This is a genomic window from Streptomyces sp. NPDC054887, from assembly GCF_053610585.1.
Map to the genome: position 1 here is coordinate 56582 of NZ_JBSGYQ010000018.1, position 56610 is coordinate 113191.

The window sequence follows — 56610 nt, forward strand, 5'->3', positions numbered from 1 at the left end:
GTTCACCGGCGGCAACAGCCCCACCACCCGGGCCCGCTTCCCCCGGGGCGAGGCCGTCCACTTCCGCGCGCACGCTCTCGAACTCGGCGTCCCCGACGAGGCGATCCTCGTCGAGCCGAACGCCGCGAACACCGGCCAGAACGTCACCCTCACCCGCGACCTGCTGGCCTCGGCCGGCATCGTCCCGACGACGGTGATGCTGGTCTCCAAGCCCTATATGGAGAGGCGATCCTTCGCCACCGCCCGCAAGCTGTGGCCCAACGTCGAGATTGTGTGCGCGTCGGAGCCCTTGGAGCTGGACGACTACTTCAAATCCATCGGCGACGAGAAACTCGTGGTGGACATGCTCGTCGGCGATCTCCAGAGGGTCATCGAATACCCGAAGCAGGGCTTCGCCATCGCCCAGGATGTCCCGGAGGACGTGCATGTCGCATACGAGTCCCTCATTCGCGACGGTTTCACCAGCCGCCTCATCTCCTGACCGACCGGGGGGTGTGCGCAGTGCATCAGCCCAACCTGGTCCCGAGGCTGACCACCCTGGCCAAGCTGTTCGCCGCAGACACCTGGATCGTCCTCGACGACGTCCGGTTCACCCGCTGTGACTACCAGCACCACACCCGCCTGGCCGTGCTGTCGGACCCGGACCGGACCTGGTGGCTGTCCAATCCCCACCCACCTGCCTCAGGGCCGTGAGACCACCATCCGGGACGCTCTGATCACCGACCCCATCTCGGCCCGGCGACGGACCGAGGCGATGATCCGGCAGGAGTACCGGACCAGCCCCCAATGGCCTGTTCTCCAGACGGCACTGGAGCCGGTCTGGCCGCATTCGACACCGGTCGGACCGCCGCCGTCACCGAGACCTCCACCCGCGTCTTGCTGGACCTCCTCGGCTGGCCAGGCCGCGTCCTGGCCTCAGGGGGGGGCGGCCCGCCCGGCCCGAGCGATCCGAGCGGCTCGCCGACCTCACCGCCGCAGCTGACGCTGGCACGTATCTGTGCGGGACCGGTGGGATGACGTATCTCGACCCGGCCCCGATTACTGCCCCGGGAATCGCCGTCGCCCCGCTCCTGCCCCCGGCCGCCGGGATCTGGGCCTCCGCCCTCCGTGTCACTTCCATGTGGCCCTTGGCCCACCTCGGCCCCGGCGGCCTCGCCGTCCGACTCCGGGCCCTCACCGGAGCCCCGCACTCGCTCGAAGCCGTGGCCTCCGTCGTGCACCATCGTGTACGGACTTATGTGCCCAGTCCGCGCGGGGCTGGCGACTGGGGCTGCGTGGGCAGCAACCGGAGCCGGCCCCGCGGCGCGGCCAGTTCCGTCCGCAGCTGATGGTTCTCCAAGGACAGCTGGTTGACCGCCCGGACCAGGCCCTGGCCGTCGGCCCGCAGCTGGGTGAGTTCCTCGGCGTCCTTGGCCCGCAGTTCCTTGAGTTTGTCCTGGCGCTGGGTGCCGCCGAACTCGCCTGTGTACGCGCAGACCACCGCCGTCCGGTCACACCCCGGGACTTGCAGCGCATCGCGTTCGACCAACTCCCCTTCTCCAGGACACCAGGCAGGCGCAGGCCGTGCTGCGCAACGCCGGGACGCTTGGTACGGCAGGCGGACCCCGCCGGTGTGACTGTCGTGCCGGATGACGCGGCGTTAGGGCGCATATCGGGTCGGATCAATGAGTGCCGTTGCTTCCGGGACGGCTGCCCGTCTGAGTGCGGGATCCGGTCATCTGGAGTTGCACCCGTGCGGACATGAGTGACCCGAAGCGTTGCGGCATGCATGCAGGCAGGTAGCAGCGAGCTCGGAGGGCCGGGCCGCGTGACCGCCAGGATGGTGTGTCAGAGCACAGCGAGCCGGTCCACCAGTAGTTCCACCCGTTGCTCGGTGTACTCCGGCGGCAGCCGTCCCGACCGGGTGAGGGTCGCAAGGCCGTGCAGGGACGCCCAGAACATTTCGGTGAAGAGTCCCGGGTCAACGCCGTCCCCGGCGACTTCGTGCAGGTTCTCCAGCAGCGCGGCGAAGGCGTCCTTCAGCGGCTTGGGGGTGTCCTCCTGTGCGTAGGGGAGGCCGCCGTCGAGCTGGAAAATGGCGTCGTAGACCGCCGGGTTGCGTGCGGCGAAGTCGAGGTAGGCGCGGGCGAGGGCGTGCACCCGCTCGCGCGGGCCGTCTGCGGGGGCGGTCGCGGCGCGCACTGCCGCCGCTAGCTCGGCAGCGCCGTCCAGGGCGACGGCGCCGATGATCTCCCGTTTGCCGCGGAAGTGGCTGTAGAGGACGGGCTGGCTGTACTCGATGCGCTCGGCGAGCCGGCGCGTGGTGACCGCGTCCCAGCCCTGCTGCTCGGCGAGTTCGCGGGCCGTCGCCACGATGAGGCGCTCTCGGGCTGCCCGTTCGCGCTCCTTGCGTTCTTGTACCGACATGATTCGATCCTAGCACTGCTAGACAAGAGAGCAGTAGCAGTACTAGCGTTGCCACATCAGCTAGCGACGCTAGGAAATGAGAGAGGTCGACATGCTCAACGCGCTCGAGGTAGTCACCACCGTGGTCGTCGGCGTGATGGTGGGGGTGGAGTTCTCCGTTGCCTTCGTCATAAATCCGATCCTCAACGCACTCCCGGAGGACAGCGGCCAACTCGGCCGCGCCCATGGGGGCCGGATGCTTGGCGCAGTGATGCCGGTCTGGTACATCGGATCGCTCCTCCTCGTTGCGGTCTGGGCCATCGCCGGACGTCACCACCCCGGCACCGGCCTCGTCGTCACCGCCGGTGCACTGCTGCTCCTCAGTGTGGTCATGTCGCTCCTGCTGCTCGTCCCGATCAACAACCGGAACAAGACGTGGACCCCCGAGAACCGGCCCGAGGACTGGAAGGAGCAGTCACGCCGCTGGGATCGCTTCCACTACGTACGCGTCGCCGTCATCATCGCCGCCTTCGCCCTGCTCGTCGCCGCCCTCGTCTGAACTGCCGGCGTGTCAGCCCTCAACGGACCCATGGCCGAGCAGTGGCCGATCATCGGCGCAGTCGACTTCACCACCATGACCGCACCCGCGCTGGTCGTCGCCGGTGACAAGGACGACTCCCGGCACTTCACGGACATGGGACCGGCCTGGCACGCCGACCCCTACACCCTCGCCCCCGGACCCAAGACCCTACTCACCCTGTTCGACGCGGAACACGGACTCGGCGGCATCGCGGGATATGACGCCGCTGAGACCACCGACGAAAAGCCCGAGCGAGTCGCCGCCCTCGCCCGGATCACCGCGGCCGACCTCCACACCCAGCTGTACCCCGGTGCCGCCACGTGGAGGGCCGCGCGCGAGGCACTGACGACCGGCCCCAACCCGATAGGACGAGTCGAATCCAAGTAGGCCCCGCGGCCACGTCCCTCATCGGACGGGACGCGCCGTCGATGTGAGCAGGCAGGACAGAGGGTGCAGAACCTGAGCCAGAGCCCGAGAGCCGCGAGCGTTACTACGGGGATGGGGGAGGCGTCGGGGCCCTGTGAAGGGTCAATATGTTCACGCGTCCCGGGCAGCGGACGGGATTCGGACCGCCCGGCTGTAGGCCCGGTCTGTTCGACACTGCAAGGAATTTGGGCTCGGGGTTGCAGTTGCCGTTGCGGCAGCTTCTACGGTCGTGACCAGGCCGGAGGGACCGGCCTGGCGACACACACGTGCGGGAGTCGTGATGGACTGGCCGATCTCTGAAGTGGCCCGCATGTCGGGCGTGACCGCCCGGACACTGCGTCACTACGACGAGACCGGCCTGCTGCCCCCGGCCCGGATCGGCGCCAACGGACACCGCTACTACGAGGACCACCAGCTTCTGCTGTTGCAGCAGATCCTCGTCCTACGGGCGCTGGGCGTCGGACTGCCGGAGATCGGCCGGATCCTGTCCGAGCAGGTCGACGAGGTGGATGCCCTGCGGGGCCACTACCAGCGGCTGCTCGCGGAGCGGGACAGGATCAACGCCCTGGCCGGCACCGTCCGCCGCACGATCGCCGAACTGGAGCAGTCCAGGAAGGACGGCATCCCCATGACCATCAACCGACCGGACAACCTCTTCGAGGGCGTTCAGCCCTCCCACTACGAGGAGAACATGGCCGACTTCCCCGAACTCGCCGAAGAGGTCGGTCGGCGCGCCGCCGCGATGGGCCAGGCCGACGCCGACGCCGGGCACCGTGAACGCACTGCACAGATGATCCGGCTGGCCGAGCTCATGGCCGCGGGCCACCCGGCAGACGCCGATCCCGTGCAGGCCCAGATCGATGCCCAGTACCGGGCGCTTGCCCAGCTGCGTGCCGTCTCGGCCGAGGAGTACCGGGCCATCGGACGCTCCTGCATGGACAACGACGCCTGGCGCACCGCCTACGAGGCGATCGCTCCGGGGCTGGCTGCGTATCAGCGCGACGCCATTGAGGCCTACGCCACCAGCAGGATGGACTGAGGCACGGTGCAACCGCCACCGCGGGACCGGCCCGCGGTGGCGGTTGCACCGTGTCACGGCGGGCCGGTGAGGTTCGATCGCGAGGACAGAGCCATACCGACTGCAACAGACAAGAAGCCATACCTAGCTCAAGGACACGTCCGGTCCTCGTCGAACGCGGCCAGCTGCTGGGCGCGCTCGCCAGACCCGCGTCCTTCCCGAGACCGCCCTTCTGCCGGAGGTTCGACATGTGCTGCCCGACGGGCATTACTGCCTTGCCTCGCCCGCTCAGCGTCCTGCCGCGCAGCGGGGTGCTTTGTGCCTGGTGGCTCATCTCAAGGTGTGCGCAACGATCAGCTCATGGCACCGCCGCGCACGGTCAGCCACTCCATCACCCACGGCAGAGAGCTCAGCCAAATAACCGAGCACCTCTGCGATGTTGCCCGACCCCGGTCGTGCGGCGAGCAACTCCTCGGTCGCCTCTGTCACGCGGTTCTCCGGTTCGAAGAGCAAGGCTCGAAAAAGGCCGGAGAGCCTGGTGTGACCTTCGTTCGGCGGGGTCATGGGGGAAGCGAGCAGTTGACTCCACTGTTCCGCACACGCGTCGAGCCGTCCCTCCACGGTGTCGAACATGAGCTTCTCGAACCGGCAGGAGAGGTCTTCGGGGTCCACCTCCACTGCCCGCTCCACGTCCACTCGCGCCTTCTCGTAGTGGCCTGCTTGTCGGTGTGCTCTGCCACGGATGCTGAGTGCCCAGGCGAGTGTGGGGTTGATTTCGAGTGCGGCGGTGAGGTCAGTGACGGCTTGGTCGTAATGGCCGGCCTGCTGGTGTGTTTCGCCGCGGGATGCGAGTGCCCAGGCGTAGGTGGGGTCGATGTCGAGTGCGGCGGTGAAGTCGGCGACGGCCTCGTCGTACCGGCCGGCCTGCTGGTGTGCTTCGCCGCGGGATGCGAGTACCCAGGCGAGTGTGGAATTGACTTCGATTGTGGCGGTGAGGTCGGTGATGGCTTGTTGGTAGTTCCCGGTCTGCCGGTGTGCTTCGCCACGCTGGCTGAGTGCCCAGACGAGTGTGGGGTCGATGTCGAGTGCGGCGGTGAGGTCGGTGATGGCCTGGTCGTACCGGCCCGCGTGCCGGTGTGCTTGGCCGCGGGATGCGAGTGTCCAGGCGTCGGTGGGGTCGATGTCGAGTGCGGCGGTGAAGTCGGTGATGGCTTGGTCGTACCGGCCCGCCTGTTGGTGTGCTTCGCCGCGCTGGCTGAGTGTCCAGGCGTGGGTGGGGTCGATGTCGAGTGCGGCGGTGAGGTCGGTGATGGCCTGGTCGTACTGGCCCGCCTGCTGGTGTGCTTGGCCGCGGGATGCGAGTGTCCAGGCGTCGGTGGGGTCGATGTCGAGTGCGGCGGTGAAGTCGGCGATGGCTTGGTCGTAATGGCCGAGCCAGCGATGGGATTCCCCGCGACGAGCCCAGGCCTGACCGTTACAAGCGTCGTGCGCAATGGCGCGGTCCAACTCGGTGAGCGCCTCTTCCTCCTGGTCGCAGAGGTAGAGGCGGATTCCACGGTAGGTGTAGGCCCAGCTTTTGAACTCAGCGCTCAGATGGCTGTGGGAGAGCAGGGCACCAAGGCAAGTAAGAACAGGCTCGTCGCCGACGAGAGCATCCCGAAGGCACCCTGACCAGGTAAGCAGGGCTGCGTCGGCAGTGTCGTGCGCGGCTTGCTCCAGTGTTTCGATCCATTTCCGCAGTACAGCGGTGTCCTGGCCCGCAGCATGTACCACCTGTTCGAGGGCGGGCGTCAGCTGTGTTCCCGGGTGGGCGCACAGCCGGTGGTACGTCTCGTCCAAGCGATGCCGACGCCATGCAGGATCATTCCACCGCTTCGTCTCGGGAAGCCGTTCCTCGACCGCGGCACGCCAGGCGGCATGAATGTCAGCGAGCCGCAGATGCGCCGAAGCCCAGTCTTGAGGGGAGTTGGCGCGCTGCTGGCGGACCATGCTGGCGCGGACCACCGCGTGGTAATGCTTGAAGTCGCCACGGCCGCTGACGAACGGCTGCCCGCACAACCACTCCCACAACCCCACTGCATCAGGCCCGGCCGCGGCAGCGAAGACGTCTTCGTTCAGCTGCAGCGGCAATGCACACGCCCGAACAGCCTCGCGTTGCTCGGGGGCCGTGATCCATTGTACGAAGCGCTCGACGGCCACATCAGTGAGGTCTCCGCCCGCATTGACTTCCTCCGCCGTGTGAGGACGGGCCAGAGCGAGGAGTTCTACGAGCAAAGGCAGCCCCATTGACAACTGCAGCACCGCTTCCACGACCCCAGGATCAGACACACCCCGCGAAGTCAGCAGCGAACGTGTCTCCGCTTCCGTGAAGACTTCCAACGGCACGTCTGCGACCTGAGCCCGCAGCGGTGCCCATTCCCGCTCCGTCAGCTCGTCCCGGCCTGCCAGGACGACGATGACGTTTGCTGGTACAGGACCGAACTCTTCGTCCAGCAGACTCAGCAGCCACTGCTCCAGGTACTGTGCGTTCTGTTCCCACGTATCGAAGAACAGCACTACCCACTGTCGCCGACGAGACAACCTATCCAACTCGGCTACGAAGGCACGGCTCAGCCCCGTATCGTCCCCTCGGCCACCCCGCCGCTGGGCACGGGACCGCGAGGCAGAGCGGAGCCGGTCCAGCCCTTGCGCCGCGGTATCCGGATTCGCCATCGCCGTTACGACACCGGCCCCCGGGATCAACGACGCCGCCCCCAGCGCGGCCTGCGTCACCACCCGGCTCGACATCGACGCCTCGCCCTCCACGGGCATCGGCTCAACCTGCGCCGCCTGCTCCCTCCTGAACTGTTCGACCGCCTTGTCGAACTCCTTGCAGGGACCCGCCTGCTCCGCCAACTGCCGGGCCAGCTCGACCAATGCCTGCTGAACCCCGTGGACGTCGTTCTCGTCCACCACCGCCGTAACCGCATCCGCACGCCCGGCCGCTTCCTGCCACTGGCGTAGCAGCGTGGACTTGCCCACCCCGCCCACGCCGCGTACGTGGAACAGAAACTCCGCCGGATCTTCCTCGGAAAAGGGGTCCTTCGACAAGTTGTCCGTGAACAGCGCCAACTGCGCACGCCGCCCGACGAACCGCGCCTTCGCACGCTGCCGGATCAACGCCCCGCGCGACAAGCCGTGCGTACCCGACCTTGCCAACCCCGCCACCCCCGATACTTGCTGCCTCGCCCATGGAAACGACCACACATTTGCCCATGCTTGGCGCACCAGACATAGGCCACCAGTGTCCATTGCAGGGTTCCCAGTTGTCAGCCAAGTCAAGGAGGCTGCCAACACTCAGGGATGCTGCGGCGCCCCACACTGCCCAGGGCATGCCGAGTTCCCGTAGTGCTTCCAGCTGGCAGGTGGCGAGTTTGTCCCGTCTTGCATGAGTGGGGGATGCTCATATGCCCAGCTTGTTGATTACTGGTTATGCTTCGCCGTCGGCGGTGATCTACTCGCTGCGGCCCTTGGGCCAGTCAGCCCGGGTGTATCCCCTAGATGGTCCTCGTGAACGAAGGGCGGGGTGTGGTGCGGTGTCAGGGCAGGTCGACGAGGCCGTAGAGGGCGGCAGGTTGCTTGGTCTGCAGGGCCCAGTACCGGTCGCCGAAAGACCAGTGCCACCACTCGGTTCCGTAGTTGATCAGGCCTGCGGAGAACAGCGCGCGGCCCAGCGTGGCCCGGTTCGTGAGGGCCCGGTCACTGAGGCCTGGTGCGTCGGTGTAGCAGGCGCCGTCGGACTCCTCCGGGGAGGCGTTGACGCGTGTGCCCATGTTCAGCTCGTGGCCCTGGTGGTCGATCAGCGTCACGTCGACGGCTGCGCCGGCGGAGTGCGGGGCGATCTCGGGAGGTGAGACGAAGCGGCTGGCGGCCTCCTGGAGATGGGCGGCCGACCAGTCCGGATGGGCGCGAGCCAGTACGTCGGAGTACTCCTCGAAGTAGCGCCGCTGAAGAGCCGGCGGACGGAAGCCCTCGACGAAGAGCAACGACATTCCGGTGGGCAGCAGTGACTGCGCGTGCAGCAGCCGGGTGAGGACGTCTTGCCGGACGTGGGCCCAGGCCCCTGTCTCGTCGCGTCTGCGGTCATCGATCCTCACACCGTGCTCGCGGACGTCGACGAGGTCCTCGCCACAGTCCTGCACCGGGATCGCGGCCACCCTCGGGTCGGACATCAACACGACGCTGCTGTTCATTACTTCCCCCAGTCCCAGTTGCCGAAGTACGCTGCCTTGCCCGTGCGGCGGGCCTCCTCCACCGCGCTCAGGCGCGCGAAGTCACGGGGCGGCATCAATGCCTCCCACTCGGTCAGGGGCAGGACACGGACTGCGTCGTGCTCCTGCGGGTTGAGGGTGATGCCGCGGATCTGGGCCGCGGTGAGGCGGCCGCCGTCGAAGACCATGCCGATCGTGCTGTAGGGCCACTCGGCGCCGGGCAGCCCGTACACGGTGGCCAGCAGCCGGGGTGGACCGGAGACGGTCAGGCCGGTCTCCTCTCGGCCTTCGCGCACGGCCGTCTCCCAGGGCCGCTCGCCCGGATCCATCGTTCCGCCGACCAGCTGCCATGGGTGCGAGGGGGAGTACACGGAGTGCACCTGCAACGGCCGGTCGTCCTCATCGGTGAAGTACAGGCACGCGAACGCGGTTGCCTTGAGAACTGTCTCGGCGTACTGCTCGGGCGGCAACCAGCCGGTGCCGCTCGCCGTCGTGCCCGTCGAGGCCGGCTGTTCGAGACGCGTCATCCGCATCAGCGCCGGACTTCCGATGAAGCCCAGTTCACGGTAGAGCGGCTGCGCTTCCACGCCGGCGTGGAGCTCGAACAGGGTGACCTGTTCGACGTCAGCCAGGTGGTCGAGCAGTGTGGAGACGACGGCCCGGGCGTAGCCGCGGCGCCGGTGGTCCGGGCGCGTGGCGACCACGTGCACGCGGGCAGCCAGGCCGCGAGGATAGGCGGGGGCCGGGAGCACTGGGTGGATCAGAACGAGGGCGCAGGCGCCCATCGTGCCGTCGGGGGCGTCGATGACGAAGGCCCGTGCGTCCCCCGTGGGCAGGAGCCGTGGCGCCAGCTCGTCAGTGCACCGCCGGATCCATTCCTCGCTCAAGGGCTTGGACAGGACGTACTCGGAACGCATCCGGGTGATGGCTTCTGCATCAGCGGGTGTTGCTGCGCGGACCGGCGGTGCCGTGAGCAGGGCCCGAGGGACTTGCCCGGTGCCGGTGGGGGTGCCCACGTCCAGCACCGTGGGGTCAGAAGGGCCATGGACGGCCTCGGCCAGCTCGGCCGCTTCGGCCGGCACACCCGGCCTGTAGCGGTCATACTCGGTGGCGGCCGTCGCGATCAGCGCCTCCCCACCCGCGGACGGGCTCGGGGAGGGGTTGTTGGGAAAGGTCACGTGGATGCTCCTTTGTCGAGCGGCCCGTAAGTGGAAAGTCGCCAGGACAGACGTCCGCACGCCGATACGGCCCGCTGGCTACCGTCCGGCTCGAAGACAAGGTGGTAGCGACTTGGCCTGCCGACCGCCTGCCACCGGTCGGCCAAGCCCTGGAGTTCCTGCCGGATGTCGCGCGGACCGTGGGTCGTGACCTTCCAAGCAGAGCGCCCCACCGGCTCCACGCGCAGCCACGATCCGCAGCTGGGCGCACCGATGGACAGGTGCTCGGCGCCGAAGTCGCGCACCAGGCCTCCGAGGAGATGGTCCGCCGCCAGCCACAACCCCCGGTCGAGGTCCGCCGGTGGCGCCAGCATGCTCCGTCGGGTCCTGGCGCCCGGGTCGATGGCGATGCGCTGCCGGAACTCCTTGCTGAGCCAGATCCGGTCCATGCCGTACCCAGCCCGGTGGGCGAACTCCACTGGCCGCAGCTCCGCCTTGATCTGCCCGTCGGCCGTGCGCTCGACGACGGCCAGGCCGGGCCACGACGGCGACGCGCTGGTCACGTGCGCCAGCAGTTTGCCGCCGGGGGCGAGCTGCTCGACGAGCGCCACCGGCACACACTCCACCGTGTACGACACGAAGATGCGGTCGAACGCCCGCCCTGGAAGACCCCTGTCACCGGACCCGCACACCACCTCCGGGCGGAAGCCCAGGTCGGCCAGCCGGGCCATGGCAGCCTCGGTGAGGTGACGGTCACGGTCGAGGGTGACCACCCCCTCATCGCCGCAGACCTGGCAGGCCACCGCGGCGGTCACCCCCGCACCTGTCCCGACGTCCAGCGCTCGTTGGCCCGGGCGCAGTCCGAGTTCCTCCAGCAGTGAGGCGGTCAGGCCCATCACCGTCGACATCGACGTGATCGACGCCCCCGACCGCGTCCCTCGCGCCCGGCCCAGCAGCGGCTCCCCGTCGTGCTGGACGAGCACACTGGCCCTGCCGTACAGCACCCCGAGCAGCTCGGGGCGGTCCTGCGGCGACGCCCAGTCCAGCAGATCCCACCGCGGCGGCTCCTCGCCCGGGGCGCTGCGCCGTACGTACGCCTGCGGCATCAGGACTTCACGGGGCAGCGTGAGGAGGGCGTCGCGGACCGGGCCCGGCCCCAGAGCAACTTCCTCCTCGAGCCGGGTGACCATTGCCGCCCGGGCGGCCGCCGGATCCGCTTCAGCACCCGTCAGCGCGCCGCTCGCCCGGCCCGCAGAGCACTCCGGCCCCTGGTTGCCAGCCTCGGGGCAGGTCTTCAGAGTGCTCATCGCTCGCCCCGGCCGATCTCTGAGTACGGGCGCCCTTGGAGGCTTCCGTCGATCGCCCGCCGGGCGTACGGCACAACTTCGGCCGGGAGGTCCTGCGGCTTGCACCACCGCCACTCCTCGCGCCGATCCGGTTCCAGCACTTCTGGGTTGCCGTTCCAGGAGTAGGCATGGAAGACGAGCCCGATCCTGGGCCGCGCGGTGGGGGAGTCGACGTGGTGCACCGTGTGGATGAGCTCGACGTCCTTGGGCGCGATGGTAAGGCCTGATTCTTCCTCGGCATCCGACTGGTCCTGTGTGCTGCCCAAGGTCAACGTGGCCTCCCTTGAGGGTCCCTGCGGCTGGGTCATGAGGCTCAACGACTGGGCAGAGCTTTCGAACACGTGTGTTTCAGTCGGGCTGGGGACCCCGGAATAGAGCGCACGGCGGAGCATGCGGGATGCACCGACCCTTGAGGCCTATGGGTAGAGCCGCTGAGTGCAGATGGCCGAAACGCCGAGGCTGTTGTCCTGCCCCGCCTCTGGCGGCCCGCGGGCAGCGGTCGTTGGGCCAGACTGCTCGACCGGTTACATGCGGACGGTGCCGAGGGTAATGATGACCTGGAGATGATCGCTCAACGGCTGGGTGGCGGTGCTGTCGAGCGGCCCGGGGGCCAAGGCACGGGCATCCAGATCAGATGCAATGCGCGCGATCGTCCGGGCAATGTCCTCGAACCGATGCGCCTGCATGCCCGCCGCTTGAGCGGCCTCGCGACATCGTCGATGAACAGACAGTTGTCCGGCCGCACGTCCATATGGCCGCATGCGGTCTCGAACGCACGCAGGTCCGGCTGCTCAGTCCCGAATGCGTGCGAGTAGACGATCTGCTCAACTGGGCCCTGGTCGTCAGCTGCTGCCCGGACCTTCGAAGCGGTTTCGGGAGCGGTACTGATTCCGAAACTGCTCCGCGACCCGCTCCAGGTTCGCCCTGACCGGGCTCTCTTCCTCCGCTGTCCCACGCGGCTCCTGGGCACGCCTGTCCCGCTGGTAGCGCTGCCCTCCGGAGACGGCCCTCTCCCGCCACTTCTCCACCGACCACCACAGCCTCGTGTAAGGCGCGGCGCCGTGCACGGCGACACTCAGGGCCCGCCACTGATCGGGCGTGTAGCTCTTGACCCGCACGCTCTTCTCCAGCTCGCGCAGCAGGCCGAGGACCGCCTCCACAGAGGCTGACGGCGCGGTGCCGCCGTGTCCGGTCCTCTCGTCAACCCGCGCGGCGACCTCCTCCGCGGTCGAGGGGCGTCCCAGCGACCCCACGGCCATCAGAACCTCTTCCTCGTCCGGTATGTACGTCCGCCCGTCGTCCCCACTCGTCTCCACCACAGTTTCGACGCTACACCGGCCGACAAGACCGCCAACTGGCCAACTACCGCTCGAAAATCACCACAACTGTGACTGAGCACCACACCTGGCCCCATAGGGGAATTCGCATGCACAGCACCGGCTGGGCACCGGCGCGAACCGGGTCACCACCGGGCCCGCAGCACGCCGTCGCTGTCGGGCAGGGCGGCGCAGAACAATGGGTGGCGTTCGTCTGCGGACAGGGGCAGGGCGCAGGCCGCCCGCGCGCCGGCCACCAGGGCGGCGAGCTCCTGATACTCGGTGTCGTCGACGAGCGCGTGTGTGATCGTCCCGTCCTGCGCCTCCCAGACGAACTCCACGGAGTCATCCTCGGGTAGCGCGGCCAGGACCGCGCCGACGTCGGAGGTCAGGTCGGGCCAGACGGTCAACAGGGCGCGCGGCCCAAGGCCGGCGCGCACCGTGTCGAGGTTCTCCTGCGTGAGACGGTGCCAGCGTACGGCGTTGCGGACGTAGGCCTCCTCCAGGAGCACCGTCTGCCGTGAGGCCAGCTCCGTGCGCACGCGCGCCCAGAAGTCCTCGTCAGCCGGCTCCGCCACTTCGGGTTCCTCGAGCTCCGCGGCGTAGCGTGAGGACGTCAGCGCTTCTGGGAAAAGGCCGAGTTCCCGTGTACGGGCCACGGCTTCCGTACAGAGCCGATCGCTGCCCACATACAGGTACTGGTCCCACCCGACGTGCACGGTGAACGCGTCCCCCGCCCCCAGCCGACACCAGGCACCGTTGTCGCGGAGCATGACACGGACGAGCTCCAGAGCCACGGGAAGGGAGACCTCGGCACCGTCGTGGTAGCCGGTGAGGTCGGGCGGGAAGAGCCCACTGAGGCCGTGTCCCTCCACGGGCGGCTCCACACCGAAGTGGACGAAGCCGGTCACCGAGGGCTCACGGATCTCCAACCGGCCGATACCAGAGGCCTCCGCAAAGGCCACGATTGCCGCCAGGTACGCCGCTTCGACCGGCCCGTGATCGCTCACCGTGTCTTCGGCGCCGGTGTAGTAGCCGCGCTCGTCACGGTCGGCGGGGTCGTACTTGGTGATCCGGTACACGTACGACGGCGACACGCTGCTCCCTGGGCGGTCAGAAGGGGTGCCAGCGTAGTTCCTCGGTCCCGAAGAGCCCGATCAAGTATCCGCACGCTGCCCTGCCTATCGCGCTCAGTCACACCAACTGTGTACTGAGCGTGCTACTTGGCCCGGCTGGCCGAGTAGCACGCTCAATATTCCCCGCCGCCACTAGCTCTGCAGGTAGCGGTGTTCAGAGCGGTCTGGTCCGGGTGATGACGCCTGTGCAGGGGGAGGCGGTCGGCGCACCTCGTCTACCCCACGGCGACGTAGTCTCCGGTCGACGACTTGGCTCCGGTGGTGGAGTTCCCGTAGTACGTCCACCGCCACGTCCCCGGCACGGTGGCCTTCACCGTGGTCCTGAGCGCTCCCGTGCTGCTCGACGTCGCCTTCTTGACCGTCGTGTACGAGGAGGCGCCAGCTGCCTTGAACTGCAGGCTCACCGTGCGGCCCGCGTATCCCTGGTACGTGTGGGTGTCCCAGTTCGCCCGTGTGACCAGCCCGGAAATGGTGATCGTCTTCCCTGCCGTGACCGGCTCCGGCGAGGCGTTGACAGTGACGCGTGAGGCGCGCTTGACCTGCAGGGGGAGGTTCTCGTCGTCGGTGTCGTGGGCGTCACCGGCGAGAAAGACCCGAGCAGCGGTTCGCCAGGTGCCAGCATCCTCGTTGCCGTCAAGGTACCGCGGGTCGATGTACATCCGTTCTGTGAAGTCGCAGATTCCGTTCTCACTGTCCACGACCTTGCAGTCGCTGGACTCGATGGAGCTGATCCGCAGTGGCCCCGTCTCGGGGTTCCCCCGGTAGGGGAAGACCGTCGGCCCGAAGTCGTATTTCAGCCGGGTCGTCATCCGGAAGGTCGCATGCACCCTGACCTGCTCCTTTACCCCTATCACGATCGGCTTCCCGCCGTTCACGGCGACCCGGGTGAAGGAGACTCCGCCCTCCGCCGCCCCGGCCGGCACCGCGGCCATACCGGTGAACATGGTGGCCGCCGCACCGGCCACCATCGTTCTCCACATCGTCTTCCCCATCTTCGAGCCCGTCCGTTCCCTGCAGCCTGGGCCGAGCGCATAGGCGCACCGGCCGGAGGTCCTTCCTCACGGCTGACTGTGGGACAGGTGAGGGCGGTGCGCGGTTGTACGCAGAGCGGCAACGATTTGATCACCACGGCAGCACCGTGGTCTGGCTCCCGGGAGGAGCTTCCCTAAGCAGCCTTCCCGCGTGCTTACCACGACAACGGAACAGGTACGTCGGGTTGGTGCATTCGCCGCCGGGTCGCCGCTGTTCTGCCTTCGCCCAAGAACTGAGCGCGATGGTGGCCAACTAAGCGGAACGGCGAGGCAGGACTCGGCGGCCGACCACGGGTTAGCTCTATGCCGAAGCCGCTGTGTATCAAGGGCTTGGAAGTGGTCAGCGTGTTCGCGGCGCAGGGTGGCGGTCAGCAGGTCGCGCTGGGCCGCGGCTAGGCGCCGGTGGAGGATGACGGTGTGGGCGGTCCATCCGGCCAGCGGCATAGAGGCCGTGGATACATGGAGGTGCGTCCTGGGTTAAGCGAAGGCGGTCATACTGGGGGCTTCCTCTCATACCTGACACGGAAATGCAAAGCCCGGAGCAGCCGTCACGCGTGCAACGGCGAACGGCTGTTCCGGGCATTGAGCTGTGCGGGTTCAGGCGGCCAGAGGTGGCATGGCGGAGGAGCGAGTCGCTGGATGGGTCGGCCGGGGAGCCGATTGGGGCCATCCGCATGCGCGAGGAGCGGGCGTGCGGTCAGTCAACCGATTCAGGCTAAGGGCCCTTCACGCACGCGCGGGGAGCAGCGCTGACTTGCGGGTTTCCGGTTTTCCTGGAGGTCATCCCCGCGCGCTTGGGGAGCAGCGTCGTGTGCGGTGGCTGGTGTGCCCTACTCGCTGAGCCCCACGACCCCCCAACCCCGCCGGTCGGCTTCGGACAGGACGTGGTCCCAGTCGTCCAGGAGGCGGGTGAACTCGTCGAAGTCGCTGACCCACCCTCGGGATTCGGCGGCATGCTCGTTGTAGATGCCACGCAGCTCGTCAAGCCTGGGCTTTACCCGCTCCGACGTCGTGGCCAGTCCCTGTACGCTGTCCGGCGACCGCGCGAGCAGCACGCCGCGGGTGACTGCTGGGTCGTCGCAGAAGAAACCCGGGTCGATGTGCTCCGCTTCACCGTCCAGCCCTCCCCAGATTAGCCCGAGCAGCAAGCTGTCCACCCCGGCCCGCACAGACGGGTCTGCGTGGTCACGCATGGACTCCCACCGCTCCGCCGCCCAGAAGTGCGCCTTGAACGAACCAAGGGTGCCTCGAAATTCGTATACGGCGAAGGAGGTGCTGTGAGGCCCGCGTGGCCAGTCCCAGTCGCCTTCGACCACCGGTGCGTCGTGATCCCACAGCCCGGTCTCGTCGGCGTACCAGGCATCCCTCAACCGCGACAGCCTCTCCCTGGGCGGAACTTTCTCCAGCCATGACCAGTCGGCGATTAGCACGTTGATGTCCAGCCCCATACGCGTGAGGGTACCGATCACTCCTCCTGACGATCTTCAGTGCTCTAGCCCTGTCTCGGGTGCCTGCAGGTGACTGCGAACGGACAGTCGGAGGCCTTCTTCCACACGGAACCTCATCGTTGGTCAATAGCGCGGTCCCTACCGCTGTCTGATGCCCTTGTTGACGTGACTTTGCTAGCGTGGACAGCCCATAGGGGGATCGGCCAGACCGGTCCATAACGGGTGCCGTCTCTTCCTGTTAGCAGTCAGCATTGCCAATGCGTGCATGCGCGGGGAGAGCAACTCCGTGACTTGCGGCTCTATGGCTGGCTGTCACGACTTTCGACCACTTGCACCGAATCCGCCTTATAGCTCACGCCCCCATGCATTCCATTGCGCTCTCCGACCCGCAGGCAAGGCGCACGGCTGAACCTTCCCTGCAGGGCGCGGGATACAGGCTTACCGCGATCCGGCCGATGGCACTGCCCTGAGCCCCAGCGGGGCGGCCTTCGCTTGGTGGGCAGGGCACTGGAGTTAGGGCACCAGATCCGATATCACCGCAAGCGGCAGCGACGGGTTGGCGGCTGCGGCCTCCACCACCTGCCAGTCGGGGTCGTTGAGCAGCTCCACGATGACCGGCGGCGGGAGCGCCGGATGGCTCGCGGCTATGGGCCTCGCCTGGTGGTCTTCCAGGCAGGCGAGCAGCGCCGGGGCCGTTGCGTTGGGATGCCGGGCGACCTCGCGGAACGCCTTTTGTACCACTGGTTTGTGCCGGGTCAGGTCCTCCAACAGCGTCGCAGTCGCGTCCGGGTTGGTCGCCACCTTGGCGACGACCCGGGCCCCGTGCCGGTCGACCATGGCGTGCAGTTGTGCTTCGGAGAGGCCCGGGTGGGGAGCGATGGACTTGACCACTTTCGCGTCGGAGTCGGTGGCCAGTGCGTCGCGAATCTCGGCCGGCAGATCGCGTCGTTGGGCCAGGAGCATCCGCACGGCCGGGTTCGGCGACTGGGCCAGCTCCTCAACCTCTGTGGGGGATGCGGCGGCGATCCGCGGCAGGAGGGTGGTGCCGATCTTGGCAACGGTGGCCAGGTGGGTGAGCACGTCGAGTGGCACGCGTGGGTTGCGCGCGAGGCCGCGTTGCACATCGTGGCTGCGGTCTACGGCAAGGGCGCGGATCAGAGCATCGTCGATCGCGGGGTTCTCAGCAAGGTCGGCTCGGACACCGGGAATGGGATCTACGGCGAGCCGTCCGTACACCTTTGAGGGCAGATCTGGGCGGGCAGCGAGTGTCCAGCGCAGCAGCGTAGAAGGGTGGTCGGTGAAATCGACGACAGCTTCGGTAGGTGTGGCCGGGTTCCCCAGAGCCGCCTGTTGGATGTCGTGCATCGCCGACTCATGTGAGCCGTCGCAGGAGGCGCCCGCCGGCAGGTCGCAGTCGAGCCGCGGGCATTGCGGGTCGTGCACGAGCGGTGTCTGTTCACGGTCGCAGACCAGACACCGCTGCGCGGCAGGGTGCACCCCGCCGGCCAGCAGCGCTGCCAGTACGGCCGGGGGCGTCGCCTCGTTGGCCGCAACCGCGCGGCGGACCTCGGCATGCGGATGGCCCGCCAGCCTGCCGGCCACATCCGGCGTGGCCCACAACGCGAGCTCCGCCACCACTCGTACATCCGAGTCCGTGGCAAGCGTCTCCACCACATCGGACGGGAGGCCAGCACAGGCAGCCAGCTTCTCTCGACGCTCCAGGACCGGATCCGCCGCGACCAGACGCGCCCACTCCGGGCTGCCGACACCCTTGTCGAGCAAGGCGAGGGCCGCATGCGGCTGTGCCACGGGATCGATGTCGGCGGCGGTCAGCCTGCCCTCGTACACGAGTCGTTCAGCGCTCTCCTCAACGCGGGAGACCAACGCAACCGCCTGCGCATGGCTGAGGTCCGCGCGGCCAGCGAGCTCCACGGCAATGTCGGCGTCCGCGACCACGATCAGACGGTCCACCACTTCGGACGGCAGGGCCACATTGGCAGCGAGCCCGCACAGGACATGGTTCACAGAGAGCATCCTGCCCGGACCATTGCCGGATTAGCTCTTGAATTCTGACGTCAGCGCGTTGTTGGCGGCAGCACCCGAGCGCCTCCCTCGCGCGATACTTGGCGAAACCGCCAACTGCAGCGCCACCTCGGAACCATCCCCGCATCCTCGGGCTCCTCCGACGACCCCGCTGCCAGCAGATCAGGGACGTGCTGTTCGGTCCGAACTGCCGACTGTGGAGAGAAGCACGGCGATGCGCCGGGGGAGCGGGCCTCCCAGAGACTGTCCGGCCGATCATGTGACTGCTTGTGCCGGGTCGTAGGTCCCAGAAAACCAGGCGAATCGCCGTGGCAGAGTTTGGTTTCCGCTGGCGGAGGTGGTGCTGGAGGCGAGGGCCCCGGGCCGCGGGACCGGCCGAGGGCATGGTCGTCCGGCTCGCCGGCCGGGGCCCCCTCTGACGGGCCCCGGCGGCGTACTGGTGGGCGCGGACGACGGTGGAGTCGATTGCGACGACTCATCCAGGTCGCCTTCGGCCGGCCCAGGCGGTGAAGACCTTCTCCCAGGTGCCGTCGGCGGCGCACTTCCGCAGTCGGTTGTGGGCGGCTTTCCATGAAGCGGCCTGGGTGATGTGCACCGTGTCCGGGTCTGCTGTGTCCTGGCTGATGAGGTAGATCTCGCAGCGAGGACAGCCGTGCAGCCTTTCCGCGATCCTCAGCAGGACGGCGGCGGGTTCTTCGCGCGTGCCCGGCGACTGCGTGGTCGTGTCATCAGTCTGCCGAGCATGTTCAGACCAGAGTGGTGATGCAGAACGGGTGGCCGGCGGGGTCCAGCAGGACTCTCCACCGGTCGGGCTGGGGCTGAGTCGGGGGCTCGACAGCGCCCAGGGCCAGCAGGTGAGCCTGCGCGGACTCCAAGTCGTCGACGCCCAGGTCGATGTGGGCCTGCTTCTCCTGGGAAGGGTCCGGCCAGGTTGGACGCCTGTAGTCGGTCAGCCGATTGAACGCCAGTCCGGCCGAACCCTCCTGGCCGAGCATGACGAAGTCGTCGCTGGAGTAGGCGACGGGCAGGCCGAGGGCATCGCCGTAGAAGCGGGCCAGTTCTGCGGGGTCCGGGCAGTCGAAAGTGATGGCCGAGTAGCGGATCGCGGGTGTGGACGGGTTCTCAGTGCTCATGAACGAGACGCTATGACGGGACCAGGACAGATTCGGTCCTGGTTGTGCGAGACACTTCGGAACGTGATCAGCACCTCCGCCCGTCTTCTGCGACTGGTCTCACTGCTGTCCGCGCGGCCGTCGTGGACGTGCGGCGAGCTGGCCGACCGGATGACCGTCACCGAGCGCACGGTGCGGCGGGACATCGCCAGGCTCCGAGAACTCGGCTACGGGGTGGAGTCCGATCCCGGGCCATGGGGCGGTTATCGCCTGCGCGCTGGAGCACGGGTGCCGCCGTTGGTCCTCGATGACGAAGAGGCACTCGCTGTGGCCGTCGCGCTGCGCGAGGCCGCGCTCAGCGGCGTTCTCGGCGGCGACCAGGGCGCGCTGTCAGCCCTGCTGAAACTGCGCCAGGTATTGCCGCGGCGGATCGCGGACCGGCTGGGCGAGATGGACGCCGCCTTTGTGCACACCACAAGGCTCGACGAGCCGCAGATCGCGCCCGGCATGCTGCTGGAATTGGCCGGCGCGTGTCTCCGGGGCGAGCGCAGCCGCCTGTCCTACCGGGATCGGGAAGGGAAGGCCACGGTCCGGGACGTCGACCCGTACCGCTTGGTGCACACGGGACGCCGCTGGTACTTCGTCGCCCGGGACGTGACGCGGGAACAGTGGCGTACCTTCCGAGCCGACAGGGTCGGCCGGATACAGGCGACAGGGCGCCAGGTGGAACTCATCGACCCGCCTGACCCGGCTCTGCTTGTTTCCCGCTCCATAGCGACGGGCGCCTACCCGCTCTACGTGACGATCCGCCTCCCACTGACCTTGGAGCAGGCGCTGCGGCTGATCCCGCCGACGGTCGGTACTCACCGCCCGGAAGGCAGCGACGTCACGATCGTCGACATTGGCGGCTCCGACGCGGACGGGCTCGCCAAATACCTCCTCAGCCTGGCCACACCGCTGCGGGTCCTGTCACCGGACGACGTACGGACGGCGCTGCTACGCCGTACCCGGGAACTGTTGGAGGGGAACGTGAGCGGTCAGCCCCGGTAGAGGGACCTTGCACAAGACGTCCAGGAAGGCACCGGCTTCTTCTGGCCGAAGAGGATGGCGGATGCGTCCAGGCAGGTCGAGGGCTCCGCGGTGGGTCAGCGGTTCGGTAAGCCGAGCTTCGCACGTGGGCGCACACCTGGTGAACGGGCCACACCTGCCGAAGCTTCCGCAGGAGCGGACAGCCGGCCTCCCGCGAAGCCCACCGCGACTGATCGCCAGGGCGCTGACGGTCAGGCACCAAGGCCATTCCACGTGCAGCCCGACGTGGCCACGAACACCATTGCGGGCCAGCACCTCCTGGTCACCGTAACGGCGCCGACCGCCCCTCTGAAAGCGTCACGGCGCTTCCGGAACCACTCGCTGGAACAACTTCCGCAACGCAACCGGCACCAGCCGCTCAACGAACCCTCACGAGCCCGAGCTACCGAATCAGCCAAATGGACTGACGTCCTAGTCGATGACCGCGGTGGCTTCGATTTCGACCAGGTGCTCGGGCACGTCCAGCGCCGCGACGCCCAGGAGGGTGGCGGGGGGTGCAGAAGTGGCCCCCAGTTGTGTGACCGCCCGGGTAATCCCTTCCATGAGCAGGGGCATCTTGTCAGGGGTCCAGCCGACGACGTAGACCGTCAGTTTCGCCACGTTGTCGAGGGAGGCGCCGACTGCGGCCAGCGCGGTGCCGATGTTGAGGTAGCACTGTTCGACCTGAGCGGCGAGGTCACCCTCGCCGACCGTGACACCGTCGGCATCCCAAGCGACCTGGCCTGCGATGAAGACCAGCTTCGAGCCGGTCGCGATCGACACCTGCTGGTAGGCGTCGATCTTCGGTAGTCCGCCGGGGTTCACCAGGGTTATGGGCATGTTGCTTCCTCCTTCTCGAGGACGCGCCGCGACGCGTTCGCTCTCTTGTGGTTACTGGGGAACCGTAAGAGAGTGTCCGCTGACATGGAAGAACGCACTTTTCAGTGACTGGGGAACCTTATGGTGACCAAGCAGTTCAACGGCTTGCCCGATGAAGCAGACGTGAGGCGCGCTGACTCTCTGGCGCGGGAGATCTTCTCGGACCTGGCCAACAAATGGGCCCTCCTGATCATTGAGGCTCTGGGCGAGAGCACCCTGCGTTTCGGTGAGTTGCGAAACGAGGTCGAGGGCATCAGCCACAAGATGCTCACCCAGAACCTGCGCATGCTGGAGCGCAACGGTCTGATCGAGCGGACGGTGCACCCGGTGATACCGCCGCGGGTCGAGTACACCCTCACCGAGCCGGGTCAGGCCCTGCGAGTGACGATCGACGGGCTGTGCGACTGGACCCACCGGTACCTCGGTCAAATCGAGACATCCCGCCACCGCTTCAACGACTGACGGGTTGACCACTTGCCGACCGCCCCTGACTCCTCGCCGTGCTGACCGGCCGCCGCACGCGGACGCCGAGGCGGGGAACAGTCGGTCGGCCAGATCCTCCATACATTCGGAGTTGCGGAAGGCCAGGGGCGAGTCCTGGGGGAGAGGCAGGCCGGCGTGTGCGCTTTCGGGTGGAGCCTTCGCACAGCGGGGAAGGCGTGGGCGGTGGCGCCAAGGGTGACGTAGTGATGCCGGACGCGCCCTTCGCAGTGGCCGAGGTACGCGCGCGTCAGCAGCAGCCGCCTTCCGCCGCGCTCGGGACCGCGTCGAGACGGCAGAAGCAGGACGCGTTGATCGGTACGTCCGCCATGGCGGACGCCAGTTTCAGTTGCTGGGTCACGACCTGCGCTTCCGCGCTCTTGCCAAGGCGCAGGAGACACTCGTGCAATCCGTGCAGCGCCCATACGTTGCCCGGGTGCTGTGAAGGACGCGGCAGCGTGTCGTCGAGGCCGAGGTCGGCCCGGTAGACGGCTTCCGCTTCGTTCACGCGTCCCTGTTCGAGCAGCAAGGCGCCGTACGCGTGCCGTGTGGGCTGCATCCATCCCCACGGCTCGTCGTAAGGAAGGTTGTCGTCGAGTGTGATCGATCGCTCCAGTGCGGCGAAAGCGGCTTCGTAGTCCCCCTTGCGGTATGCCAGTTCGCCGTCCAGCATCTCCGACGCGATCGCGAGGATGTCGAGGCAGGTGTTGTTGAACAGCGTGCGTGACTCGGGGACGCGGGAGACGGCCTCGCGGAACTTTCCGCGTTCGCCTTCCGCCTCAGGAATCCGGCCGGTCGCCGAGAAGGCGACACCGCGGGCGTAGTGGAGCATCGCCGTCGTCGTGCAGTACAGCTCTCTGTCGGCGGGCAGCGCCAATCGCAGAATGTCGGACCAGCGACCGAAGCGGATGAGCACGTGCACCCGCATGGCGAGGAAACCTTCCAGCCAGTCGGCCATGGGCGGACTCTGCAACCTCAGCAGTTCCTCCGGAATGGAGGCTTCGAGCTGCGCGGCGGTCTCCAGGGCGGTCGCCGACTGGCCGAGGAACATCGCACCGTAGATCTTGAAGTGGTAGTTGTGCGAACGGTAGAGCGTGTAGAAGTTCATCGCTCCGGCCCGCGCGCAGTACTTCTCGTCGGCGGCGATGGCGGTGGCGTTGTCCGACACCACACGCCGGTAGTCCCCGCAGAGCACCTCGAGGTGGCTGGGCATGTGCTGCAGATGCCCGGCGTCCGGTACGAGGCCACGGAGCCGGTCCGCGACGGGCAGGGCGGCTTCGGGGGTCGGGGACATCTCCATGAGGTGGACGTACATGTGCAGAAGGCCGGGGTGCGCCTTCCCCCGCTCGGTGCCGATCGCCCGTTCGAGGACTGCCTTGGCCTCCAGTGTGCGGGAGCCTGCCGCCGGCAGTCCGGTCCTCACGTCCCAGAGCTGCCAGGGCGTGAGGTTCATCTGCGCGTCGGCGTGGAGGGTGACGACATCGAGGTCGTCGGGAGCGAGTTCGTACACGGCGCGCATGCGATCGGCGTAGGGCTCGTTCCACACCGAGCAGTCGTCGATCGCTTCCGACTGCGGATACCGGGACCGCAACGCCTGGATCAAGGCCTGCTCGACCGGGGTGGCGTCAGCCGCCTTCTCGTGCGCGCGTTCGACGGCCGCGTGGGTGCGCTCGACGGTTCGTGCCAGGTCATCGCCGTCGAAGAACTCCCAGGGCTTGTTGTAGTTCGGACCGAGGGCGTAGGCGATGCCCCAGTAGGCCATCGCGCAGTCCGGATCCGCCGCGGCGGCGGCCTCGAAACAGGAGACGGCCTCTTCGTGGTGGAAGCCGTACGACTAGAGCAACCCGCGGTCGAACCACATCTGGGCGGCCGGGGACGACGTCGTCACGGGGCGGGTGTGGGTGCCGAGGTCGTAGTAGTCCATTCTTCTCTCCCTGAGAACGGTCCGAGCGGCAACGGGCGCGTTCGAGCGGTGCGGACGGGCCGGCCGGACAGGTGCACGCGCCGCGACCGGCGCGCACTGTTCCAACGCGGTGAAGGCCTCCGGGACACCTGTGGCCGAGGGTGGAACCGAACTCGCCTGGCAGGGATGCGCACGCGCCCACCAGTTCTCGGCTCCAAGGCCTGGAGTTCGAACGGTCTGCGCGAACCGCACGCCAGTGCGGTCATCCGTGCAGCAGCTTTTGGCTCGTCGAGTCTCGTGTCGGCGGAGGAAGTCGACTGAAGTGGCGGGTGCGAGAAAGCTGCCGAAAATAGTGGCCCGCTGTGCTGGCCGATCCGCTCTACGCGATCCGTGTCGTCAGGTGGTGGGGGCGGTTCGGTAAGGGTGGGTCTGAATGGCCCGGTCAGGACGATCACCCGGCGCCAGCACTGTGGTGCCCCACGTGGCCGGTGCTTGCTCGAGTTCGATGCAGGTGACCCGTCCTCCCTTCGCGACGAGCCCTGGCGGCCCGCTACGGGTTCCGGTGGTCAGTCAGTAGGGAGGGTCGCGCATCGCCCGGCCGGAGGACCGCTTCCTGCCCGTGTCGGCAGGCCATGATCCGGTCGGTCAGGTCCCGCCGCCGCATCTCTCCCAGGAAGTCCGACAGTGGCGATTTCATCACCGTGTAGTCGCCGTAGTGGATGGGCAGCACCAGGCGCGGCTGCAGCCACTGGGCCAGTTCGGCCCCCTGAGCGCCGTCCATGGTCACCAGCATGCCGCCGGGCAGGACAGTGCCGCCGAGGTGCAGGACCGCCAGGTCCGTGTCGGGGTAGCGGCGGCCGATCTCCCGAAGGCCGTCGTACAAGAGGGTGTCGCCGGAGAGGTAGAGCCGTATCCGCACCGGTCCCGGCACCTCACCGAACTCGAGCATGCTGCCCATCACTGGTGGGAGCAGCCGTTGCAGCACGGGGTTTCCGCTGTGGCGGCCCGGGAGGGCAGTGATCCGCACCTGGGTGTCGCCGTGCACCAGGGTGTGCTGTCGCCAGTCCCGCAGACCTACGGAATGACCGAAACGGTGCAGGGTCCTGAGCCGCCGGGACGCATGGGGTGTGGTCACGATCGGCATGGCCCTACTCAGATGACGTCGAGCCGTCCGGTCCCAGTGGTCGCCGTGCAGATGCGACAGCACCACACCGTCCAGCGGGGGCAGTTCGCGCATGTCCAGGGCGGGCTCGGTCAGACGGCGGCTCAGCAGGCCGTATCCGAGGTAGGCGTGCTGGCCCTGGTGCAGGAAGTTGGGATCCGTGAGGAGAGTCAGCCCGCGGTAGCGCATCAGCACGGTCGCGTTGCCGATGAAGTGGAGGCGCAGTGCGTCGTCGTCGAGGTTGGTCATGTCCGCTCTCCCGTCGCTCGACCGGCCTTGTTGCCGCCGGTGAAGTCGAGGTCGGCGCCGTGCAGCCGCTCCTCGCGGGCGCACACGACAATTCGGCGAGCCGCTTCCGGCACCGGTAGGCAGGGCCACGCGCCGGGTACCCCTGCCCGGCAGTGCCATGCGCTGTCACCGCTCGACTCCGGCACTTGCCTGCCCTTACGGGCTGTCGCCGACGGAAGCCCGAGCCCGAACGGCCAGTCGGGCCGGGGGCCGGGGGCCGGTGGGGCCGGTGACGGAGGCGTGGTGGCCGCGGTTATGCGGGTGGCGCGGTCTCTCCGGTGGTGGTGAAGATTCGGTCCAGGTGGTGGTGGAGTACCGCGATGGCCGAGTCCGGTTCCCGCTGGCCGACGAGGATGCTGGTGCCCATGGTCGCCACCATGGCGAGCAGGCTGATCGCCTCGATGCGCGCGTCGATTGTGGGGTCGGCCAGGCCGGATTCCTGTGCCTGATGCAGCAGGCCGGTCAGGGCGTTCTCGGCCGCGTCGGGGGCGTCGATGAAGGGCTGTGCGGCGAGTGCTGTGTCGGTCACGGACAGGATCGCGTATGAGCTGTAGAGCAGGTGGAACGTGCGGCTTTCCTCGTCCACCGGCAGCGAGGACTGGAGCAGTGCCTCGACAGTCGCGCGCGGCCCTGGGTTGGTTCCGGCTGCGCCGAGTCGGGCACCTACGCGCGCGGTGAAGCGGTCGGTGAGGTGCTGGAGCCCGTAGAGCAGCAGTTTCTCCTTGCTCTCGAAGTAGTACTGCACCAGCCGCAGCGATACACCGGCTTCGGCTGCCACGTCGCGCATGCCGACCGCGTGCAGTCCGCGCCGTCCGGCCACCCGCACGAGCGCCTCGGCGATCTGCGCTCGCCGTTCCTCGTGGTCCACGCGCTTGGGCATGTCGCTTCTCCGTCTGGGGGTGGTGAGTCGCCCGTCCTGGGCACCGGACACCTTTATGGTACCGCCGTACCACCATGGTGGTACGGTCGTATAACAAAGATCCGAACTACCGGAGGTACCCGTGCCCCAGAAGACGACCCGAGTGCGACGTGACATAGGCCGCTACGTCAACGACACTCTGCGCGACCGGTACTTCGCGGCCTGCGAGGCCGTCTACGCGATGGGCGCACCCGCACGCTACGAAACGGACGTAGAGACCACCTTCGGCACCACCCACGTCTACCGCTACGGCCCCGACGACCCCGCTGCCGAATCCCGCACACCGGTCGTCCTCATCCATGGCGCCGGATTCTGCTCCGCCCAGTGGTACCCCAACACCCCCGACCTCAGCGCCGAACGCCCCGTGTACGCGCTCGACACCCCCGGCGACGCCGGCCGCAGCATCCACCGACAGCCCATGTGGCAGCCCGAGCGCGCCGCCCAATGGCTCGACGAAGCCCTCGACGCCCTCAACCTCGACCAGGTACACCTCGTCGGAGCCTCGTACGGCGGCTGGCTGGTACTCAACCAGGCCCACCGCCGCCCCAGCAGGTTGGCCTCCGTCACCCTCCTCGACCCCGGCGGCCTGGAGAAGGTCGGTCTGCGCTTCTTCACCTGGGTCTTCATCAGCCTCTTCGCCAGCTTCGCCCCCAAAGTGCTGCGTCCGCGGCTCGCCGCCTGGCTGGAGCAGCCGGTACTCGTCGTACCCGAACTGCGCACGTGGGTCCAGGCCGGCGTCCGAGCCTTCCGCGTCCGCCGCCCCGCACCGCTGCCGCTCGCCGAGGACGCGCTGCGGAGCATTCGCACCCCGCTCTACCTCGTCCTGGGCAAGCGCAGCCTGCTCCTGAACCCCAAGCGCCAAGTGGAACGCGTCCCGCGCCTGATCCCCGGCGCCCGCGCCGAGATCATCGCTCAGACCGGTCACGGACCGCAGATGGACCACCCCGAGCTGGTCAACTCCCGAATGCTGAGCTTCATGGAGGATGTCGACTCTCTTGCCGATCATCAGAAGGTGACCAACGCTTGATCTCAAGGAAGCTGAGGAGGGGCAACCACGAGGCCCCGCCCAGCTTGCCGTTTGCCCTCCTCCCCATGAACAGTCACTCTGCCCGCGACTCGTCTGCGCAGGCCGGCAGCTGACTTCGATCTGACCCCAATGGATCGTCACGTCATCGAACGGGGGCTGACCCAGGACTCTGCCCCTCTCAGGTTGCCGCTATTCATCCGTGAGGTCTCCAGCGCCAGGCAGAACGCCGTCACCCGGTGCACTGCCCACGACACTGCGCACTGGCAGGGGTCGCTGCGCGGCAGTGCGCCTACCTGTCGTTGACCGGGTTGACGTCGACGGCGACCGCGTGGTCCAGCACAGTGAAGTCCAGCGCCCGTGCTGTGGGCCCTTGAGGTATCGGTGGCCCGGCGCCCTCCCCAGTTTCGTGGAACAGTCGGTCGGTGTCGCTGACGGTGCACATGGAGGGGGAGGAGGTTGATGTGCGCCTTGCCGCGGTCGCCGCTGTGTTCGGAGCCGGCGCTCGTCCAGCGGTCGGGAGACCGCGTGCGCAGGAGATGCTGCGCCGCGCCGGACGCGCAGCGCCGCGAACGCGCCCGCATGCGCAGTGAGAGGGCATCCGCAGGGGCGGCCAACCCGCCTTCACCGCGCAGCAGGGAAGCCGTCAACGTGCACCGGGGCGCTCAGCTGCGGACCGGTCCGTCAGGATCTAACCCAACAGCCGGCGCCTGCGGTCAACGAGGGTTTCCTGGGCGTGCACGTATTTCCGCTCACGCACCAGCTCGGCCACGGTGATGCGGCACAAGGTCCTCTTGTGATCATTTCCCTGGACCTCAACAAGCCACGAGCTGTCAGCGGCTCGGAACACCTTGCGCGCGGGTGTGTCTCCCGGGCCCACGCTGACCCCTTTGGGGACGTACTCCATGGCGATCGTGCACGCGAGCCCGTCGGCTGCTGCACGGCCTCCTTCCGGGACAGCGCGCGTCGTGACGAGCTGCCAACGGTGGTCCTCGTAACCGGGGCAGGTCTCTGCCTCCACGAGGACAACCCACCTACAGTCCTTCTGCGGAACCGCGTCATTGACCACAACGGCAACGTAGTACCTCTTGCCGTCGCACGTGAAGGCCCGCGAGGGCCGACTGCCGGCTGCTCCCCGTTCGGGAGGCCGGTTGAGTCGGCAGCGGTGTGGAGCCGAGGGCAAGCCGAGCACCCACACACACAGGACTCGAACGAGCGAGAGGCCTCCCAGGCCGACGAACAGCCGGGCCAGATGAAACCCCGGTGACTGTCGCGACAGGAACATGGTTCGAAGGGCCGACAGCCATGCCCATGCCGAAGCGAGGGAATCGGGCATACGAGCCAAGGGTGGCAGCCACCCGTTTGGCCGCTCCGTATGCCTACGGGCCCTCAGACTGGTGGGAGGGAACGCTCCAGTGGGGCGTGGGTATGGGGGATACGGGGTGGGCGTGACCGAGCGCGGTAGGGCCGACCGTACCGCTCCGGGCGAGACGGGGCTGGGTGTGACGGACCACGCTGTCCAGCGTGCCCGCGCCGCGACAGATGACCAGCCGGGCGGGCGACAGGGCGGCGACGACCAACGACGGGACGACGGGCCGACGCGTGCCGTGCCGCGGCATGTGGCCTGCGTGATGGACGGCAACGGCCGATGGGCGCAGCGGCGTTCGCTGCCACGCACGGCGGGCCATCGGGCCGCGGAGACGACCGTCATCGACATCATTGAGGCGGCCCGCGGCGCCGGCGTCGAGTGGCTCAGCCTGTATGCCTTCTCCACCGAGAACTGGAACCGTCCCGGCACCGAGGTCGACTATCTGATGCGCCTCGTCCGCCGGGTCGTGCGCAAGCACGCGCCGCTGCTGCTCGCCCGCGGCATCCGCTGCCGCTTCCTTGGGGTCGCCGACCCGCGCATCCCCCGGGCACTGGCCCAAGACTTCGACGACCTGGCGACGCTGACCGCCGACAACCGGGGGATGACACTGACTGTCGCCTTCGATCACGGCGGGCGCCGGGACATCGTCGAGGCGACCAGGTCGCTGATTCGCAGCGGGACGCCCGCTCACGAGGTGACCGAGCGGCTCTTCGCGGATCACCTGCCGTTGCCCGACACCCCCGACGTGGACCTCGTCATCCGCACCTCTGGCGAGCAGCGCATCTCGAACTTCATGCTCTGGCAGGTCGCTTACGCCGAGTGGGTCTTCCCCGAGGTGCTCTGGCCGGACTTCCGAGCCCCCGACTTCCTCGCCTGCCTGCATACCTACCGGCGCCGCGACCGCCGCTTCGGCGGAGTGCCGCCCCGGACGAACGGAGACCCCCATGACCACCGGGACCGCCCGACCCGCTGACGAGACACCCCTGTTCGGGCCGGAATCGCGGTTCAGCGCCTTCTTCGACGACCCGCGCTGGGCGCTGGCCATGATCCGCGCCACCGTGCTGGAGGCCGCTCACCCGCAGATCGGCGCCGCCCTCGTCGACAACTCGACCTTCGTCGCCCACCCCTGGCGCCGACTCCGCAACACCTTCCTCAGCATGCGGCGCATGTTCAGCGCCGACTTGGCGGAACGTGAACGGGAGGCCGCCCGGCTCAACCGGCTGCACGCGCGCATGAAGGGCTCCGACCCCCGCGGCCGCGCCTACGACGCGATGGACCGCGCGACCCGGGCCTGGGTCGTCGCCACCCTCTTCGAAAGCGCGGTCACCATGTGCCGGCTGAGCGGTCAGCCGCTCGAGCAAGACACGATGGAGCGGATGTACGCCGAGTACCGTGCCTTCCTCGCCACCCTCGAAGGCGACGCCCGAGAACTCCCCGAAGACGTCGCCGACTTCTGGCCGTACTTCGACCGGGTCGTCGAAAACGAGCTGGAGAACACCGAGGCGGCCCGCGTCATCCTCTACCGGCTCTTCGACCACCTGCCCGCACCTGCGCTGCTCGACGGCGCGCCGACGCTGTGGGCGGCCGGCCGAGCCGTCGCCAGTCCCCTCCTCGGCGCGATCACCGTCGCCTCGCTCCCCGAGCCGTACCGGCGCCGGGCCGGCCTGCCGGAGATGCCTGGGGCCCCGACCCTCATGCAGGGCGCCTACCTCGCCGCCGGACTCGCCCGCTTCCTGCCCGCCGGCTGGATCAACGCCGAAAGCATCATCGAAGTCCTCTCGCTCTCGCCCGGCAGCGACGACCCCCGCGCCCGGACCGTGACCGCCCTGCGCGCCCGCATGAAGCGGGCATCGGCCCTGCTGCGCCTCCTCACACCACTGGCCGACGACGCCGACGCCACTCCGGACCCGGCACCTTCCGCGGACGCAGAGGAGAACCGACGCTCGTCGGAGGAGTTCTTCCGCCGTGTGCTGGACCAGACCGGTGACGGCTACATCGATTGGCCCGACCTCGCCGCCATGGCCCGCGAACTGTCCACCCGCCTCGACCTGGACGAACCCGAGGAGACCCGGCTCTACGACGCCTTCGCCGCCTGGTGGCGCGAACTCCAGGCCGCCCTCGACACCGACGGCGACGGCCGCGTCAGCGCCGATGAGTACGCCGCCGCCGTCCCCACGCTCGCCGGACCCGCGCTCATCCGCGTGGCGGAGGTTCTCTTCGACGCCACCGACAAGGACAGCAGCGGAACCATTGATGCGGACGAGTACCGAACCCTTTTCCGCACGGCTTTCCACCGCGACCTCACCGTCACCGATGGACTCTACGGTCAGAGCGCCTTCGTGGGGGACTTCCTCTCCTTCATGTCAGGCCGCCGCACGAGCACCCTGTACGACCCCCTCCTTGCCGATGCCTGACATTGCAGTCGGCCGGTAGGGGGCCATGAGGAGAACGCGGACCATCGTGAGCGTGGCGATGTCGGCCTGTGTGCCACTGATGGCGTGCGGATGAGGTCCGGGGACATCGAAGAAGGACGCGGAGGCGATGCCGTCGCATCCGTACGCCCCACGATGGAGAGAAAGCCGTCGGTCACGCAGAAGGTGCCCGCTGGGATCGGTAAGCCGCCGGCCTTCCCGACCGGCAGACAGCCCGCGCCCATTACCCAGGAGCGCGCAATATCGCAGCGGTAGCTTAGGTCCACTTGCGAAACGGGCGGTGCAGCTTGCAGAACCTGCATGTCCCCATCGACCGCTTCCCGGGAGGTCGGGCGCGTCGGCGGCTGGAGGACCCTCCGTACGGGGGATCCTGGGCACGCACTGGCCAGGCGTCGGTCGCGCGGGCGTTTCGTGGCCGTAGACATGAGGGGTAAGAGCCGCGATTCGCTCGGCAGGACTGGGGCGGCACGCGGCCTCGAGACGAACGCCGTCTGGTGCACTGCGACGCCGAATGAGGGATCCCCGATCATGGTCAGCCGGTCCGGTTGTTGGCTTGGAGCGGCCGAGAGCGCTCTGCGGGCGGCGCCGCCCACCAGTTTGCTGTCCGCAGCGGGCACGTTGCTTACCGACTACGTGGACGCGCGTGCTGTGACGCTGCTCCTGGCGGACTACGGCCTGAGTGTGCTGCAGCCGGTCACCCGCCTGCCGCGCACGGGCGAGGCGGTGCCCGCGCGCGGTGACCACCCGGCCGGTCGCGCTTTCTCGGCTCAGGCCGCTGTCGTGGAAGTGACCGGAGAGCCCGGCATGGTCACGACGCACCTGCCCGTCACCGTACGGGGAGACCGCCTGGGGGTCCTGTCCGTGCACCTTCCGGAATCGGCGGCAGGGGCTCCCGGAGTGCTGGAACTCGCCGCCTTTGCCACAGCGTTGGGGCATGAACTGCTGACCGCCGAACGCGATACCGACCTCTACCTCCAAGCCCGTCGACGCCGACGCCTGACCCTGGCCGCGGAGATGCAGTGGCAGCTGCTGCCGGGCCGTGGCTTCACCCGCCAGGAGTACACACTCGGAGCACACCTGGAGCCGGCCTACGCGGTCGGCGGAGACAACTTCGACTGGAGTACCACCGACGATCATCTGACTGTCACCGTCTGCGACGGCGAAGGGCAGGGCATCCAGGCTGCCCTGTTGACCAACCTCACCGTCAGCGCCCTGCGCAACGCCCGCCGCGCCGGTATCTCCCTGTCCGACCAGGCACATCTCGCAGACCAGGCTGTTTACGGCGAGTACCGGGGGGCCTTGCACTCCTCGACCCTGCTCCTGAGTTTTGACCTGGCCACCGGTCAGGTTAGTGCGGTCCACGCGGGCTCACCGCAGCTCTACCGTCTGCGCAGTGGCATCGTCGACCACGTCGAACTGGAAGCTCAGTTGCCGCTCGGAATGTTCGAGGACACGAACTACCACGAGCAGCTTCTGCACTGCCAGGCCGGAGACCGCCTGATCATCGTGAGCAGCGGCGTACACAGCGCCCTGTCGGCCGACGGCAAGCTGTTCGGCGAAATCGCCCTGCGCGAGACCATCGCCGCTACGCGCGCCTCACCACCTCACGAGGCCTCGCGAGCCGTCGTCGACGGATTGATTCAGTACCACGGCAGTCATGACTTGTCCCACGACGCCGCCGTCGTCTGCCTGGACTGGCGCGGCAAACACGGTGCCGGGTGATTCCCGTCAGTGGCTGTTGATCGGTTCTTCCCCTCCTGGGGAGGACTCAAGTCCGTACATCGTGGCGACTGAGGTTCCCGCGCAGCGATGGGTGTGCCCGCTTTCCGCAGCGCTTTCGTTGGCTACCAAGGGAGGAAGGCGTGGACGGTTTTCCCTCCGATGTCGCCGGTGCCAGGAACGGTGATCGTCTCGTGTGCGAGGGCGTTGATGAGGTGCCAGCCCAGACCGCCGTTGCCACTGGGGTCACGGGGCCGTGCAGTGGGTGGGGCGGGGTTGGTGTCCGTCATGGCAATGTGCAGCGTGTCGGCCATCATGGCTTGCAGGTTGAGGGCGAAAGGGCCGGGCGCGTATGTGAACGCGTTCGATGCCAGCTCGGTGATCACTAATAACGCGTCGGCGTGCGCGTGCGGCGCAGCGGGCGGGTGCATGCGAGCAAGGCCGCACAGGAAGTCCCCCGCCCAGTGGCGGGCCTCGGACACATCGGCCAGCGTGCCGTCGAAGTGCCAGGTCTGTTCGACGCTGACGACGGCCGACAGGCCGGCGTTTGCATCATGCCAGTCAGCAGCCATGTGGTCCCCATGCCATAGGAAGTGGAACCTCTGTTAGTTCCCGGACAATGCGCGCCCATGCTTGTCCCCAGCCGCGACTCTTGCCGCATGACCAAGACGAGTCGCTCCATGGGTTACCGCGGAGGAGGTGCGAAGACCGGTGACCGCCGGCACGCCGGCCGTCGTGGTGGGTGGGTGGCAGGGAATGAGCGGCGCCGACGTTGATCACCAGGTCGAATGGCCTATGCGAGCTGAAGCCGGCGGCTTTTCGGCGGTGGAGCACCAGAGGCTCGTCGCCCCCGCGTGCGCTCGCCGCCCGGCTTGCCTGCCGCAGGGCGACTTCGGAGATGTCGACGACATCCGCACGTAGGCGCGGGCGCGTCGACAGTGTCACGCATTTAGGTACGCGCGGATATAGCGGGAGCACAGGCCGGCCGCGATCAGGGCGCTGAGCGCTGCTCCGTCGCCCCCAGGAGAGCGGCCTCCTCGCTGCCGGGGGCGCGGGGCGTGGCGCGACGGCGACGGGCACCGAGCGCGCTGAGTTCGAAGGCCAGCCGCCCCAGCGCAACGAGAGTGCCTTGCCCGAAAACAAGAATTAGCCATGCTCCACTGCGCCAGTACCAGTCCTCGGTCCAGGGGCGTGTGATCGCCAGCGTCACGAGGAGGTGCGATACGGCGATGATGACGCCCGCCCGCCGCCGTCGGGGACAAGCGAGCGGCGGCATCGCCCAAAGTATGGAGGCCAGCACGATGAAGGGGGCGACAAAAGGCAGGCTGGACATGGCAGACCTCAAGATCAGTAGAGAGTGGCAGAAACCATCACACCGGCGTGGCCGGGGCACCAGCCCCGCGGGATGTCACGCGGATCACGATGCGGCGTCGGCCACCAACCAGGCGAGTCTGTGTCCAGGGCCAGCACGCCCCTTTCCGCGATGGGCCTGCAGGGCCTCCAAACTCGTCGTCCTGTCGCAGTCGAATTGTCGCCGGAGCAAGTAACTGCCAATCGTGCTTGCTCAGCCGTGGTCAGGGGGGTGTGTGATGGAGGACCCGCCCTCGCGCGCCCCTGGTTCGGTGCGGAGGTGCGCTCGGTGCGGTTGACCTGTCCAGCGGTGGTACGCACCCGATGCGTGCGCGGTGGTCATCACCGCCTCCCCGGTGCGCTTCACGCGATAAACAGGGGCACCGGGTGCGCACCGGCCGGTGCGGGGTGCGCAGCGAGCACCTGACTCACGCCGGTGGCCTCCAGCTCCCGCAGGACGTCGGAGACGTCCTCGCGGTCCTCCTCGGTCGAGGATCTGCCCGACGAAGGCGATGATCGGGCGGGCGATGCCTTAACGGGCACGAGTAGGTAGCAAGGTCCCCCGGGGAACCTTGATCAAAGCGTCATACGCCCTTTGATCTCCTGACCTCAATGACCCCATGCGCCTCACGCTGCCCTTTGCCGTTCGCTGGATGGTCAGCGCGATCGTTGAGCGAACAAGCCCGTTGCTCGCGCCGCGTTGCCCGTTGTCCAGCTCCGCTATCTGCCCGGTTTCGCGTCTCGGCTCAGGCCGCAGCTGCCCCGTAGGCGGTGCCGACGTCGCCGCACGCGACGACGAACGGCTCATCCAGCAATCGGAAGCGCTCACCACTTGGGCCGCGATCACCTGCAGGACCAGGCGAGTCACCCGCCGAAATCCCGCAGGAGCGGACAGTCGGCCTCCCGCGAAGCCCACCGCGACTGATCCTCACGGCACTGACGGTCAGCAGTGCCACCAGGAGGTCACCGGGCTCGGACCGCGGCCCTGAGCATCACTCTCCCAGCGGCTGCAGCTAAGGGTTGTCCCGATCTTTGGGAGGATCGGGGCAGGGCCGGCTGGCCGTTGGCGGGTGCTGCTACGCGGCCTGGACGAGGTTGTGGAGGTGGGCGATGCTGAGCATGGCGTGGTGGACGCCATAGCCTTTGAGGCGGCGGTCGCGCGGGATCTTCCAGTTCTTCATGCGGGCGAAGACGTGCTCGACGCGGGCGCGGACCAGCTTGTGGTCATGGTTGTGTTCGGCCTGCCAGACGCTGAGTTTGCCGTCTTGGAGGCGGCGGTGCGGGATGACGAGGGTGGTGCCCGGATAGCCGCCGTCGGCGATGGTGGTAGTCCTGCCGACGGCGGCCTTGGTGCCGGACTCGGCCCAGGCCTTGCAGTCGTTGCGGTTCCCGGGGAAGGGCTTGCCGACCGTCACGACCAGGCAGGTGTGGGCGTCGATGACGACCTGATGATTGGTGGAGTACCGGTAGTTCTTGGACTTCTCCGCGCTGGCGTGGTCGCGGGTGGGGACGAGGGTGCCGTCGACGATCGGAACGGTGCCCTTGGCGAAGCGTCGCCGGGGCTTGAGCGCGAGCAGCGGGCCGATGTGGTGGATGATGTGGTCGGCCGCCGATTTAGACACCCCGAACAAGGGGCCATCTGGCGCAGGGTCAGGTACGTGCGTCAGTAGGCGGCGACGAGCAGAACTCGGTCCTCCAGCGGGAGGCTTCAGGGCCGGCCCCGGGCGGCGCACCGCGTCAGCACCCTCCCGGCGCAGTACCGTCATCAGCTTGCGGAAGTCACGCGGGCTCAGCCCGGTGAACGGGGCTATCCAGGACGGCTCTGACGCCGTGAGCACACCAGCCACAGCAAGATCATCTCACCCGCGACCAGCGGCCCCGTTCACCGCGTGTGTCCGAGGCAGTTCAGCGAGTTGTCCACCACGCTGCGGTGGGAAGGTGCAGGTTCGGTCCGCAAGGGTCGGCCTTGAGGTCTGCCGCTGGAGGACCGGGTCCTGCTGGTCGCCGCTACTGGAGGGCCAACCTCTGCTGCGGCAGTTGGCGCCGCTGTCCGGAGTGTCGAAGTCGGCTGCCGACCGCTTCGTCGACCGCAACGCCCCGGCGATGGCGCCGCAGCAGCGAGTTGGTGGTGGCGACCAGCGCGGCGGCGGCCAGGTTCGCGGGCAGCTCGGTGATCAGTGCCACAGGGGCGTGTTGGTGTCGCAGTTAGGAGAGCAATCGCCTGATGCCGCGCTCAAGATCATCCCGAAGATGATGAGAGCCAGTATGATCCAAGCTACATGGGCGAAGTCATTGCCAGGTGGGGTTTTCGGAGCGCTGCTCTGCGGGACCTCATTGTGGCTCTCGGGCTCGCCACTGGGTCCGTCGTGTCCCTCTGCCGCCATCGTGTCATCCCCCGTCGCGGTGTGTCCTCTCATGGCACGACGCCAGATCTCGTCCGTCAAGGCCTGCGGCGGGTTGCTATAGAGAAGAGCCGCACCGGCTTGGCGGATCGTCGCGGACGGGGAGGGAGTGGACGCTGCGCTCTGGCCGGTTCAAGGGCGACGGCGTCCAGCACGCCATGCTAGGCATCGCCCGCCTCCACAACCTTCTCCAGGCCGCATAGCCCCGACCCACCGGCGATCAGCCCACCTTGTCCCGGCCATCCTCAACAGCCAGTTATGGGACAGCCCTTAGGGATTGCAGATCATTAACACGTTGTTTTGATCTTGTTGTCCTCGTTGGTCTGTGCCTGGACCCGGTCCTGAAGGGCGGCGAGGGCCGTGGGCGGGGTTGCCGCCGGTGGGATGGTGATGCCGTGTGCCTCGAGCAGTCGCCGGTTCTTCAGGAGGGTGCGGTGCATCGCGGTGCGGCTGGTGCCGAACAGCACGGCGAGGGGTTCCGCGGCCAGGGCGTCCCCCAGGTGGAGCACGGTGGCCAGGATCTGGTCGGCGAAGGCCAGCCGAGGCGGCCGACCGCGCCGGGTATCCCCATCCGGGGCCAGGGTCTCGGTGAGGTCGTTCAGTTGCTGGCGGGTCATCCCGGTCAGTGCAGGATCGGAGAGCAAGGCCTGGTCCCACTCCGGATCCGGCGTCTGCGGGGCCCGGGCCGCCGGAATTACGGGTGATGGGTGGGGGTGCAGTGCATAGTTCCAGGCGCCCTGGAACGCGTGCCGGGTCAGCGGCAGGGCGGCCATCTCCGTGTCTTTGATGCGGACTCCGGTCGGGTAGGTGTTGGTGTCGAGTTCGGCTCTCACACGCAGTCCGGTGCGGGTGGTGGTCGCGGCGATCGACTGCACGATGACTTCGTGGCTGGTCAGCGGGCGGCCGTTCCAGTTCATGGTGATGTGCGAGAAGAGCCGGTGCTCGATCTTGTTCCACTTCGATGTGCCTGGTGGTAGGTGGCACACGGTGATCGTCAGTCCTGTTTCAGATGCGAGTTGGGCCAGCTCGAGCTTCCAGGACCGGGTGCGGTAGCCGTTGGATCCGCCGGCGTCGGCGGTGATCAGCAGCCGTGTCGCCCGCGGGTAGGCAGCCTGGCCCTGGCCGTGCCACCAGCGGCGGATCGATTCCACTGCGAACGCGGCGGTGTCGTGATCGGTGCCGACGTTGACCCAGCCGGTGTTCGCGGTCAGATCGTAAATCCCGTAGGGGACGGCTTTGCCCAGCTGCGGGTCGGCGAAGTCGTGGACGTTGACCGGGACAGGCTCGCCGGCGGGACGCCACTGGCGGCCGCTGTTCTTGAAGTCGCCGACGAGCTCCTTCTTCTTGGTGTCCACGCTGATGACCGGCTGGCCAGCGTCCCGGTAGTTGCGGGCCTGCTCGTTGAGGTAGCGGAACTGGGCGTCGCGGTCCGGATGCTGACTGCCCTCGAGCGTCTTCGCGTTGGCCTGAAGACTGAAGCCTTCCTCCCGCAGCAGGTCGCCCACGGTATCGGCGCTGATCCGGTGCCCGGCCCGGGCCAGCTCCGCAGCGAGCGTACGAGTCGATTTCACCGTCCACCGCAGCGGCGACATCGGGTCGCCTCTCTCCTCGGGCTCGACCAGCGCCAGTAGTGCCGGCCGCAGCCCCGGATCCAGATCGGCGACCCGTTTGCGTCCTCCGCCGGGACGCCGGACCCGCCCCAACGGCTCCTCTCCGGATTCCAGCTCGAACACGCCATTGCGGACCGTCGTCTCGCTGACCTGGGCCGCCCGAGCGACAGCGCGGATGCCACCATGCCCCAGCAGCCGGGCCTCGGTTCCCATCAGCAGCCGTCGCTGCCGCTCGTCCAGATGTGGGAACAACACCGCGAACTTCGCGGAGAGTTGATCACGGGTCTCGTCCGGGATGCGCATACCAGACCAACGAGCCCCAGGTCGGGAAGCAACACCTTGATGATCTGCAATCCCTTAGTCTCCGAACCAGCACCGTTCGAACCCTGATCTAGGCAGAGGTGCAGCTCAGGATCACAACAGGGCACTCATCAGTACCGCGAGACGTCAGCGGCAAGCCACATGCGAACCCCGACCGCGCAGAGATCAGGAGATCTCGGTCACGGCCGCGCGACGCAACAGAATTGGCTCCTCGTTAACTCCAGTACTGCTGCTGAGCCTGAGCATCTATTGCCGCCTGGGCCGCAGCAGCTGCTTCTTGACTCCAGCCGCCCAACCCGCTGGTCAGAAGCCGAAGTCCTGCTGGAGTACTAGTGGACGTCGAGGGCAAGGGCCAGGAGCGCCGCTGAGACCTCGCGGATGATGTGTTCGGCCTCCGGATACGAGGGCTGGAACGAGGTGCCGCATTCGATCGTGTAGCCAAGGGCCTTGGTGGCGGTCGGGGTGGTGAAGTGGCGGCTGTAGGCGTAGTCGTCGCTGGTGCCGGAGGTGGGGTAGAGGCCGTACGCCGCCTCGACCCCGTAGTCGACACCGCGCACTCCGCGTACCGCGTCGTTCATGCGCTCAGCCAGTTCGACGGCGGTCTTCAGGTCCCGGTGGGGGATGAACTCGCCGATGTCGTCGTCCTTGCGGCCGCGTACGGTGTCGAGGGCGGGGTTGCGGAAGTTGTCGCTCGGGCTGGTGGACTGGTTCCGATCCGAGCCCCAGTTATGCAGGATGACGGGTACGGCGCTGTGGACGTCGACGAGCCAGCGGATGCGCGGGTGGGAGTCGAGCGCCCAGACGATGTTGCGGGTCTCGGGCTCCGAGGCGGCGGACGGGCCCCGGTACGTCTGCGGGTCGCAGGGGTTGTCGGAGGTGTGGACGTCCGCATCGGAGGCGAACTTCGCGGTGTGGTCCCAGAGGAAGTCGAAGTTGCGGTTGAGATCCACGCCCGCGCAGGACGGGCCACCGTGTCCGGCCGGTGCCGGGCGCCGGTTCTTGCGCCACATCGGGTTGGCCGTCTGGCTGTAGGTGCGGCCGTCGGGGTTCACGCACGGGTAGAGGAACAGGTCGAGGCCGTCGATGACGTGCGTGACCTGGGCGGCCGTATAGGACGTCGAGCCGTAGCCGAGGCCTGTACCCAGGCTGTGCGCCTCCAGGAGGTCCGCGGCGAGTGAGATGAGCGCATCGGGCGGCACCCATTCGCGGGCGTGGACTCCGCCCAAGATCAGAATACCGTCGACGTCGTGGGCCGACCGGGACGCGATCCGCAGCAGGCGGGCCGTGCGGCCTTCGTGGGTGGGGTGGGGCGGGGTGAGGACCTTCGTTGTCCCCGGGTAGACGGCGTGCAAGTTGCTGATCGCCGATTCGATCTCGGCCACGTTGAGGTACACGGTCACTCCGTCCGGACGCGGGTTGTCGGGTCGCGGTGTCACTCCTTGCGGCCGAGCCCTCTGGGCAAGGCAGCCCGGGCCGCGAAGCGGTCACCCTCGCCGACCTCCTGCTTCCTGGCGTGCCAGTTCTCCGTGATGTTCTCGACCGCAGTGATGTTCACCTGTGGTGCCGACCTGGCGGATCTGGCCGAGTCGAGTTGGTCCTGGCGGAAGTAGAGGTCGAGGCCGAGGCCGGCCGCAGTCTCCCGAACCACGGGGCGGCAGCCGGTGTCGGGCCGGGTCTCTTCGATGAACTTCCGCAGTGCTTCGGCGTCCTCGGCCACGACGTGGCAGCGGTAGACCGCGGGGACCTCGTCCGTGCCGCCCGTGTCGCTCATCGCGTCGGCTGTCCCGCTGGAGCCGGTGGTGGCGTCCGCCCCGCTACCAGTTGGGCGAGCGCGATGGCCTGGGCAGCGTTCACCCTGCCGAAGCCGTAGTCGTCGTTGTGGCCGTTGCCGTCGTAAACGACACCGGGGCCGCCGACCTTGTCGGCCGACTGGTGCATGATCTCGCGCAGCTGGTCGCGGGTCAGGTCGGGGTTGGCCGCCAGCGCCAGTGCTGCGCAGCCGGCCGCGCAGGGAGCGGCGAAGCTGGTGCCGGTGTTCTGGCCGAAGCCGCCTCCGGACGTCGCGCTGAAGACGTCGACTCCGGGGGCGATCAGTTCGACCTCGGGGCCGCGGGCCGCGTTGTCCTCTCGGTCCTTGTTGTTCGATCGGACCACGGCGATGACATCCGGATGGGAGACCACCTCGTCCAGCGTGATGTCGACGTTCCTGCCGTTGCTGGCCGCCCAGAAGATCGGCATCCCCTTGCCCTGGCGTCCGTTGGCGGCGGCGAATTCGAGGGCCAGCTTCAGTGTGTTGGTCAGGTCCCACTCCGCAATGTTCGGGCCCAGGCTGCTGACCAGGATGTCCGCGCCTTGCTGTGCGCCGATTCCGGGCTCGGCCGAGGGGTCGGCGGCGTACGCCACGGCACGGGCCAGGGTCGTCTGCGTGCCGACCTGGTCTCCCAGGCACGCCACCAGCATGAGCTCACACTCGGGGGCCGCACCGACCCCGCCGCTGCCGTTGTGCCGACCGCCGACCATTCCGGCGCAGAAGGTGCCGTGGTCCTCGTCGGGCATGCCCGCGGTGTTCTGGGTGAATGTCGTGCCTACCACGCCGCTGCTGTAGAAGCCCGAGCTCGGGTCCAGTCCACTGGAGAGATCCTGGTGCTGTACGTCGAAGCCGTTGTCGATGACGGCGACGCAAATGCCGTCCCCGAGAGTGTGGTCCCACGCCTTCTCGATGTGGACGTCGGCGCGCGGCTTACCGCCATTGGTGCCGGTGTTGTTCCACTGCCACTGCTTGGGGTACTCGGGGTCCGAGGGCTGGAGCCGGGTCGGGACGTGCTCGATGAACGACGGTTCGGCGAAGATGAAACGGTCGTTGTCGTGCAGCTCCACGGAGGCCGCGAGGGCGTCCTCGGCCGCCCTGGCCCGCACCTCGTACAGGTTCGTCGCGAAGCCGAGTTTGTTGACGACAGCCAGGCCGGCCGCCTCGATCTCGCGCTCGGCCTCCTCCTCGGAGAGCGACGGCTGCAGTTGGACGTTCAGCGCGTCGGTCGCGATACCGATCCTGCCGCTGGGCCGCCGGATGACCTTGCCCGCCGCCTCCGCCCCGGAGATTTCCTCGCCTACGTCGACCGCCGCTCGGGTCTGCCGGTTCGGTCTGACGAACACCCAGTGCGCGCGGGCGAAGGCGGCGGCGGTCTCGTCGTCGATTCCCGCGTCGCGCATGGCTCCCCGTGCGCTCGTGCCCAGCTCGGCCTCCGCGTCGACGGCGGCCCTGACACCGCCCGTCTCCACTTTCACCGCGACAACATCGTCGAGTTCCTCCGCCTCGACGAGATTGCCACGTTGGTAGTACTGGCGCGACATCGCACTCGCCTCTTCTCGTGGGCGTGGCTGAACTGAGGGGCGTAGTTGTCCCGGCCGGATACGTCACGGCGACAGGACGCGGCCCGAGAGGGAAAGCCACCCCGTTGATACAAACCCCCTTTCTCACCAGTCTCCTCGCGTCGCAGAATGGGGGCAACCGCACGGGCGTGGGGGTATACGGGCGGGAATCCACCGTCTCGTTGAGCGATCACTCACTTTGGACAGGTTGGACAGCACACCAACCTGGCTAAGCACCTGGGGGGATCAGATGACGGCGGCCGGCGGCCGGGTATCCCAGGCAATTGTGTTGCGGGGTAAGACTCTCAAAGAGTTGTCCCGTAAGTGGGCGGTCGGGCTTCAGAGGAAGCTCAGCGGGACGTCCTTCTCGATGCAGAGCCGGAGGACGCCCGCCAGCTGGCGGGCGTCCTCGGTGTGCTGGTTGAGGAGTTGGTCGCCGCCCTGTCCAGCCCACTGGTCGGTGATGGCCTCAAGCCGGACCAGGATCGATGCGCACTCGGCAGGCGAGAGGTCGTCACCGCCGTCATCCGGATGATCGAGGAGTGTCTCCAGAGCTGTGGACACGTCGCTCCACGGGCGCTCGCCGCCGAAGCCTCGCATCTCTGAGAGGACGAACCCCTCGGTCTCGGCCAGACGCCGCCGGAACGCGGCAAAGCCGCTGTAGGACCAGGAGACATGCGGACTGCTGTTGTCTCCGTCGCCCGGGAAAAGAACCAGCCCCATGCGCCCTCCCTGCTTGCCGAGCACACAGGATCGAGGACATGGGGCAGCGTCGGCAACTGGATGATCTTTATGTGGCTGGTGTGAACACGGCGTCGGAGCCGTCCTGGATAGCCCCGTTCACCGGGCTGAGCCCGCGCGCTTTCGCCAAGCTGGTGACGGTGCTGCGGCGCGAGGGTGCGGACGCGGTCCGCAGGGGCCGGCCGTGGAGCCTTCCGCTGGAGGAGCGAGCACTGCTGGTGGCCGCGTACTGGCGCACGAACCTCACAATGCGGCAACTCGCCCCGCTGTTCGTGGTGTCCAAGTCGGCGGCGCACCGCATCATCGATTACCTCGGGCCGATGCTCGCGATCCAGCCCCGCAAGCGGTTCGCCAAGGACACCGTGCTCATCGTGGACGGGACGCTGGTCCCCACCCGCGACCACACCATCGCCGAGCGGTCGAAGAACTGCAGGTACTCCACCAACCACCAGGTCGCCGTCGACGCCGACACCCGCCTGGTCGGCCGGCCGCTCGCCGGAATCGCAACGACTGCAAAGCTTGGGACGAGTCCGTCTCCACGGCGATGTCCTGGATGTCGGGCCAGGCCCCCTCCCGCACCCCGGGTGGCCTACTTGGCGGCCCAGCAGCCCAAGGTGTTCCGGTTCCCCTCCGCCGCCAGGCGCGGCGCGTCCGGCGATCTCAGCAGACCGTACGGCAGATACCCGGACCGGACACCGAGTTCCCACCCATGGACCTGGACGGCGAGGCAGGCCAGGGCGAGGGTGCCGAGGGGGAGGAGGGACCGGGGCGCGGGATCACCGGCATCGGCCTCGACGCTCTCTCGGTACGCGACCAGCCGGGCGACGAGGGCGTCCTCGAAGGTGTCCTGGTCGTCGTCGAGGAGTACGCGGAGCAGCCGCTGGTCAGCGCTCAGCGAGTCGCCGACCTCGTCGAGCCGCCGGGCGGCCTCCGCGCGCTCCCCGGCGTCCGGCTTGCGCAGCGGAACCGTAGGCCAGTCGCGGGGCAGATGCCCGGCCGCCTCGGTGAGATAGGGGCACAGGGCGTCCATGGCGGCGAGGTCGGCGGGGTCGGAGACGGAGGTGTACCGGTTGTAGGGCACGCCGTCACGGATGGCGGGCGCGTAGTCGCCGCGCAGCAGCAGCCCGGTGACCCCCTCCCAGTCCCACACATGCCCGCTGACAACACACATCTCGAACATGTCGAGCCAGGTCCGCGCGGTGGGCGCCTCCTGGACGACGTCCCGGAAGGTGATGGGCCCGTCCCCGAACTCGTCGTCGTCCGGGTCCGTGCTGATCCGCTCCCCGACGAGGGAGAACTGGAGTTCCTGGTCCCCGTCCGGGAAGCACATGATGCTCAGCACTCCTTTCACACACTCCGCGGCGGTGACGGCGACCGTGCCGGCCGCAGCGTCGAGCCCCGGCTCCGTCACCGTTCGCGCGGCGACATGGTCGAGCAGTTCGTCCGCCATGGCCCGGATCAGCGTCGGCGAGATGCTGCCGTACCGCAGCGAGTGCCACCGCGAGTAGGCCCGCCCCTCGATGTCGTCGAGCGCCTCGGCCAACCGCTGCTCGCTGACCTGATGGCATGTCACATTGCGCACGTACCGCTTCCCTTCATCGACTTCACGACTGGACGAAGCACGTTATCAACGGGCACTGACACTCAGCACCGGCCGCTTTCTCGGCGAGAGTGCTGTTCGCGAGGGCGCGTACACCGTCGGCGCAGCCGAAGCTGGCATCAGCCCAGAGACTTGAAGACGCTGGACCAGAAGGCCGAGTCGTCCGCATACGGCTCCCAGTCGACAATGAGCTCGCGCAGATCTGTGAGGGTGGCCCTGCGTACAGCGTCGTCGGTTGATTCCAGGGCGTTGCACGAGTCTGCGATCAGTCCGAGGAGGAGAGCCAGCGTTGGAAGGTTCTCGGCTGCGGGCCCCTTCCACCCGGCCCCGTGGTCCCAGCCGTTGTGGTCGTAGTGGGTGATGCTGCCGTCCGCCGCGTCGAGCATCAGGTGCTGGTCGCCGCGCCAAGCCACGGGGAAGCAGAAGTTGGTGGGCGGGGACTCGTCGTCGGGATAGCGTCTGCCGTAGATCTCGTCGGCATCGAACGGTTCCATTCCGCCTCGCCCCGCAGGTGCCTTGTGTCGATCCCCACGATGCCGAGGTGTACGGCGGGAAAGCCGACCGTGAGCAAGAACTCCCTCGACCCGGCATCTGTCGACTCGGCTGTCAGAGCGGCCTCATTGGGCCGCCAGAGCGAGCCCTCGCCCAGACGGTGCTCCAGCCACGCCGCGTCCGGTACCAGCGGTATGTCGTCGTTCTGCAACTGCTTGGCCCCCTGGCGTTCGCATCATTCGATCTACTGCGGGCTCCGGTAAACTGCATGCCACGACGGACACGCAGACGTCCTTCGCCTGTGGCCCCGCGCCGGGTGTCGAAAGGGAGCTCGCCTCGCTCTTGTAGCCTCGTCCGGATGGTGATCGAGGCAGGCCTGATCGAATGATCTGGCGGTATCCGATCAAGTCGACCGGAGGCGAATTGCTGCACAGGGTCGGAGGTAGCCGCGAGACGGTCTGTCGGCGGCCGTCTCTTCGCGGTGCGTGACCCTCAGGGCAAGTTCGGCTCGGGGAATTCCTCGCGACGACGTTGAGGACGTGGTGGTCGCCAAGGACGGGCGTGTCCGGTCCCGGCTTGGCCACAAGCTTCAGGGCGATAGCCCCTGATCGGGCCGACGTGCGGTCGCCCGGTAGCGCGAGGGCGAGATGCCGTAACGCCTGGAGAGCGCCTGGCGCAGTGCCTCCGGGCTGCCGAACCCGCAGCCCGTTGCGACGGCCGTCATGGGCAGCGGGGGCGAGGCGATCAGCTGCGCGGCGGCTCGGCGGCATACGGCTCGCAGCAAGCAGAGCCAAGCTTGCACGTGAGCCCGCCTACAGTCGGGGCCCGAGGTGAGAATTAGGCCCCCACCTGTACGTAAGGTGCTTCCGTTGGAAGGCTGCGGGTCTTGTACCCCGGCTCTTTGACCTTCACGGGGGGAAGCGATGTCGGCAGGCGTGGTCACGTGGGGTGTGTTCCACGTGGGTGGGGTGATGTGTCATGGGTAGGCGCGGCAAGCCGGCCGAGCGGGGGCGGCGGGCGCCGTCGCCGGGATCTCGGGCCGGATCTCGGCGTGCTCCTCGGTCCGTGTCCGGGCCGCGCTCGGCCTTGCTTGCCCGGTGGGCGCTCGTACAGCAGGCCCTGAAGTCCCGGGCGCTGCCCTCATGGATTCCGGTCGACCGGTTGCGTGCGCTGCTCAAGCACGTGCGGCCCCAGTACCCGCGACCGCACCGGCAGGGTTACCGCCGCTGGGTTCCGTCCCTGCGCCAGCTGGTCTGCGCCGTGCTGATCGGCGCTGGTCTCCTGACCACAGGTGTGGCGGTCGCCTACTGGCGTACGGACATACCCGAGGATCTGAACTCTTTCGCCACGCAGCAGGACAACATTTACTACTGGGCCGACGGTTCCAAGATGTCGCGCACCGGGTGGGTCAGCAGGCAGGACATGCCGCTCGAGAAGGTCCCCGAGGACGTCCGCTGGGCGGTCCTTGCAGCAGAGAACGCCAGTTTCTACAACGATCCGGGTATTTCGCCGTCCGGCCTCATGCGCGCCGTCAGCCGCATGGTTGGTGGCGGTGAGACGCAGGGCGGATCCACCATCACCCAGCAGTACGTGAAGAACGCCTACCTCAGTCAGGAACAGACGCTCTCGCGCAAGTTCACCGAGATGATGCTCGCTCTCAAGGTGGACGACGAGTTCAGCAAGGACGAGATACTCGAGGGCTACCTCAGTACCAGCTGGTTCGGCCGCGGCACGTACGGCATCCAGCGTGCGTCACAGGCCTATTACGGCAAGGAGGCATCCGAACTGAACGCCAGTGAGGGTGCGTTCCTGGCTTCCCTGCTGAAGGGTGCGGGGCTGTACGACCCGGCGCTCGGTGAGGGCAACCGCGCACGAGCCGTGGAACGTTGGAAGTGGACTCTGGACCGGATGGTCGAGATCGGGAAGCTCTCGCCCGCCGAGCGGGCGAAGTACACGAAGTTTCCTGAACCGACCCAGGTGACGGGCGGGCGGACCGACCTGAACGGGCAGCAGGGCTACCTGGTCGAACTCGCCAAGTCGTACGTCACCCGGAACGGGAAGGTGTCGCAGGCCGAGTTCGACCGCGGTGGTTACCAGATCTACACCACGTTCGACAAGAAGAAGACGCAGGCCCTGGAGGCAGCCGTCCGCAAGGCCCGCAAGAAGCTCGACCCCAAGGGCCGGAAGGCCGACACCTTCGTCAAGACGGGAGCGACCACCGTCGGCGCGGACGGCAAGATCCTGGCCCTGTACGGAGGCCCTGGTTTCCTCAAGCAGGGTTTCAACGAATCAAACGCGGTGACCGTTCCAGCCGGATCCGCGTTCGCGCCCTTTGTCTATGCCGCAGCTCTCAGCGACGGAGTCGTACGGGACCGCGACGGAAAGCGCCAACCCGTGTCGCCTTCGAGCACGTACAACGGCCAGCACAACGCCCCCGTCATGACGCCCGAAGGGCCGTACTGGGACCGTAACGGCAAGATCGTCAAGGGTAAGAACGACGGTGGCAAGTCGTGGGGCGACGCCATCAGCCTGGACGCGGCGATGGTGAACTCCGTCAACTCGCCCTTCCTCCAGCTCGGCATGGATGTCGGTCTGGACCGGGTACGCCACCACGCGCAGAACGCTGGCCTGTTGCCGTCCAGTCTCGGCCGGCAGGTGCCCGACTTCTCGCTCGGGAACTCCACGCCCAGCGCGATTCGGATGGCCACGGCCTATCAGACCTTCGCCGCCCGGGGGAAGCGCACAGAACCGTTCTCCGTGCTGCGGGTCACCCGCAACGGGGATGAGATTTCGCTGCCCGCCGTCCGCTCGCGCCGCGCCTTCACCGCTGAGGTGGCGCAGCAGGTGACGGAGACCCTGCAAGGGGCGGTGCAGGAGGGCACGGGGAAAGGCGCACAGGTAGCGGGCTTGCGGCCGGCGGGCAAAACCGGGACGACGGCTGACAACAAGGCCGCCTGGTTCGTCGGATACACGGGTACGGAGGCCACGGCCGTGGTGTTGTACCGGATGGACCTGCGCAAGCTGGACCTGCTGCCGCTGGACGGTGTGGCGGGCTCGCCGCGCGGAGAGCCCGGCAGCCCCCTGCCGGTCGACATCTGGAGGGACTACATGGAGGGAGTGAGGCCCTCCCCGTAGAGGTCCGCCTGTTGTCTGCCGGTGCGAGGGGGCAGTCGGTTGCTCACCCCTGGTGCCGGACCGGCAGGAGCACTACTTGATGAGAGTCTTCCAGGCGGGCGCCTGGCCCGGGTCCAGCGAGCGCAGCTCTTGCAGGACCTGCGGGTCCTGGACGTCCATCCAATCGGCCAGTTCCTTGAAGGACACGCACTCGACGTCCTTGCGCGGGCACACTTCGCGCATCAGGTCCTCGACGGCGTCCATGTATATGCCGCCGTTCCACTGTTCGAAGTGGTTGCCGATGAACAGAGGGGCCCGGCTGCCGTAGTAGACGCGGTTGAACCCGTTCATGTAGGCACCGGTGGTGGTTTGCTTCCAGGCGCCGAACTGGTCCGGGTCGCCGTCCGTCTCGCCCTTGGACTGGTTGTAGAGGAAGTTGAAGTCCATGGAGAGTACCTGGATGTCCTTGCCGGGGTACGGCAGCAGTTGCAGGGGGAAGTCCCAGATGCCGTTCTTCTTGCTCGGCCAGGCCTGGAACCCGCCCGGCGAACTGGCGTCGTAGCGCCAGTCGAAATCCTTGCTCGCCGGTATGAGCGTCTCCTGACCCTCCAGACAGGGGGCACGCCCCCCGACGAATTCACGGTCCGGGTCGAAGGGCAGAGGGGGAAGGGTGGTGAGGCCCGTGTTGGTCTTCCACTTCTTCACGAAGTCGTAGCTCTGGTCGATCTCGCTCTTCCATTCCTCGACGCTCCAGTCACCGCCGCCCTTGGGGCCGCAGAAGTGACCGTTGAAGTGCGAGCCGATCTCGTGCCCGTCCTTCCAGGCAGCGCCGAGCTCTGTCAGGGTCGTCCTGATGTGCTCATCGGTGGGGTAAGAGATCGCGGCCGAACCACGGTCGTGCTGGGGCGGGTCGTAGAGGTCGCTCTTCGACTTGGGCAGCAGATAGATGCTCGTCAGGAAGAAGGTCATGTGGGCGTCGCTCTCCTTCGCCACCTGGCGGAAGTGGGAGAAGAGGTGATCGTCGCCCTCGAGTGCACCGTCCCAGGAGAACACCACGAACTGGGGCGGCTTCTGGCCTGGCCTGAGCTTCTTCGGCTTCAGCTGGCCCGGCTGTGGCCCGGTGTGCGACGTGGAGCCGTCCCCCAGCACCTCGACCTTGCCGTCCCAGGGCTCAGCACGCTTGCGGGCGTTCGGCCCGCCTCCCGTCTGGCTGTTCTTGGCGCGGGCCGTCGGATTGTCCTCGACGGAGTTTTTCGCCGCAGCGGTGTCGTCCGAGCCGCTGATCAGCAGTCTCCCCAGGAAGAACGTGAGCAGTGCCAGCACCAGCGCGGACGCGGCGATCAGCGCGCTGCGGCTGCGCTTGGGTTGGCGGGCTCGTCGACGGCCACGTCCACGGGCGCTTCGGCTCATCAGTGCTTCCTCCGGCGTGGGGGCAAGGCATGTCCGGCATGGCCAGACAAATATAGAACGAGCGATCGATGCTCTCCGTGCCCAGGCACGGCGCCGGAGTCCTTTTTGGCTTGCCCGCGGGCCTCCCCGCCGCTCGTGCGCCCACTCAGGGCTCCTTCATCCGGGAAGCGACGGGGGCCCGCGCGGAGGTCCGATCAGCGACGGAGGCGACTGCGACCCGTTGCGCCGCCGTGGCCTCGATGCGGGACCCGGACGAGGCCGGGGTGTGCGGAGGGTGTTCCCGTCCGTCACGCCCCGGCAGCCGCGGAAGCCCGGCGTACCTCAGCTTGCGCGCTCGCTCCATGCCGACAGGGGCGCGTCACGCGAGGAAACCGCGCCGGCTCGCAGACCGGCGCGGAAGGGTGAGCGGCCGCAAGCGTGATGGCTTCGAGCCGTACGGCGCCCACCCGCTTCCCCAGGGGACGGGCGCACGTCAGGTGCGATAGGCGTAGTACGTCGCTCGCGGGTAGGACGCGATGATGCTCGCCAGCGACTTCCGGTAGGTGTTGGTCGAGTGGTAGGTCAGGTACGGCGTACCCCAGCGGTCTCGGTAGGAGACCATCATGGTGTGGTCCTTGGACCCGTCGCGGTTGAAGTCCATCTGGAGAACGTCGCCCACACCCATCTCCCACGCGTTGGAGAGGTTGGTGGTGCGCTTACTGGAGAGCGCGAACCAAGACCACTCGTTGACGCCGATGAACGACAAGGTGTTGCCCAGCTTCGGGTCGGTCCACCACTTCCGGTAGTCGTCCCACGACCCGGGGGCATGCTTCCAACCGCCCGCCTTCAGTGCCTGGCTGACGAAGTTGGTGCAGTCGCCGCCCGCGCCCGCACTGTCGTACGAGGGATAGGCCGGGTTGTACCTGGTCCAGTACCTCTCCGCGTAGGCGCCCATAGCCGCGTAGTCGAGGCCGCTGGCGCTGCGGGCCGGCTTCGGGGCAGGAGCCCGCGAAGGCCGCCTGGTGGACGCCGAGGTGGCCTTGGGCAGCCCGCTGTCGGCGGCCGCCTGGACCTGAGGAGCCTTGAGGGGTGCGTTGACCGCGGCGAGGCCGGTGTCCGTGGGACGTATTCCGGTCAGCGCCCACTTGCCTCCGGACACCTTGGCGAAGGTCAGTTCGTGGTGCGCCTGGAAGCCGGTGGTCTTCGGCTCGTTGCCAAGAATCTTCTTGTACGTGAGCGTCGTGGACTCGGTGACGCGGACGGACGCCTTGCCGTGGCGCACCTTGACGACGTTGACGCTGACCTTGGTGTCGGCGGCGGTGTACGCCTCACCCAGTTCACGCAGGCGCTTCTTGCGATCGCGCAACGAAGTCGTGGCGCTCTCCTCCGCCTGCACAAAGCCTACGGACAGCCGCACTTCGCGACTCGCGGACAGCGGGGATCGTCGCGGCTGCGAGCCGTCCAGCAGGGCTGCGGTGCGCTCGGTCAACACGGCATCCGCGACCCGCCCGAAGGAATCGGCGCTGGGGCGCCCGGCAGCGCCTGAACCGGCCGGTGCCGCAGACTCGTACCAGGGCACACCCGCGGTCGCGGGCAGCGCGACCGCTGCGGCGGCAATGGCGAGGGTGGCTCCCACCGTTGCCCGGAACGTCGATTTCTTCACGCAGTCTCCCTTGTAACCCCGGACCGCCTCACGGAGCGCGGGGACGAAATCTTCGCATGAAGTCATACGATGTGAAGAGTCTGTGTGTGTTGCGGAACGGCTACAAGGCGCCTCAAGGCATGCCGGCCTGTTGGCGGAAGCTATTGACGCCCTCCCCGCCCTAAGACGTCGTTTCTGATGGCGTGATCGCTCGTTGAGTCGTGTATGACGGATCCGGTTGAGCGGTTGGTGCCGGACGAGTTGTGGACGCTGTTCCGGCGGGTGGTCCCGCCGACGGAGGTCATGCGCCCGCAGGGCGGCGGCCGCCGACGGGCCGGTGATCGCGAGTGTTTGGCGGCGATCATCTTCGTGGCTACCTCGGGCTGCACCTGGCGGCAGCTGCCGCCCGTGTTCGGGCCGGCCTGGCCCACGGTCTACAGGCGTTTCGCCCAGTGGAGCCAGGACCGGGTGTGGGCCAGGTTGCACCGGGTGATCCTGGACGAGCTCGGTGCCAAAGGTGAGCTCGAGTGGTCGCGGTGCGCGATCGACTCCGTCAGCGTCCGGGCGGCAAAAGGGGGCCACTGACCGGACCGAATCCGACCGACCGTAGCAAGCCGGGATCGAAAATCCACCTCATCACCGACCGCAATGGCGTTCCGCTGTCGCTGGGCATCTCCGGTGCCAACATGCACGACAGCCTCGGCCTGCAGCCGCTTGTGCGCGGGATCCCGCCCGTCCGCTCCCGCCGCGGACCCCGCCGCCGGCGTCCGGCCAAGCTCCATGCCGACAAGGGCTACGACTACCTGCGGAAATGGCTCCGCGAGCGTCGCATCCGCCACCGCATTGCCCGCAAGGGCATCGAGTCGTCCACGCGGCTCGGCCGACACCGCTGGGTCGTCGAGAGAACGGTCTCCTGGCTGGCCGGATACCGAAGGCTGCACCGTCGTTACGAGCGAAAAGCCGAGCACTTCCTCGCCTTCGTCGGCATCTCCGCAGCTACCGCCGACTCACCAACTGAAACGACGTCTAAAGCACGGGGTCTCCTGGGAGAAATGAGGTGACAGGCGACGACTTCGCGCCTGGCGACCCGCTCTGCAGATGAAAGCGCGTCGCGTGGGTGATCCTGATGGTCACTTGCGACACCGTCGCGAGCGACTCCGGCGTTCGGGGCGTGGCGAGCGAACGCCTAGACCAGAGCGGGCCAAGGTTCTGGTGCTCGTCTGTCCCTTTCCCGTGGTTGTCGGAGCTTTCGTGGCGGCGGCGCGGGGCGGGCTGCGTCGGGTGTACTTGCGTCGGGTTCTGCGCCCGCTCGGCTTTGTGCTGGCCATCATGGTGTCCATGGGAACTTTGCCATGGCACCGGAGTTGGCGGGTTTGCGGGATGCCGTGGGGCTGTCGGGGAAGAGTGGGGGGCGGCGCGTGGACTACGCGACGCTGGAGGGGGTGGGCGTCGAAGACGAGTGCGTGGTTCGCGCGGGTGGCCGGATCGGTCAACTTCCTTCGGGGGACGGAGAATCGGCTTGTCCGCTGGTCGGCTCAACGTGAGATGCCCCTGTGCCCAATGCGGTGAGAAGTGTCAGGATGCGTGCATGACACAGATCATCAAAGGGGGGAACCTTCCGCTCAGCGGTGAGCCCATGCGGGTCGCCGTGGTACGCCGGTCTGGTGGGCCGGGAGCGCTGGAGGTGGATGCGGCCGCGCTGTTGGTCGAGGCGAGCGGCAAGGTCAGGGACCAGGGCGACCTGGTCTTCTACAACCAGCCGGAGCACGCGGGGAGCGGCGTCCGGTTGCTGGGCAGTGCGCAGGGCGAGGGCGGGGTGACTGCGGACTGGCTGGAGATCGATCCGGGTCGGGTCGAGGCGTCCGTGGAGCGGGTCGTGGTCTCCGCGTCGTGCGAAGGAGGAGTGTTCGGGCAGGTGTCCGACCTGTACATGCAGGTGGTGAGCGCGGTCACCGGCGAGCAGTTGGCGCTGTACGCGGTCGAGGACGCGACGACGGAGACCGCGATCCTGCTGGGTGAGTTCTATCGCAGGAGCCAGGGGTGGAAGTTCCGCGCGGTGGGGCAGGGGTACGCGTCGGGGCTGCCGGGTCTGGCGGCGGACTTCGGCTTCAGCGTGCCGGCAGAGGAGCCGGCCGACGAGGCCACCGACGAGCCCGATCCGGAGCCGCTGCCCCGGTCGCTTCCGCCGGCACCTCCGCTTCCGCCCGAGGCGTACCTGCCGGTCGCGGCCCGACCGACCGCCCAGGACGTCACGGTGGCAGAGCCCGTTCCTGCGGTGGACGCCGAGCCCGTCGCGACGACCGACGGCGCTGTGGCGGACCCGGCGGCGCCGTACATCGCAGGGGGCGGCGCCTTCTTCCCGCGCAACGCCCTGCCGGCCGACTTCGGACCGGAGTTCCCGTACTTCGAGCAGAGCGGCAAGAACGACGGGGTCATCCACGTCGAGGTCGACATCCCGGCCGGTTTCGTGATCGTCGAGGTGGTGACGAAGGGCAGCGGCTACACCGAGCTCATCACCCTCAACCACCGCAACCGTGACGACAAGTCCATCCTCTACAGCTCCATCGAGGATCTTCAGGGGCGGTGCATCGCGGACCATCACGGCCTCGCCCCGCTGCGGATGCGGATCCGGACGTCCAACCAATGGACTGTCTCGGTACGTCCGGTCTCCACGCTCCGTGAGCTGAACGACAAGATCGAGGGACACGGGCCGGACGTCCTGGCCCATACGGGCGGGCCCACGGACATAGCGATCCGGCACCGGGGCGACAAGCACGGGGACGGGGTCTTCGAAATCCAGGCGATGCGGCCGAACGGCAAGCTCGACGACGTGTTCTACAAGTATGACCGAGGACGCGGCAGCGCTCCGCTGGCCGAGGGACCGCGGCTGCTGCCGATCAGGGCCAGCGGCGGCTGGACCATCACGCCGCGCCCGGTGGGCAGCGGGAACTTCTGGAGCAGGCGCCGCTGACAGGCTGACGATCTGTGAGAACCGTGCCGGGCCGCTCCCGGACCACGCGGTCGTGGGCGAAGAGCATCCGGCACGGTTCGAACGAGGCGAGCCTGTCCCTCCAGGGCCGTTAGGCGGGTAAGGGCGGCGCCACACCGTCGCGTGCGGCGCGCGCCGGGCGTGAAGCGGTCGGGGTTGTACGGGGGCAGGCGTAGCCGTGCGCCTGACGGCGAGGACCCGAGCTGCTTCCACCGGGTTCGCCGGCGATGGCTCGGCGCCCGCGCCAGAAGGCTGCGGGCGGGCGGGATCGTGGAGGCCTGAGTGGGCGCCGTCGAGGAGCTTGTTCCGGGCAGCGTCTCAGAGTTCCAGGATGCGGCTCTTCTGGGCCGCGAACGTCGCCTCGCAGAGCACGCCTTGCTCTTTGAGCTGAGCGGAGTGGCTGTACGCCATCCCTGCCGGGACGTGGCGGGAGCCCGTCAGGAGAGCGTTCAGGCCCCGTTTGCTTCCTGATCTGGGCGAACACCGCCGAGGTCAACTGCGGTGATCTGTGCAAGGGCGTCCTGGAGGCGGCGGACGGCATCCTCTGCTTCCGTGTATTCCTCAGGACTTGGGAGGACAGTGCCGAAGGTGCCGCCATGGTCAGCTGGCAGGGCACGCCAGCGCAGGACCGGTTCGAGCGCGTTGAGAGCGCCGGAGATGAACCAGGCCATACGGCCGTGAGTGCGCGCGAGGGAGATGGCCAGGACGGCGAGCGTTTCCCGCAGGTGTTCGAGCCGCTTGATCTGCGGCAAGGCCTCCTGGACGTCCGGCGGGCGGACAACGTCGCGCAGGCCGGCCGCGGTCTTAAGGGCGAGGTCACGGTCGGTCGGCTCTAGTTTCCACACTTGGTCTTGGAGCTGCTGTTCAGCTTCCTCGGCCAGTACTGCGACGATCCTCCGCATGTCCATGCAGATCACTCTAGATGAACGGGCCCGTCCCCCTGCGCGACCCTTGTCTGGTTCTGGCCTGGCCTAACGATGTGCCAGGGATTGGAAGTAGGTACTTCGCTTCCGGGGCAGCCGCTGATCCCGGAGCCGGGCTGCGGCGGTCAGCCCAGGTCGTGGTTCCGCCGATGCCGCAGCAGCAGGCGAGCGGTGATGTCGGCAACAGGCAAGCAGCTTTGATGAGGGCGTCGTCGCCAGCGCACAGAGGCGACGAGGTCGAGCGGCGTGCCCCCGGCGCCGTACTCCTCGGGCAGGTGGATGCCGTGCAGCCCCAGCTCCGCGGCCTCGTCCCAGTAGGCGGGCCGCCCCTCCCGCGCCCCGTCGAGCACCTTGTGCAACGGCCTCGCGCGGCACGGCCCGCGCGAGCCGGCGGCGTACGACACCGCCAGGTCGTGATGCTCTCGCGTGAATCCGATCCCCATGCGCGGCAGGCTAGATGATCTGGCGGTAGGTCAGGAGACGGGCCGTACGTCCGGCGGATACGCGCCCCCGCCGTCCGCGCGCAGCGACCGCGCGGCCCGGCGGACGGCTAGGACGGTGGGCCGGGTGCGGTTCTTCTCCAGCCACGCCAGCGCCGAGTGGGACGGGGGCAGGTCGACGACGTCGACGTACCGCACGCCCGGCCGGGGGAAGAAGTGGCGGGCGGCCGCCGGCAGGAAGCACATCGCCTGCCCGTGGGCGACGGCGTGCAGCAGGGCCTCCATGTCCGTGACGACGGGACCGTACCGCACGGGGGAGCCGTCGGGTCGCGGGTTGACCGACCAGAAGTCCCACCAGACCCGGGGGGCCGGCGGCGGGACGTCGACGACCGGGTGGTCGGCGAGCTGGGCTAGCGTGACGTGCTCCAGCTCCGCCAGCGGGTCGCCGGCCGGCAGGCAGGCGACGCGGGGCTCGGTCGCGAGATGGTGCAGTTCGATGCCCACGGGGACCGGCGGGCGCAGGAAGACCACGTCGACCTCGTCCCCGGTCAGGGCGGCGATGTGGTCGGCGAAGTTGAGACTGACGACCCGTACCCCCAGGGCGGGATGGCGTGCGTGCAGTGCCCCGAGCACGGCGCGCGTGTGCGGCATGGCGACCTCGGCGCCGATCGCGCCTACCACCAGCTGCCCGGAGAGCTGGCGCTGCTGGGCATCGGTCGCCCGGCGTAATCGGTCCGTGGCCGCGACCGACGCCCTGATCTCCGGGAGCAGGGCCCGGCCGGCCGGGGTGAGTTCGACGATGCGGCTGGTGCGTTCCAGCAGCCGTACGCCCAGGCGCTTCTCCAGGTCCCGGATCTGCTGGCTGAGCGCGGACTGGGTCATGAACAACCGCTTCGCGGTGCGGCCGAAGTGGAGTTCCTCGCTCAACGCCAGGAACAGCCGCAACTGGTGGATCGTCGGCTCCCCCGTCCCGCTTCCCCGCGCCGCCCGTCCCCCGTCATTACCTGCGACCATGGTGATTCCCTTATCAATGCCCTGTGTTGTCGCATGACCGTGTCCATGACACCGGCTGCCTCCTGTGCGAGTGTCTCAAGCGCCCCCGCCGTCCGGCCGACCATCCGGCGGCTTGAGGGGGCAGACCTGCTGAACACGTGGCACGTACGGGGAGCACCATGTTTCGTTCACGGCAGTTACGGGTGCGCCGGTCCGGTGCCGGACCGCGCGCCTTCCTCACTCTCCTGCTCGCCGGGGTGTGCCTCGCACCGGTGGCGACCGCGTCGGCCACCCCGACGGCGGCGTACCGGGCGCCGAGCGCCGGCGCGATCGGCCGGACGGCTTCGTCCGAGGTCCCCGCGGGCGTCACCGCCGGGGTGGCCGTTTTCGACCGGCAGACCGGGACCTTCACCGAGCAGCTGAACACCGCGACGCCCTTCCGGTCGGCGTCCGTCGTCAAACTGCTGCTCGCCCTGGATCACTTGTGGAACAAGGGCCCCACGTACGACCTTCCCGCCCCGGACCGCGCGCGGATGGACGCGATGCTGCGGAGCAGCGACGACAACGGGGCCGACCACTACTGGCTCCAGAACGGCCAGAGCGCCATCATCGACCGGATGGTCGCCCGGCTGGGGCTGCTCCACACCAGCCGTCCGCCGTCGACGCACCCCGGCTACTGGGGCTACACCGCCGTCAGCGCAGCCGACACCGTACGGATCTACCGCTACCTGCTGGACAGTGCGC

Annotated in this window: 48 protein-coding genes and 7 pseudogenes (2 of these 55 only partly in view); 20 read left to right on the top strand and 35 right to left on the bottom strand. The window is 68.1% G+C overall.

The genetic code is table 11. The features are described 5' to 3' along the window. A protein-coding gene (locus tag ACWGH0_RS13155; RefSeq protein ID WP_453404257.1) for a YdcF family protein crosses the window boundary here: on the top strand, window positions 1-481 show its 3' portion. It extends 185 nt beyond the left edge of the window; only the last 481 of its 666 coding nucleotides appear in the window; its start codon lies beyond the left edge, outside the window; its stop codon occupies window positions 479-481. A gap of 20 nt (window positions 482-501) precedes the next feature. Then, complete coding sequence (locus ACWGH0_RS13160; protein WP_453404258.1) at window positions 502-693, top strand: WbqC family protein; 192 nt, start codon at window positions 502-504, stop codon at window positions 691-693. A gap of 541 nt (window positions 694-1234) precedes the next feature. On the opposite strand, the gene ACWGH0_RS13165 is transcribed toward ACWGH0_RS13160, so the two are convergent. Together ACWGH0_RS13165 and ACWGH0_RS13170 are read right to left on the bottom strand one after the other, a co-directional pair. Next, window positions 1235-1528, bottom strand: coding sequence for a hypothetical protein (locus ACWGH0_RS13165; protein ID WP_453404259.1), 294 nt, complete (start codon window positions 1526-1528; stop codon window positions 1235-1237). 299 nt (window positions 1529-1827) lie between these two features. Beyond that, the gene (locus tag ACWGH0_RS13170) at window positions 1828-2406 is read right to left on the bottom strand and encodes a TetR/AcrR family transcriptional regulator (RefSeq protein ID WP_453404260.1); all 579 of its coding nucleotides are present in this window, start codon (window positions 2404-2406) and stop codon (window positions 1828-1830) included. Window positions 2407-2497: 91 nt separating this feature from the next. Between ACWGH0_RS13170 and ACWGH0_RS13175 the strand changes: the two genes are divergently transcribed. The 3 genes and pseudogenes from ACWGH0_RS13175 to ACWGH0_RS13185 all read left to right on the top strand — a co-directional run bounded on the left by ACWGH0_RS13175 (window position 2498) and on the right by ACWGH0_RS13185 (window position 4430). After that, a complete protein-coding gene (locus tag ACWGH0_RS13175) occupies window positions 2498-2944 on the top strand; it encodes an anthrone oxygenase family protein (protein ID WP_453404307.1) in 447 nt (148 codons plus the stop codon). A gap of 6 nt (window positions 2945-2950) precedes the next feature. Further along, window positions 2951-3352, top strand: a pseudogene (locus ACWGH0_RS13180) (chlorophyllase); the annotation flags it as partial. Window positions 3353-3671: 319 nt separating this feature from the next. Next, window positions 3672-4430 (top strand): MerR family transcriptional regulator, encoded by a 759-nt coding sequence (locus ACWGH0_RS13185; RefSeq protein WP_453404261.1) that lies wholly within the window; start codon window positions 3672-3674, stop codon window positions 4428-4430. Window positions 4431-4739: 309 nt separating this feature from the next. Here the strand turns inward: ACWGH0_RS13185 and ACWGH0_RS13190 are convergent, their stop codons facing one another. The 12 genes from ACWGH0_RS13190 to ACWGH0_RS13245 all read right to left on the bottom strand — a co-directional run bounded on the left by ACWGH0_RS13190 (window position 4740) and on the right by ACWGH0_RS13245 (window position 19269). Further along, entirely contained in the window at window positions 4740-7583 is a 2844-nt protein-coding gene (locus ACWGH0_RS13190) for a tetratricopeptide repeat protein (RefSeq protein WP_453404262.1), read from the bottom strand. Between the two features lie 404 nt (window positions 7584-7987). Next, complete coding sequence (locus ACWGH0_RS13195; protein WP_453404263.1) at window positions 7988-8620, bottom strand: M15 family metallopeptidase; 633 nt, start codon at window positions 8618-8620, stop codon at window positions 7988-7990. Between the two features lie 20 nt (window positions 8621-8640). Further along, complete coding sequence (locus ACWGH0_RS13200) at window positions 8641-9837, bottom strand: bifunctional GNAT family N-acetyltransferase/NUDIX hydrolase (protein WP_453404264.1); 1197 nt, start codon at window positions 9835-9837, stop codon at window positions 8641-8643. Beyond that, window positions 9834-11123 (bottom strand): protein-L-isoaspartate O-methyltransferase family protein, encoded by a 1290-nt coding sequence (locus tag ACWGH0_RS13205; RefSeq protein WP_453404265.1) that lies wholly within the window; start codon window positions 11121-11123, stop codon window positions 9834-9836. The genes ACWGH0_RS13200 and ACWGH0_RS13205 overlap by 4 nt, the downstream gene beginning before the upstream one ends. Beyond that, window positions 11120-11428 (bottom strand): NUDIX domain-containing protein, encoded by a 309-nt coding sequence (locus ACWGH0_RS13210; RefSeq protein ID WP_453404266.1) that lies wholly within the window; start codon window positions 11426-11428, stop codon window positions 11120-11122. Before ACWGH0_RS13210 ends, ACWGH0_RS13205 begins: the two co-directional genes overlap by 4 nt. A gap of 258 nt (window positions 11429-11686) precedes the next feature. Beyond that, window positions 11687-11848 (bottom strand): hypothetical protein, encoded by a 162-nt coding sequence (locus ACWGH0_RS13215; protein WP_453404267.1) that lies wholly within the window; start codon window positions 11846-11848, stop codon window positions 11687-11689. A gap of 156 nt (window positions 11849-12004) precedes the next feature. After that, window positions 12005-12481, bottom strand: a complete 477-nt coding sequence (locus ACWGH0_RS13220) for a hypothetical protein (protein ID WP_453404268.1) — start codon at window positions 12479-12481, stop codon at window positions 12005-12007. Window positions 12482-12624: 143 nt separating this feature from the next. Continuing rightward, entirely contained in the window at window positions 12625-13575 is a 951-nt protein-coding gene (locus ACWGH0_RS13225) for an RNA-binding protein (RefSeq protein WP_453404269.1), read from the bottom strand. Between the two features lie 254 nt (window positions 13576-13829). Beyond that, on the bottom strand, window positions 13830-14606 hold the full coding sequence (locus ACWGH0_RS13230) for a hypothetical protein (RefSeq protein ID WP_453404270.1): 777 nt from the start codon (window positions 14604-14606) through the stop codon (window positions 13830-13832). An 869-nt stretch (window positions 14607-15475) separates the two neighbouring features. Beyond that, a complete protein-coding gene (locus tag ACWGH0_RS13235; protein ID WP_453404271.1) occupies window positions 15476-16093 on the bottom strand; it encodes a hypothetical protein in 618 nt (205 codons plus the stop codon). A gap of 513 nt (window positions 16094-16606) precedes the next feature. Next, window positions 16607-18118, bottom strand: coding sequence for a hypothetical protein (locus ACWGH0_RS13240; protein WP_453404272.1), 1512 nt, complete (start codon window positions 18116-18118; stop codon window positions 16607-16609). A gap of 764 nt (window positions 18119-18882) precedes the next feature. Further along, window positions 18883-19269 carry a VOC family protein gene (locus tag ACWGH0_RS13245; protein ID WP_453404273.1) on the bottom strand — a complete coding sequence of 129 codons (387 nt, stop codon included), beginning with the start codon at window positions 19267-19269 and terminating at the stop codon, window positions 18883-18885. A gap of 63 nt (window positions 19270-19332) precedes the next feature. Between ACWGH0_RS13245 and ACWGH0_RS13250 the strand changes: the two genes are divergently transcribed. Beyond that, the gene (locus ACWGH0_RS13250) at window positions 19333-20298 is read left to right on the top strand and encodes a helix-turn-helix transcriptional regulator (RefSeq protein WP_453404274.1); all 966 of its coding nucleotides are present in this window, start codon (window positions 19333-19335) and stop codon (window positions 20296-20298) included. 450 nt (window positions 20299-20748) lie between these two features. On the opposite strand, the gene ACWGH0_RS13255 is transcribed toward ACWGH0_RS13250, so the two are convergent. Next, on the bottom strand, window positions 20749-21156 hold the full coding sequence (locus ACWGH0_RS13255) for a RidA family protein (RefSeq protein ID WP_453404275.1): 408 nt from the start codon (window positions 21154-21156) through the stop codon (window positions 20749-20751). A gap of 120 nt (window positions 21157-21276) precedes the next feature. Between ACWGH0_RS13255 and ACWGH0_RS13260 the strand changes: the two genes are divergently transcribed. Next, a complete protein-coding gene (locus tag ACWGH0_RS13260; RefSeq protein WP_453404276.1) occupies window positions 21277-21657 on the top strand; it encodes a winged helix-turn-helix transcriptional regulator in 381 nt (126 codons plus the stop codon). A 268-nt stretch (window positions 21658-21925) separates the two neighbouring features. On the opposite strand, the pseudogene ACWGH0_RS13265 reads toward ACWGH0_RS13260, so the two are convergent. The 3 genes and pseudogenes from ACWGH0_RS13265 to ACWGH0_RS13275 all read right to left on the bottom strand — a co-directional run bounded on the left by ACWGH0_RS13265 (window position 21926) and on the right by ACWGH0_RS13275 (window position 25908). After that, a pseudogene (locus ACWGH0_RS13265) lies at window positions 21926-23599 on the bottom strand (tetratricopeptide repeat protein). Between the two features lie 529 nt (window positions 23600-24128). Then, the gene (locus ACWGH0_RS13270) at window positions 24129-24989 is read right to left on the bottom strand and encodes an MBL fold metallo-hydrolase (RefSeq protein WP_453404277.1); all 861 of its coding nucleotides are present in this window, start codon (window positions 24987-24989) and stop codon (window positions 24129-24131) included. Window positions 24990-25281: 292 nt separating this feature from the next. After that, a complete protein-coding gene (locus ACWGH0_RS13275; RefSeq protein WP_453404278.1) occupies window positions 25282-25908 on the bottom strand; it encodes a TetR/AcrR family transcriptional regulator in 627 nt (208 codons plus the stop codon). A gap of 121 nt (window positions 25909-26029) precedes the next feature. Between ACWGH0_RS13275 and ACWGH0_RS13280 the strand changes: the two genes are divergently transcribed. Further along, window positions 26030-26974 carry an alpha/beta fold hydrolase gene (locus ACWGH0_RS13280; protein ID WP_453404279.1) on the top strand — a complete coding sequence of 315 codons (945 nt, stop codon included), beginning with the start codon at window positions 26030-26032 and terminating at the stop codon, window positions 26972-26974. Between the two features lie 688 nt (window positions 26975-27662). Here the strand turns inward: ACWGH0_RS13280 and ACWGH0_RS13285 are convergent. Then, a complete protein-coding gene (locus ACWGH0_RS13285) occupies window positions 27663-28040 on the bottom strand; it encodes a hypothetical protein (protein ID WP_453404280.1) in 378 nt (125 codons plus the stop codon). A 379-nt stretch (window positions 28041-28419) separates the two neighbouring features. Between ACWGH0_RS13285 and uppS the strand changes: the two genes are divergently transcribed. From uppS to ACWGH0_RS13300, 3 genes are all read left to right on the top strand, one after another. Beyond that, window positions 28420-29313, top strand: a complete 894-nt coding sequence (gene uppS, locus ACWGH0_RS13290; RefSeq protein ID WP_453404281.1) for a polyprenyl diphosphate synthase — start codon at window positions 28420-28422, stop codon at window positions 29311-29313. Continuing rightward, on the top strand, window positions 29285-30754 hold the full coding sequence (locus ACWGH0_RS13295; protein WP_453404282.1) for an oxygenase MpaB family protein: 1470 nt from the start codon (window positions 29285-29287) through the stop codon (window positions 30752-30754). Before uppS ends, ACWGH0_RS13295 begins: the two co-directional genes overlap by 29 nt. A gap of 546 nt (window positions 30755-31300) precedes the next feature. Next, on the top strand, window positions 31301-32494 hold the full coding sequence (locus ACWGH0_RS13300) for a PP2C family protein-serine/threonine phosphatase (RefSeq protein WP_453404283.1): 1194 nt from the start codon (window positions 31301-31303) through the stop codon (window positions 32492-32494). Window positions 32495-32616: 122 nt separating this feature from the next. Here the strand turns inward: ACWGH0_RS13300 and ACWGH0_RS13305 are convergent, their stop codons facing one another. Continuing rightward, window positions 32617-33063 carry an ATP-binding protein gene (locus tag ACWGH0_RS13305; protein ID WP_453404284.1) on the bottom strand — a complete coding sequence of 149 codons (447 nt, stop codon included), beginning with the start codon at window positions 33061-33063 and terminating at the stop codon, window positions 32617-32619. Between the two features lie 139 nt (window positions 33064-33202). Between ACWGH0_RS13305 and ACWGH0_RS13310 the strand changes: the two genes are divergently transcribed. Then, window positions 33203-33412, top strand: a complete 210-nt coding sequence (locus tag ACWGH0_RS13310; RefSeq protein ID WP_453404285.1) for a hypothetical protein — start codon at window positions 33203-33205, stop codon at window positions 33410-33412. A gap of 70 nt (window positions 33413-33482) precedes the next feature. On the opposite strand, the gene ACWGH0_RS13315 is transcribed toward ACWGH0_RS13310, so the two are convergent. Beyond that, window positions 33483-33767, bottom strand: a complete 285-nt coding sequence (locus ACWGH0_RS13315; protein WP_453404286.1) for a hypothetical protein — start codon at window positions 33765-33767, stop codon at window positions 33483-33485. An 859-nt stretch (window positions 33768-34626) separates the two neighbouring features. Between ACWGH0_RS13315 and ACWGH0_RS13320 the strand changes: the two are divergent. Then, window positions 34627-34749, top strand: a pseudogene (locus tag ACWGH0_RS13320) (IS5-like element IS4811 family transposase); the annotation flags it as partial. A 168-nt stretch (window positions 34750-34917) separates the two neighbouring features. Here the strand turns inward: ACWGH0_RS13320 and ACWGH0_RS13325 are convergent. After that, a pseudogene (locus tag ACWGH0_RS13325) lies at window positions 34918-35688 on the bottom strand (transposase). A 6-nt stretch (window positions 35689-35694) separates the two neighbouring features. On the opposite strand from ACWGH0_RS13325, the pseudogene ACWGH0_RS13330 reads away from it, so the two are divergent. Further along, window positions 35695-35924 (top strand): annotated as a pseudogene (locus ACWGH0_RS13330) (transposase family protein); the annotation flags it as partial. 429 nt (window positions 35925-36353) lie between these two features. Continuing rightward, window positions 36354-36446 (top strand): annotated as a pseudogene (locus ACWGH0_RS13335) (IS5/IS1182 family transposase); the annotation flags it as partial. A gap of 84 nt (window positions 36447-36530) precedes the next feature. Here ACWGH0_RS13335 and ACWGH0_RS13340 read toward each other — a convergent pair. The 5 genes from ACWGH0_RS13340 to ACWGH0_RS13360 form a co-directional block, all read right to left on the bottom strand. Continuing rightward, complete coding sequence (locus ACWGH0_RS13340; protein WP_453404287.1) at window positions 36531-38156, bottom strand: ISAzo13 family transposase; 1626 nt, start codon at window positions 38154-38156, stop codon at window positions 36531-36533. Between the two features lie 347 nt (window positions 38157-38503). After that, window positions 38504-39568 carry a M14 family metallopeptidase gene (locus ACWGH0_RS13345; protein WP_453404288.1) on the bottom strand — a complete coding sequence of 355 codons (1065 nt, stop codon included), beginning with the start codon at window positions 39566-39568 and terminating at the stop codon, window positions 38504-38506. A gap of 38 nt (window positions 39569-39606) precedes the next feature. Next, complete coding sequence (locus ACWGH0_RS13350; RefSeq protein ID WP_453404289.1) at window positions 39607-39945, bottom strand: hypothetical protein; 339 nt, start codon at window positions 39943-39945, stop codon at window positions 39607-39609. Continuing rightward, complete coding sequence (locus tag ACWGH0_RS13355; RefSeq protein ID WP_453404290.1) at window positions 39942-41525, bottom strand: S8 family peptidase; 1584 nt, start codon at window positions 41523-41525, stop codon at window positions 39942-39944. Before ACWGH0_RS13355 ends, ACWGH0_RS13350 begins: the two co-directional genes overlap by 4 nt. 357 nt (window positions 41526-41882) lie before the next feature. Then, window positions 41883-42266, bottom strand: a complete 384-nt coding sequence (locus tag ACWGH0_RS13360) for a hypothetical protein (protein WP_453404291.1) — start codon at window positions 42264-42266, stop codon at window positions 41883-41885. A 71-nt stretch (window positions 42267-42337) separates the two neighbouring features. Here ACWGH0_RS13360 and ACWGH0_RS13365 point away from each other — a divergent pair. Then, window positions 42338-42924, top strand: a pseudogene (locus ACWGH0_RS13365) (transposase family protein); the annotation flags it as partial. Here ACWGH0_RS13365 and ACWGH0_RS13370 read toward each other — a convergent pair. The 3 genes from ACWGH0_RS13370 to ACWGH0_RS13380 all read right to left on the bottom strand — a co-directional run bounded on the left by ACWGH0_RS13370 (window position 42874) and on the right by ACWGH0_RS13380 (window position 45319). After that, the gene (locus ACWGH0_RS13370; RefSeq protein ID WP_453404292.1) at window positions 42874-43866 is read right to left on the bottom strand and encodes an immunity 49 family protein; all 993 of its coding nucleotides are present in this window, start codon (window positions 43864-43866) and stop codon (window positions 42874-42876) included. The pseudogene ACWGH0_RS13365 and the gene ACWGH0_RS13370 sit on opposite strands and share 51 nt — an antisense overlap. Window positions 43867-44003: 137 nt before the next feature. After that, window positions 44004-44378, bottom strand: a complete 375-nt coding sequence (locus ACWGH0_RS13375; RefSeq protein WP_453404293.1) for a hypothetical protein — start codon at window positions 44376-44378, stop codon at window positions 44004-44006. Between the two features lie 587 nt (window positions 44379-44965). Continuing rightward, entirely contained in the window at window positions 44966-45319 is a 354-nt protein-coding gene (locus ACWGH0_RS13380) for a helix-turn-helix domain-containing protein (RefSeq protein WP_453404294.1), read from the bottom strand. A 35-nt stretch (window positions 45320-45354) separates the two neighbouring features. On the opposite strand from ACWGH0_RS13380, the gene ACWGH0_RS13385 reads away from it, so the two are divergent. After that, entirely contained in the window at window positions 45355-47511 is a 2157-nt protein-coding gene (locus tag ACWGH0_RS13385) for a transglycosylase domain-containing protein (RefSeq protein WP_453404295.1), read from the top strand. 72 nt (window positions 47512-47583) lie between these two features. On the opposite strand, the gene ACWGH0_RS13390 is transcribed toward ACWGH0_RS13385, so the two are convergent. Both ACWGH0_RS13390 and ACWGH0_RS13395 read right to left on the bottom strand, forming a co-directional pair. Further along, window positions 47584-48900: a hypothetical protein gene (locus ACWGH0_RS13390; protein ID WP_453404296.1), complete on the bottom strand. Its 1317-nt coding sequence runs from the start codon at window positions 48898-48900 to the stop codon at window positions 47584-47586. 472 nt (window positions 48901-49372) lie between these two features. Then, window positions 49373-50542 carry an amidase domain-containing protein gene (locus ACWGH0_RS13395; protein WP_453404297.1) on the bottom strand — a complete coding sequence of 390 codons (1170 nt, stop codon included), beginning with the start codon at window positions 50540-50542 and terminating at the stop codon, window positions 49373-49375. 204 nt (window positions 50543-50746) lie between these two features. Between ACWGH0_RS13395 and ACWGH0_RS13400 the strand changes: the two genes are divergently transcribed. Together ACWGH0_RS13400 and ACWGH0_RS13405 are read left to right on the top strand one after the other, a co-directional pair. After that, window positions 50747-51582, top strand: a protein-coding gene (locus ACWGH0_RS13400) for an IS5 family transposase (RefSeq protein ID WP_453404298.1) whose coding sequence is annotated in 2 segments (ribosomal slippage) — window positions 50747-51080 and window positions 51080-51582 — 837 coding nt in all. Because the reading frame shifts where the segments join, the coding sequence is not laid out codon by codon here. Between the two features lie 527 nt (window positions 51583-52109). Continuing rightward, the gene (locus ACWGH0_RS13405) at window positions 52110-53492 is read left to right on the top strand and encodes a TerD family protein (RefSeq protein ID WP_453404299.1); all 1383 of its coding nucleotides are present in this window, start codon (window positions 52110-52112) and stop codon (window positions 53490-53492) included. A gap of 467 nt (window positions 53493-53959) precedes the next feature. On the opposite strand, the gene ACWGH0_RS13410 is transcribed toward ACWGH0_RS13405, so the two are convergent. The 3 genes from ACWGH0_RS13410 to ACWGH0_RS13420 all read right to left on the bottom strand — a co-directional run bounded on the left by ACWGH0_RS13410 (window position 53960) and on the right by ACWGH0_RS13420 (window position 55887). Further along, window positions 53960-54418: a hypothetical protein gene (locus ACWGH0_RS13410; protein ID WP_453404300.1), complete on the bottom strand. Its 459-nt coding sequence runs from the start codon at window positions 54416-54418 to the stop codon at window positions 53960-53962. 140 nt (window positions 54419-54558) lie between these two features. Further along, window positions 54559-54876 (bottom strand): acyl-CoA dehydrogenase family protein, encoded by a 318-nt coding sequence (locus tag ACWGH0_RS13415; protein WP_453404301.1) that lies wholly within the window; start codon window positions 54874-54876, stop codon window positions 54559-54561. A gap of 30 nt (window positions 54877-54906) precedes the next feature. Continuing rightward, entirely contained in the window at window positions 54907-55887 is a 981-nt protein-coding gene (locus tag ACWGH0_RS13420; protein ID WP_453404302.1) for a LysR family transcriptional regulator, read from the bottom strand. A 158-nt stretch (window positions 55888-56045) separates the two neighbouring features. On the opposite strand from ACWGH0_RS13420, the gene ACWGH0_RS13425 reads away from it, so the two are divergent. Further along, window positions 56046-56610 carry the start of a hypothetical protein gene (locus ACWGH0_RS13425; RefSeq protein WP_453404303.1) on the top strand. 650 nt of this gene lie beyond the right edge of the window, so the window shows 565 of its 1215 coding nt (coding positions 1-565); its start codon is at window positions 56046-56048; the stop codon falls past the right edge of the window.

What these genes read in the sequence shown, in the direction of transcription:
- ACWGH0_RS13170 (WP_453404260.1), bottom strand. Translation starts at nt 2,406, where the DNA reads ATGTCGGTACAAGAACGCAAGGAGCGCGAACGGGCAGCCCGAGAGCGC.
- ACWGH0_RS13175 (WP_453404307.1), top strand. Translation starts at nt 2,498, where the DNA reads ATGCTCAACGCGCTCGAGGTAGTCACCACCGTGGTCGTCGGCGTGATG.
- ACWGH0_RS13185 (WP_453404261.1), top strand. Translation starts at nt 3,672, where the DNA reads ATGGACTGGCCGATCTCTGAAGTGGCCCGCATGTCGGGCGTGACCGCC.
- ACWGH0_RS13195 (WP_453404263.1), bottom strand. Translation starts at nt 8,620, where the DNA reads ATGTCCGACCCGAGGGTGGCCGCGATCCCGGTGCAGGACTGTGGCGAG.
- ACWGH0_RS13205 (WP_453404265.1), bottom strand. Translation starts at nt 11,123, where the DNA reads ATGAGCACTCTGAAGACCTGCCCCGAGGCTGGCAACCAGGGGCCGGAG.
- ACWGH0_RS13215 (WP_453404267.1), bottom strand. Translation starts at nt 11,848, where the DNA reads ATGCAGGCGCATCGGTTCGAGGACATTGCCCGGACGATCGCGCGCATT.
- ACWGH0_RS13230 (WP_453404270.1), bottom strand. Translation starts at nt 14,606, where the DNA reads ATGGGGAAGACGATGTGGAGAACGATGGTGGCCGGTGCGGCGGCCACC.
- ACWGH0_RS13235 (WP_453404271.1), bottom strand. Translation starts at nt 16,093, where the DNA reads ATGGGGCTGGACATCAACGTGCTAATCGCCGACTGGTCATGGCTGGAG.
- ACWGH0_RS13245 (WP_453404273.1), bottom strand. Translation starts at nt 19,269, where the DNA reads ATGAGCACTGAGAACCCGTCCACACCCGCGATCCGCTACTCGGCCATC.
- ACWGH0_RS13255 (WP_453404275.1), bottom strand. Translation starts at nt 21,156, where the DNA reads ATGCCCATAACCCTGGTGAACCCCGGCGGACTACCGAAGATCGACGCC.
- ACWGH0_RS13260 (WP_453404276.1), top strand. Translation starts at nt 21,277, where the DNA reads ATGGTGACCAAGCAGTTCAACGGCTTGCCCGATGAAGCAGACGTGAGG.
- ACWGH0_RS13270 (WP_453404277.1), bottom strand. Translation starts at nt 24,989, where the DNA reads ATGACCAACCTCGACGACGACGCACTGCGCCTCCACTTCATCGGCAAC.
- ACWGH0_RS13275 (WP_453404278.1), bottom strand. Translation starts at nt 25,908, where the DNA reads ATGCCCAAGCGCGTGGACCACGAGGAACGGCGAGCGCAGATCGCCGAG.
- ACWGH0_RS13295 (WP_453404282.1), top strand. Translation starts at nt 29,285, where the DNA reads ATGACCACCGGGACCGCCCGACCCGCTGACGAGACACCCCTGTTCGGG.
- ACWGH0_RS13300 (WP_453404283.1), top strand. Translation starts at nt 31,301, where the DNA reads ATGGTCAGCCGGTCCGGTTGTTGGCTTGGAGCGGCCGAGAGCGCTCTG.
- ACWGH0_RS13305 (WP_453404284.1), bottom strand. Translation starts at nt 33,063, where the DNA reads ATGGCTGCTGACTGGCATGATGCAAACGCCGGCCTGTCGGCCGTCGTC.
- ACWGH0_RS13315 (WP_453404286.1), bottom strand. Translation starts at nt 33,767, where the DNA reads ATGCCGCCGCTCGCTTGTCCCCGACGGCGGCGGGCGGGCGTCATCATC.
- ACWGH0_RS13340 (WP_453404287.1), bottom strand. Translation starts at nt 38,156, where the DNA reads ATGCGCATCCCGGACGAGACCCGTGATCAACTCTCCGCGAAGTTCGCG.
- ACWGH0_RS13350 (WP_453404289.1), bottom strand. Translation starts at nt 39,945, where the DNA reads ATGAGCGACACGGGCGGCACGGACGAGGTCCCCGCGGTCTACCGCTGC.
- ACWGH0_RS13355 (WP_453404290.1), bottom strand. Translation starts at nt 41,525, where the DNA reads ATGTCGCGCCAGTACTACCAACGTGGCAATCTCGTCGAGGCGGAGGAA.
- ACWGH0_RS13360 (WP_453404291.1), bottom strand. Translation starts at nt 42,266, where the DNA reads ATGGGGCTGGTTCTTTTCCCGGGCGACGGAGACAACAGCAGTCCGCAT.
- ACWGH0_RS13375 (WP_453404293.1), bottom strand. Translation starts at nt 44,378, where the DNA reads ATGGAACCGTTCGATGCCGACGAGATCTACGGCAGACGCTATCCCGAC.
- ACWGH0_RS13385 (WP_453404295.1), top strand. Translation starts at nt 45,355, where the DNA reads ATGGGTAGGCGCGGCAAGCCGGCCGAGCGGGGGCGGCGGGCGCCGTCG.
- ACWGH0_RS13390 (WP_453404296.1), bottom strand. Translation starts at nt 48,900, where the DNA reads ATGAGCCGAAGCGCCCGTGGACGTGGCCGTCGACGAGCCCGCCAACCC.
- ACWGH0_RS13405 (WP_453404299.1), top strand. Translation starts at nt 52,110, where the DNA reads ATGACACAGATCATCAAAGGGGGGAACCTTCCGCTCAGCGGTGAGCCC.
- ACWGH0_RS13410 (WP_453404300.1), bottom strand. Translation starts at nt 54,418, where the DNA reads ATGGACATGCGGAGGATCGTCGCAGTACTGGCCGAGGAAGCTGAACAG.
- ACWGH0_RS13415 (WP_453404301.1), bottom strand. Translation starts at nt 54,876, where the DNA reads ATGGGGATCGGATTCACGCGAGAGCATCACGACCTGGCGGTGTCGTAC.
- ACWGH0_RS13420 (WP_453404302.1), bottom strand. Translation starts at nt 55,887, where the DNA reads ATGGTCGCAGGTAATGACGGGGGACGGGCGGCGCGGGGAAGCGGGACG.